This window comes from Actinophytocola sp. (assembly GCF_035762905.1).
GTDB lineage: Bacteria > Actinomycetota > Actinomycetes > Mycobacteriales > Pseudonocardiaceae > DASYTH01.
In genome coordinates this window covers 172,160-229,281 of record NZ_DASUCC010000061.1, presented here as the reverse complement: position 1 = coordinate 229,281, position 57,122 = coordinate 172,160, and the positions used below count along the sequence as shown (strand labels likewise).

Sequence of the window (57,122 nt, the reverse complement as noted above, 5' to 3'; positions counted from 1 at the left end):
TCCACAGCCACAGCAGGGCCCACGCCGCGTCCGGGATGGCCGAGGGCAGGTAGGCCGAGGCCCGGCCGATCGCTCCGGGCACATCGCGGCGCCGGGCCAGCAGCAGCGCCGCACCCACCGCGAGCAGCAACCGCAGCGGCACCACGATCACGGCGATCAGACCGGTGATCGCGACGGCGTCCCAGAAGGTGCGGTCGCCGGCCAGGCGCACGAGGTTGTCGGCGCCGGTGAACTCCGGTGCGCGGAAACCGAAGTAGTCGGTGAACGCCAGCGCCACGGCAAGCACCAGCGGGGCCAGCACGAGCAGCGCCGAACCCACCAGGTAGGGCAGGGCGAGCGGCCAAGTCCTCATGCCGGGCTCACAACCGGGTCCCGGTCACGGCGTCGAACCGGTGTTCGTCGGCGGGGCGCCAGGTCACCGTCACCCGCTCGCCGGGGTGTGGTGCGTCGGGAAATGGGTGGCGGGCAAGCAGATCAGCACCGTCGAGCCGCAGCCGGAGCAGGCAGTCCTCGCCCGCCGGCTCGACGGCCAGCACCGAGCCGACCCGACCCTCCTCGTCGCCGGCCGCGCGGCACACCCGCACGCGCTCGGGGCGGACCCCGATGATCACGCCGCTGGATGGGGGCAGCAGGTTCATCGGTACCGGCCCGAAACCGCGCGCGACCGCCGTCGTCGCCGGGCGCGCGTAGACCTCGGTGGGCGCGTCGCACTGCAGGATTCGGCCGGCGGCAAGGACGGCCACTCGGTCGGCCATCGCCATCGCCTCGAGCTGGTCGTGGGTCACGTGCACCATCGGGACGCCCAGTGAGCGTTGCACGGCGCGGATCTCGGTGCGCATGCGCAGCCGCAGCTCGGTGTCGACGGAGGCGAGCGGCTCGTCAAGCAGGCATACCCGGGGCGAGCGGATCATGGCCCGGGCCAACGAAACCCGCTGCCGCTCGCCCCCGCTGAGCTCGCCCGGCATCCGGGTCAGCAGGTGCTCGATGTCGAGAACCCGCGCCACCTCGCGGACCCGGGCCGCCACGTCGCGCCGGGCGGAACCGCGCGCCCGTTCGCCGATCCCGATGTTCGCCGAGACGCCCAGGTGCGGAAACAGTGCGGCCTCCTGGAACACCATGGCGACGTCGCGCCGGCCGGCGGGCATCCGGGTGACGTCCTGGTCGTCGATCAGGATCCGCCCCGCGTCGAGGGTCTCCAGCCCGGCCACCGCGCGCAGCAGCGTCGACTTGCCCGAACCGGACGGCCCGACGATGACCAGCAGCTCGCCGGACTTCGCCTCGAGGTCGACCCCGTCGAGGGCCACGACGGCCGGCCCCCGGCGGGCGCGGAACCGCTTGCGGGCGGCCTCGATCCGCAAGCTCATCGGATCCGCGAGGTCATCGCCGTTGCAGCAGCGGGTCGGCCTGTTTCTGGATCTCCGCGATCACCTCGTCGAGCGGGACACCGTCCTCGAACGCCCGCTGCAGTTGGGTGTCGATCACGTCCTCGACCTCGGGCCAGGATGGCGTCACCGGCGTGTGCCGCAGGTGCGCGACGGCATCGAGGAACACCTGCGAGGACGCCGGTGCGCGGGTCGGGCTGAGGAACGCGGGCGACGTCGCGACCGAACGCAGCGATGGCACGGTGCGCCCGCCGAGCGCGGTGATGTTCTGCCCCTGCTGGCCCACCGCGTAGGCGACGAACTTCGCCGCGGCCGCCGGGTTCGCCGAACCGCTCGCGACACAGTAGGCGTCGGAGTGCAGGATCGATGCGGGTTTGCCAAGCACCGGCAGGGCGGCGACGTCGAAGTCGAGGCCGGCCTGCTCACGCAGCGCCGGCACCTCGACCCGCGAGCTGAGGAACATCGCCAGCTTCCCGGCCATGAACTGCTCCGGCAGGCCCTGCGCGGCGAGCTGCTCCTTGGTCGGCATCGCACCGGAGGCGATGAGCGCGGCGACACCGTCGAGCGCGGCGCGGGCGGCGGGTTCGTGCAGCGTCGTACGGGTCGGGGTCTCGTCGTTGTCCACGACGGTTCCGCCGTTGCTCCAGATGAACGGCGCCATCCGGATGATCGCGGAGTCGATGCCGGCCCCCTTGACCTCGCCGGTGGTCAGCGCCTTCGCCGTTGCGGTGAAGTCGTTCCAGGTCCAGCCGGCCTTCGGCGCGGCAACGTTGGCGGCCGTGAACAGCCCGCGGTTCCAGTACACGACGAGCGAGGAGATGTTCTGCGGCATGCACTGCAGCGCACCGACATAGCTGAACGCGCGCAGCGGCTCCTCGTAGTAGTCGGACAGCTTGAGGCCCTCCGCCTCGAGCAGCGGTCCGATCGGGCGCACGGCGCCGCGCTGCACTAACGGGGCGTACTGGCGGTAGTTGATGGCGAAGACGTCCGGTGCGCCGCCGGAGGCGAACGCGGTGGACAGCCGGGTGAGATGGTCGCCGCGGCCAACGGTGACCAGCTCGACCTCGCCACCCCCGCCGTCCCGGTAGGCGGTGACCAGGCTCCGGTAGACCGCGGCCTCCTCCGGATCGGCCCCGATCTGCACGGTGATCTTCGCCGTCCCGTTCCCGGTGCCCGCGTCCGCCTCCTCCCCACCGTCGGCACAGGCAGCCAGGCCGAGAAGCACGACGCTTGCGAGCACGACGAGTTTCATGGGCGCTCCACCGAGGAGAAGAAGGAACGTTGGCCGAAGGCGAACGCGAGCAACGCGGGCACCGTCACGATAACCGCCGCGGCAAGGTAGATCGGGTACAGGGCGGTCTCCATCTCACTGAGGCTCCGCAGACCCAGCGCCGCGGGCCAGTATTCCGGCGACGACACCAGAGTCAGCGGATCCATGAACGTCGACCAGTAGTACAGCCCGGACAGCGCCGCGACCGCTACGGCCGCGGGTCGGGCGAGCGGCAGCGCGATCCGGCGCCACACGGCGAACGGGCTCATGCCCTCCAGCGTGGCCGCCTCCAGCAGCGCCGCGGGGATGCGCGAGTAGGCGAAGGCGAACAGCAGCACGTAGAACGGGGTCGTGCCGGCGAGCGCGAGCAGGGCGACGGTGAGCGGCGTGTCCGCAAGACCCAGGCCACGCAACAACACCACCCGCGGCACCCAGAGCGATGCGGCCGGCACCAGCAGCATGAGCACCGAGATGCCGATCAGCCAGCGGCGCAGCCGGCCGCGCGCGGTCACGATCGCGAGCCCGGCCATCGACGTGACGACCACGGTGACCGGAACCGCGACCACGACGAGCAGCAGCGAGTTGCGCAGCAACGGCCCGAGCGGCAGGAACGCCGACACGGCCGAGTAGTTCGACCACTCGGCCGGTTCCGGCCACAGGTCCAGCCCGTCCGGCGGCGGCTGCAACGGGCGCTGCAGGGAACCCAGCACCAGCACCACGAGCGGCGCGAGGAACACGGCGGACAGCGCGACCACCCCGACGGTCCGCCAGGGCGGTCGCGAGCCCACGGTCAGAAGGCGTCGGCGATCGAGGTCGTCCACACGCTGCGGCCGTAGGTGGCGGCGTAGAGCGTGTTGCTGCCGGCCGGCATGTCGATGTCGTTGACCGGGACGAGCGGCAGGTTCGCCCCGACCTTGACCCAGGTCCGGCCGAGGTTGGTGGTGCGGTACACACCGACGTCGGTGGCGATGAACAGCCAGAACTGCTTGGTGGGATGCCGGATGACGTCGTTGATCGGCGCCTGCGGGATTCGCCGGCCGGCGATGTCGTCCCAGGTGCGCCCGCCGTCGCTGGTCATGACCAGGTGTGCGTAGGGATCACCCGAGCGCCAGCCGGAGAAGCTGGCCCACGCGAAGTTCGGGTTCTGCGGATCGACGGTGATCCGGGTGACCCAGCGCCCCGGGAACACCGGGCTCTCCATCCGCTGCCAGGTCACCTGGTCCGGCGCGGCCATCGCGTTGCGGCTGACCCACATCAGACCGCTGTCGGTGCCGGCGTAGACCAGGTTGGGATCGGCCGGCGTCGTGCCGATCGCCGTCACCGTGCCGAAACCGGGAGCCCGGGGCTCGGTGCCCTCGGTCAGGTCCGGGCTGATCCGCTGCCACACGCGCTGGCCCGGATCGGTGTTGATCCGGTTGACGAACTCGCTGCCACCGAACATGATCCGGGGATCGGCGCTGAACTCCAGCGGGGACACCCAGTTGCGGCGCACGCCGGGGATGGTCATGGTGAAGCCGACACCGTCGACGAAGCCGCGGCAGCCGCCGTTCTGCGAGCAGCCGTAGTACTTGCGGTCGTTCGTCGGATCGATCCGGTTCATCATCCCGTCGCCGCCGACGAAGTTGAACCAGTCGCCGTTGACCGAGTTGTCGTTGCCCCACGACTTCAGCGAACCGTTGTCCTGCGAGCCGGCGTTGACCCGGGTGCCGTCCTGGACCGAGACGTCCATCGCGTAGAACTGGGTCACCGGCAGCCGGGCCGTCTTGGTCCACAGGCCGCGCGCGGTGCCGTTCTCGTTGGACCAGTAGAAGCCGCCGTCGTTGCCGAGGAACACCCGGCCGGGAGTGAACGGGTCCCACTCGAGGCCGTGCTGGTCGGCGTGCACGGTCTGCGACGTCGTCCAGGTGAGACCGCCGTCGAGGCTCTCGGCGAGGCTCACCCCGGCGACGAAGACGTGTTGCGGGTTGACCGGGTCGACGTAGACCCGGCCGAACCACCAGGCGAACCCGCCGCTGATGGTCTGCAGGGTGCCGCCGCTGGTGGCGCCGACCGGGGTCCAGGTCAGGCCGGCGTCGGTGCTGGTGAAGAAGCCGTTGAAGTTGCCACCGGCCGCGCTCGAGATCAGGTAGGCGCGGTTGGGGTCGCTGTCGCTGAAGTCGACGCCCATCCGGCCGACGTAGGTCGCCGTGACCGGCTGCCCCTCGATGTCCTGGCTCTGCGGCAGCGGCGGCCGGTGGATGTTCGTCCACGTGCGACCACCGTCGGTGGACCGGTACAGGAAGGAGTTCTTGCCGTAGAGACGCGACTTCTCGTCCCGGATCTTGTCCCAGGTGGTGGCCAGCATGATGTCCGGGTTGGTCTTGTTGATCGTCACGTCTATCGCACCGGTGGAGGCGCTGTCCGGGACGATGACCCGGGTCCAGCTCGCTCCGCCGTTCTCGGTCAGGAACAGACCGCGGGTCGGCCGCGTGTCGTGCAGTGCGCCCATGACCGCCACGAAGATCCGGTTGTCGTTGCGCGGATCGATGACGATCTGGCCGATCGTGTCGCCGTCGGCCAGGCCCATGTTGGTCCAGGTCGCACCGCGGTCGGTCGACCGGTAGACACCCTTGCCGTAGTAGGACGAGCCGCCGCCGTGGTCCGGTTCACCGGAGCCGGCCCAGACCACGCCCCGGGAGTCGACCGCGACGGCACCCATCGACTGGGGCAGATGGTTGTCCCACACGGAGGCGAAGGTCTGGCCGCCGTTGTCGGACCGCCACAGCCCGCCGGTGCCGGTGGCGATGTAGACGACGTCGCGGGTCGTCGGGTCGGCGGCGATGTCGCGAATGCGGCCGCCGATGTTGCTCGGGCCGAGTTCCGACCACACCTGGTCGGTGCTCGCCGACTTCATGGCGGCCGCGCCCATCAGCTTGGACTCCGCGACCGCCTGGGTGATGGCGATCTGCGGAATGGAGCCGTCGGCGTTGGCCCGCTGGAGGTACATCCATTCCTCCGCGCCCAACGGATCGGCGGTGACCGCCGCCCGATCGGTCGCCGTCCGTTCCGGTCCGGTCACGGATGCCGCACCCGCACCAAGGAGCACCGCCAGCGCCGTAGCGGTAAGGATCGGGACGTGAGTTCTACTGCGCATCGCCACGTGCCTCCATGGGTCAGGTGGGACGTCCGCTCGCCGCGGTCACCGTAACACCCGAGAAGTCCGAATCGTCCCCGCCGATTGGCTGGCTGTGCCGTGGCGTGCCTAGGGTGGCTGGCATGGCCGAACGGGTGTGGGCGTTGCTGGGCACCGCGGCGATGTCGGTTGCCTTGGCCGGGTGCTCGACCGGACCCGACCCGTCCGCCGCGTGTGCCGCACCGAGTCCCGCGCCGCCGGCCGAGACGGCGCTCATCCCGGCCGGACTGTCCTTCGACCGGATCGGAACGGTCACGCACGTCGTGGCCACCGGCGGGAACATCACCATGCAGGCGGTGTCGACCCAACCCCTCGACGAGCTCACGGTTCTGATCCAGGACGCGGTGACCGCCGCTGGCTACCGCCCGGCCGGGATGGACAACGAGGGCTTCGAGGCGGAGGTCTTCTTCACCGCCGGCTCGCTCGCCGCCGGCCAGGCCCTCGTCCGCCGCGCCGAGTGCGAAGGCCGGTGGAACATCGACCTCGTCCTGATCGATCCCGCCGCCGTGCCCTCGTCCACGGCCCCCGGCGGTTAGGCTCTGTCACAGTGGATCATCGATCCCGGAGAGGCGGGCCAGTGAGTCTGGCACTCCACCGACATGGCCCGTGGGCGGTCGTCATCGGTGCGGCACAAGGGATCGGCGCCGAGTTCTGCCGCCGGCTCGCCGCGCACCGGTTCAACCTCGTCATGGTCGCGCTGGAGGACGGCGAGCTGCGCGGTCTGGCCGGTGGGCTGGAGCGGGAGCACCGGGTCGAGACCCGCACGGTGTCGGGCGACATCACCGATCCCGCGGTGCTGGCCCGGCTCGAGGAGCTGACCGAGCCGCTCGAGGTGGGTCTGCTGGTCTACAACGCCGGCTTCGCGGTACTGGGCGAGTGGCTGGACGTTCCGTTGGAGCGGCATCTGCACACGGTCGACGTCAACGTGCGCGGACCCATGCGACTGATCGCGCGGTTCGCGCCGGCCATGGTGTCGCGCGGGCGCGGCGGGGTGATCCTGCTCGGTTCCCTTTCGGGCGTGCAGGGCAGCCCGCTGCTGGCCACCTACGCCGCCACCAAGGCGTTCACCGCCATCCTGGCCGAGTCGCTGTGGGCGGAGTGGCGCCCGCACGGTGTCGACCTGACCGCCGTGGTCCCGGGGGCGACCGACACCCCGGGCTACCGGTCCAGCGCGCCGCGCACCGGCCGCGCACCGATGCCGGCCGGCGAGGTGGTCAGCGCCGCGCTGCACGCCCTCGGTCGTCGCCCATGGGTGGTTCCCGGCCGTACCAACAAGATCTCCGGTCTGCTGTTCCGGCTACTCCCCCGCCGCCTTGCGGTTCGGATCATGGACCGGATCCTGCGCGGCATGTACGGACCCGCGGTCGAGTAGCGCCTGGCGGATCGCGGCCCACACCCGCTGGGGTGTCGCGGGCAGATCGAGGTGCCGCACCCCGAACTCGGACAGGGCGTCCACCACCGCGTTGGCCATCGCGGCGATCGAGCCGATCGTGCCCGACTCGCCGATTCCCTTGGCGCCCAACGCGTTCAGCGGCGTCGGCGTCTGGCTGGTGTGCAGCTCGAACGGCGGCAGGTCGTTCGCCGCCGGCATCCCGTACTCGGCCAGCGCGACGGTGAGCGGGTTGCCCGCCTCGTCGTAGACCATGTCCTCGAACAGTGCCTGGGCGATCCCCTGCGCCAGCCCGCCGTGCACCTGGCCCTCGACGAGCAGCGGGTTCAACACCCGCCCGCAGTCGTCCACCGCGACCATCCGGACCGGCCGCACCCGCCCGGTCTCCGCGTCGACCTCGACCACGGCGACATGGAAACCGAACGGGAAGGACGACGCGCCCGGCTCGAACGTGATGTCCGAGCGCAACCTGGTGCCGCGATCGTCCGCGTGCCGCGCCACCGCCGCCCAGTCCGCGCCGACTCCCGGGACTCCCACGACCCGGAACGCCACCGGGTCCCGGCGCAGCTCCACATCGGCGGCGGCCACCTCGAGCAGATCGGCGGCCAGCTCCCGGGCCTGGCTGAGCACCTCCTGCGCCGCCAGTTCCACCGCCGCCCCGGAGGTCTGCAGCGAGCGCGACCCGAACGTCCCGATCCCGGTCGGCACCTCGTCGGTGTCGCCCTGCACGAACGTCGTGTGCTCGACCGGAATACCCAGGACCTCGGCGACGATCATGGCGTAGGCCGTGGCGTGTCCCTGGCCGTGCGAGTGGGTTCCGGCCCGGATCACCGCCCGGCCGGCATCGTCCACCTCCACCGTGGCGGCGTCGCCCATCCCGCCGGCATTGGTGATCTCGACGTAGCCGCTCACCCCGATTCCCAACAGGTTCGGGGTGCCGGCCGCCCGGCGCCGCTGCTGCTCGGCCCGCAGCCCGGCGTATCCGCTGACCGTCTCGGCCCGGTCGAGCACCTCCTGGTAGGCCCCGGAGTCATAAACCTGGCCGGTGGCCGTGGTGTACGGGAACGCGTCGCTGGCAACCAGGTTCTGGCGGCGCAGCCGCACCGGGTCCATCCCGATCTCGGCGGCGAACGCGTCGACCGCGCGCTCGATCGCGTAGGTCGCCTCCGGCCGGCCGGCACCCCGGTACGCCCCGATCGGCACGGTGTTGGTCACGACCGAGACCGCGCTGCCGCTGAACCGGCGCAGATCATAGATACCCGGCCCCATCTGGATGGTCAGCTGCGGCAGCAGCGCCCCGAACATCGGGTAGGCGCCGGCGTCCTGCACGATCGAGAGGCGCGCGGCCAGCAGCCGGCCGTCGCGGGTGCCGCCGAGCTCGATGTCCGCGGACTGCGCCCGCCCGTGCACCATCCCGAGGATGTTCTCCGAGCGGGTCTCCACCCACCGCGCCGGCCGGCCGGCGATCCGGGCCAGGGCCGCCAGCAGGTAGTACTCCGTGAAACCGCTCGCCTTGGCACCGAAACCGCCGCCCACGTCCGGCGAAACGACCCGCACCTCGTCGGCGGGCAGACCGTAGAGCGCGACGAGATCGTCCCGCAGCCGGTGCGGCACCTGGGTCGAGGCCCACACGGTCAGCCGCGGTCCGTCCCAGGTCGCCGCCGCGGCCCGCACCTCCATCGGCGCGGGTACCAATCGCTGCCCGGCCAGGTGCAGCCGCACCACCACGGGACAGTCGGCGAAGAACTCCCCGGCGGCGCCGTCGGCCGGGTCCATCCGGATCGCCACGTTCGTGCCGTGCTCGGGGAACAGCAGGGTCTCGTCCGCGATCGCGGCCCGCACGTCGGCCACCACCGGCAGCGGGTCGTACTCCACGTCGATCAGTTCGAGGGCATCCACCGCCTGCGCCGCGGTCTCCGCGACCACCGCCGCCACCGGCTCCCCCACATACCGCACCACGCCGCGGGCGAGCAGCGGACGGACCATCGCCTCGGGCAGCCCGGGCGTCGGCGGCGCGGTCGCCGGTTCCACATCACCGGTGGCCACAACGGCGAGCACGCCCGGCGCCCGGCGCGCCGCGGTCAGATCGAGCGACCGGATCCGCGCGTGTGCCATGGAAGAACGCAGGAACACCACCCGAACCGCGCCCTGGAGATCGAGGTTGTCGACATATCGACCCTGGCCGAGCAGGAATCGCGGATCCTCCACCCTCGTCACGGGATTGCCCAGAATCGACCCGGAAACCGGTGCACCCATCATGGAGTCCCCTTACCGATGGCTCGGCGATCGCCGGTCCATCGTGCATCCCGCACCTTTCCGCGGCCAAGCCTGTCGACGAACTCGCTCCGTTCGGATACTTCCCACATGCGCACCCAGTCCGCCGTGCTCGCGGCAGTCCTGACCACACTGCTGCTCGCCGCCCCGCCCGCCGCCGCCACCACCCCGGCCAGCGCCGGCCCCGTCGCGCCGACCACCGCGGCGTTCTGCCTGCTGCCCGGCCCATCCGGCTGGACCAGGATCGAGCCCCAGTTCGACACCTGTGCCAGCTGCAACCAGGCCGGACAAGCCGGCGTCGCCCGGGGCGACTGGCCGCGCTTCCACTGCGGCGCCTTCCCGATCGGCCTGGACGTCGTCTACTACCTCTACCTCCCCCCGACGTCCTGATCACCGGGCGCGCGGCCCGGTGATCAGGAGCGCCCGGGTTACGAGGCGCAGATCGCGTAGGCGGTGATCCGCCAGTTCGGGGCCGAGCCGGGGATCGTGTAGCCGGTGGCGGTCACGGTGCCAAGGCCGACGTTCGGGGTCACGTCGTCGAGCGAGACGCCGCCGATGCCGCCGGTGATCGTCCCGCCGGCGCCGTGCACCTTGGTGCCCGCCGGGCAGGCCGGCGTGGTCACGCCCTTCGGCGACACCGGGTCAAGGGCGACCAGCCCACCCGGGTTGCTCGAGGTGTTGAGCTGCATGGTGGTGGCGGCGTTCCCGCAGATCGCGTACCCGGTCAGCCGCCAGTTCGGGGCGTAGGCGCCGTTCTCGTAGGCGGTGACGGTCACGCCGGTCAGACCGGCGTTCGGGGTGAGGTCGTCCAGCACCACGTTGCCCAGCCCGCCGGTGATCTCGGCGCCGAGCCCGTACAGCCGGGTGCTGCCCGGGCAGGTCACCAGGAACGACTTGGGCGAGTCCGAGTTGCTCTCCGACGCGATGAAGACCCGTTGCAGGTTCTGCACCGTGCTGCCGCAGGTGGCGTAGCCGGTCAGGCTCCAGCTCTCGTCCGGCGCCGTCTCGTAGGCGGTCACCAGGACCGAGGTGAGCCCGTCGTTCGGGGTCACGTCGTCGAGGACGACCGAGCCGACGCCGCCGTTGATCCGGCCGGCCGCGCTGTAGACCCGGGTGCCCGCCGGGCAGTTCACCGTCACCGACTTCGGTGACGTCCCGTTCGTCGCGCTGGTGGTCTCGGCACGCGCGATGTCGGCCGCGGCCGGGCTCACCGGATCGGCCGCCGCCGTTCCCGGTGCGGCGGCGAGTAGCCCGGCCAGCGTGGCCAGTCCGGCCAGCCAGCGGGCGGTTCGTCCTGCCTGCATTGCACACACTCCTTCGTCGGGCGCCGCGCCGGCATGCGTGACGCTGCGGTCACACCCTCGGCGGCGCCGGCAAGGTGGGCTTAGGGCTGACTGAAGGTGATCGAAGGGAAGCGCAGCGGAGTACCCCGTGGATTGCCCGGAAGGGCGTTGCCAGCGCTCGCACGCTGAGTCACCGTCGGTTACGCCAGCCACGGCGAGGGGAACGGCGTGAACATCCGACCTGGTACGTCCCTGGCCCGGCCGCGGCTGTTCGACCGGTTGGCCGCGGGCGGGGAGACCCGGCTGACCACGGTGATCGCCCCGGCCGGTTACGGGAAGACGACCCTGCTGGCCGACTGGGCCGCCGGGCAGCGCACCGCCTGGCACACCTGCACCGCGGAGGACCGCGAGCCGCGGCCGGTGGTGGACCACCTGGCCCGCGCCATCCGGGCGGCGGTGCCGGACCTGGCCTTCAGCGTGCCCGCGGTGGCCGGCGACCCGCACGCCATCGTCGCGGCGCTGTGCGACGCGCTCGGGTCGGCCCGGCTGGCGCTGGTGCTCGACGACGTGCACGTGGTGCGGGAGCGGGACGGCTCGGCCCGGGTGCTGGAGGCGCTGTGCCGGCACCTGCCGCCGACCGTGCGGCTGATCCTGTCCAGCCGGCGGCTGGCGCCGTTCGCGGTGCAGCGGTTGCGCGATGGCGGCGCGCTGCTCGAGTTGACCGCGGCGGAGCTCGCCTTCACCGGCCCGGAGGTGGCCGCGCTGCTGGCCGGTCCGCTCGGGCTGGACGGCGGCTGGCCGGCGCGGATCCACCAGGCGACCGGCGGCTGGCCGATCGCGGTCCGACTGGCCGGCGAGGCGGTGCGGCACGGGCAGGAGCTGTCCTGCCTGCACCGCGCCGGTCCGTTGTTCGACTACCTGGCCACGGAGATCTTCGACCGCGAGCCGGCCCGGACCCGGGATCTGCTGCGCACCGCCAGCCGGTTCGAGCGGTTCCGGCCGGAGCTGCTCGAGGCCCTCGGCCACCCGGAGGCCCGGGCGATCACCGCCGACCTGGTCGGGCGCGGGCTGTTCGTCGAGGAGATGCCGTCGGCGCGCGGCTGGTTCGGGTTGCTGCCACTGGTGAAGGAGTTCGTGTGCAGCCGGATGCCCATGCGGGACTGGGAGTTGCGCGAGCTCTACGACGTGGCCGGGCGCTGGTTCAACGCCTACGACCACCTCGACGCCGCCCTGGCCGTGCTCGCCGAGCTGGGTGATCTCGACCGGATCCAGCAGCTGCTCGACACCCGCGCGGACGACCTGCTGCGCCAGGGCGGCGCGGGTGCGGTGCTCGCCGCCGTGCGGCTGGTGCCGCCCGAGTCCCGCACCCTGCGCACCTGGCAGCTCGCCGGCGAGGCCCACCAGGTGCTCGGGGACTGCCGTAGCGCGCTGGACTGTCTGCAGCGGACGGTTCGCCCCGGCCGGCCGCCGTCGGCCGGGCTGGCCCGCCGGATCGGTTGGCTGCACTACTTCAGCGGCGCGACGGCCGACGCGCTCGAGGTGTGCCAGCGCTGCGTCCTGGACGGTTCCGACCCCGCGTCGGAGTCGCTGCTGCTGAGCTGCGTGGCCAGCGCGCAGTGGGCGCGGGGCGACCTCGACGCCTGCCGCAGCGCCGCGACCGGTGCCATGACGCTGGCGGAGACCTGCGGCGACGACGCCGCGCTCGCCGCCGCGCACACCGTGTTCGCCATGTTCGCCGCGGCCAAGGGCGAGGCCGCGGAGCTGGCCAGGCACGACGACGCGGGGCTGCGGCACGCCGAGCGGGCCGGGGACGTGCTCGGGGTGATCAGAATCCGGTCCAACCGGGCCTCGCACCTGATCGAGGCTGGCGACTACCGCGGCGCGCTCACCGAGCTGGAGCTGGCGCTGCCGCTGGCCGATCTCACCGGTTTCGCGACCTACCGGGCGTTCTGCCTGAACAACCGGGGCGAGGCGCGGCTGGGCCTTGGCCAGCTGGACGAGGCGGCCGCGGACCTGGTGGCGGCCAAGAACATCTTCACCGGGCTGGGTTCCTGCCTGGCCGCGGTGCCGCTGATCCCGCTGGCCGAGACCTACCGGCTGCGCGGCGACCGGGTGCTCGCCAGAACCGCCTACCAGCAGGCGATCGAGCTGGCCGAGGTGAACGACACGGCGACCCAACTGGTGCCCGCGCTGGCCGGGATGGCCCGGCTGCTGGCCGAGGACGAGCCGGAGACCAGTGCCGAGCTGGTCGCCAGGGCGCTGTCGTTCGGCACCGGATTCGGCTACGGGGCGGCATTGCTGGCCTCGGCCGAGCTCGGCGTCGCCCGCGGCGACGGCGTTGCGGCACTGCACGCGGCCACCGAGGCGGAGCTGGTCGCCCGCAAGCGGGTCGACGACGCCACCCTGGCCCAGTCGCTGGAGTTGCAGGCGCGGGCCCGGTTGCTGCTGGCGCCGGCCGACGGGACCACACTGTCCCTTGTGGACAAAGCGGAGGGGATCTGGCGCGAGCTCGGCAACCGGCGCGGCGAACGCCGGCTGTCCGCGGTGCGGGACACGATCCGGGGCGACCGGACCCCGGCACATCCGGCGCTGGCGATCCAGACCCTCGGCGGTTTCCGGGTGCTGCGGCACGGTGAGCCGGTGCCGGTCACCGCGTGGCAATCCCGAAAGGCCCGGGATCTGATCAAGATTCTGGTCACCCGGCGCGGCCGGCCGGTCAGCCGGGAGAAGCTGATGTTCCTGCTGTGGCCCGGGGAACCGGTCGAACGGGTGGGCAACCGGTTGTCCGTCGCGCTGTCCACCGCGCGCACGGTGCTCGGCTCGCAGCGCGGCGCGAGCGAGCACTGCGTGGTCACCGATGGCGACACCGTCCGGCTGGACACCGCGGTGGCCGATGTGGACGTGCTGAATTTCCTCACCGCTGCGCACCGCGGGCTGCACGCCTGGCGGCAGGAACAGCCCGAGGCATGGACCCTGCTGCAGGCCGCCGAGACCGGCTACACCGGCGACTTCCTTGAGGAGGACCCGTACGAGGACTGGGCGACCGAGTTGCGCGAGGAGGCCCGGCTGACCTACATCCAGGTGGCGACCGTCCTGGCCGGACACACCAGCGGGATCGGCGAGCACGTGGCGGCGAGCCGGTACTGCCTGCGGATCCTGGAACGCGACCAGTACAACGAACCCGCGCACCTGGCCCTGGTGCGGGCGCTCGCCTCCGACGGCAGCCACGGCGAGGCCCGACGCCGATACCGGACATACGTGGCGCGTATGGCCGAGATCGACGTCGAGCCGAGGCCGTTTCCGGGTGGTTCCTGAGGATCACCCGCAGGTGGCGAACGCGGTCACCGACCAGCGCGCCAACCCTGGCGAGACGTCCCAACCGGTCGCCGTCACCGAATCGGCGGCGAAGTTGAGGGCGGCACCCAGCGCGATGATGTTGCCGCCGTCCTTCACCGTGGCGGAGCCGTTGAACAGGTCCATCCCGATCGGACAGTCCGCCGTCGCCACCTTCGGAGATTCGGCGTCGTACGGGCTGCTGACCTTGACCAGCAAAAGGTTCGGGAAGTCACCGCAGATCCCGTACGCCCGGGTGCTCCCGCCGGTGCCGGTCACCGTGACCGTGCCGAGATCCAGGTTGGGCGCGATCCCGGTGAGGAATCCGCTCGCGGCGCCGCCCGTGCCGGACAGCGTGGTCCCGTCGGGACAGGCCACCGTCGCGCTGCTGCCCTGCCCGCCGGCGGCGACCAACCGCGGCGCGGCGGCCGGGCCGCCGCACAGCGCGTAGGCCGTCACCGCGGCGGCCGGATCGGCGGCGGTCACCGTGACCCTGCGGAGCTGGCTGTCCGGGACGACCGCCCGGACCCCGCGCCGGCTGTTGCCGCCCGTGCCGTACACGAGCGTCCCTTGTGGACAGACCGCCGTCGCGGTTCCGATGCCGCTCGCGCCGACCCCGACCGGCGGGTTGGTCACCGCGGCGCCGGCCGCCACCGGCGCCCCGGCGACCAACCCGGCCACCAACACACCGGTCACCAGCCCCGATCGTGCTCGCATGAGAATCCTCCCCTTCCTGTCTGGAACTGCTCAGGCGCAGACGGCGAACGCCACGGTCGGCTCGGGCAGCCCGGTGCCGCCGTTCCGCGCGGTCACCCTGACCTGGGTCAGTGCCAGGTTCGGCACGATGCCCTCGAACACGATGTTCGGGTTGACCCCGGGCACCAGCCCGCCGGTCCCGTGCACCAGCTCACCCGCCGGGCAGGTCACCGTGCTGCCGAATCCGGCGGCCGGCGCCACGATCGAGTGCAGGGTGGGCTGCGGGATGCCGCAGATCGCCGCGGCCGCGACGCCCGGCGCGCCGGCCGGCGGGTTCACGCTGGCCCGCACGGCGATCGGCGGGAAGGCCGGCGCGTTCGGCACCATCTCACGCAGCGTGGCGGCGGGGCCGCCGGTTTGCCGGGCGCCGGTGCCGTACAGCCGGCTGGCGCCGTTGCACGTCTCCACGTCCACCCAGGACGCGACCGGGTTGACCTCAAGGTGTGGCGTGGCAGGTACATCCCGGCCGCAGATGGCGTAGGCGGTCAGCCGCCACGGCGCCACGGGGGCCACCCTGGGCGCCGCGATGACCGTGACCGCGGTCAGCGCCGCATTCGGCAACAGGGACACCATGTGCACCTCGCCGTTGCCGTTGTGGATCTCTCCGCCCAGCCCGTACACCACGTGCGGCGTCGGACAGGACACCGTCGCGGCCGCGAACCCGGCGCCGCCGGGCACCGTGAACGCGTGCCGGGCCAGCCCCGGAATGGGCGCCGCCGCCGCCGTCCCGGGCGCGGCCAGGCCCACCCCGGTGAGCGCGACCAGCAGCCCGGTCACCGACAGCCACCGTCTCGTTCGTTTGCCTCTCATCGATCCCTCCTTGTCCGCAACGTGCGCTGGATCGCGACAAGGCTGGGCAACACACCTTCAGGCCGTCTTAAGGCCGGCTGAAAGCCGGGGCACAATGGGGAGTCGATGGCCGTCGACGAGGCCCGGCTTTGGCAGCTGTTGCGTGCTGCACGATCCGGACCACCTCGAGTTCCCGCTCGGCTTTCACCACGGCGCTGGCGACGTCGACCGCAACGGCTGCCCGAACCGGCATGTCGTGGCGCTGGGACTGGGGACTCGCGGGTGGGCTCGAGGTCAGGGGTGGGGGTGGGCTTGTTGCGGCGGTGAAGGCGCGGCCTTTCCTGAATGGGATCCGTGTCGCCGCCTGAGGTCCGCCACGATCATCGACACGGCCATTCCGGACCCTCCTGTTGCGGCGGGGATCCGGATCTTGTGGTGAGAACTCATCCACCAGGAACTCCACGCCGACTTTCAGAACTGCCCGAAATAGACGCTCTGCCCGTATCGCGTAACATCAACTTGATCTTTAGTGGCGGGGAACGTCTATTTTAATCCCGCTGGCACCGTGCAGCCCTGGCGGAGCTTCACCAGGATCTGGTGGCCCGGCGTCTGACTCTGGTGGTGATGTGCGCCAGCGCGGGAACCTCACTGTTTAGTGTCGGCCATATTTGTCGAAGTATTGATCCTTGACGGCGCGCACGAACAACCGGACGTCCACCGTCAATTTCGACCCGCCGGGGTTCTTGCTGTCCCGCACCGCATCGAGTGAGTTCACGACCTCGACGCATGCCCCGTCTTCGTTGCTGTAGCTCGACTTCCGCCACTGTCGGAATCTGCTCATGAGGCTGCCTCCATACTGGTGATGAGGTGGGCAATATGTTCTCGGGACTCGTCCGGACTCAGCCCCACACCTCGGATGGTTTCGACGGCCGCCCGGTAACTACTCAGGTCGGTTTCATCGACCACGAACGCACCTGAACGATGATGTTCCAGGTAAACGATGGGCCGCATACCCTTGTCGAATTCGTAGAGCATGAACGGTCCGGCGTGGCCTGGATGCCACTCGCCGGACACGCTGACGATCTGCACCGTGACCGTCGCCAGTTCGGCAACGTCGAGCAGGTGACGAAGCTGGTCGAGCATCACGGCCTCGCCGCCGATGCCGCCGTGGATGGCCGGTTCGCCGATGAGAGCCACCAGGCGAGTCGGATCGCGCCGGCGGGTGAAGGCGTCCCGGCGGGCCATCCGCAACATCACCCGTGTCTCGACCTCGCCGGGCGGCAAGGTCCCTTGCGCCAACATGGCCCGCATGTAGTCACTGGTCTGGAGCACGCCGGGAATGACCAACGGCGCCCACTCGGTGATGTGACGAGCGGTGCGCTCGCACTCCATGACCCCGGTGAGTTGCTTGGAGATCCCTGGTGGCCCGGCCGCCAGCCAGTCATCGGCGGCAGAGCCACGGGCGAGCGACAGGATGTGCTCGCGCTCGTCACCGGCGATCTTCAGACAGGCCAGCACCGCCGAGACGTCTTCGGCGCTGGGCACGGTCCGGCCGCCTTCCCAGCGTCCGACGGTGGTGTGCGCCACCTGGAGGCGTCGGGCCAACTCCCGCACGCTGATGCCGGCGCGCTCGCGTGCCTCACGCAGCACAGCCGCCAGCGTCAAAGCTCGCGGCGTGCCTGCGCCAAACGGGTGCATGGGCCAAACCCTAATGGTCACAAGCAGCCATAACGAAGGTGCCCGACCGTCGTCTTGCGCAACTGGTGCGCACCACTGATACTGGTGCGCACCAGTCGTCGACCGCGCACCCACAGTGCCGCCGAAGCTACACCCGCTCCGCCCGTCACCTCACGAGCCGCGGCGGGGCCGGGGTCGCCCCGACCTTCTCCGGCCTCGCCGCATCCACCTGAGCCGATGGCCACCCGCACACCCCGAGAGAGCAGTGATCTTCATGTCTTCCCAGCGGATCAGCCTCCACCCCACCCCGAAGACTCTCGCCCAGGCACACGAAGCCCTGATGAAGGTCCAACCCAACCGTCAAGCCCCCCTCGTCGCCTGGCGTGCCTTCCGTCAACTCGCCGCCCGCGTCTACACCGAGATCGCGGACATCGACCGCTTCCACCATCACGAAGCGTTGTACTGGGCCGGATTCGAACAGGAGAAGGCCCAGGCCATCGCACAGGAGCTGGCCTCACCCACCAAGACCACCCCAGACATGACCGGATAACGGTGGCCCAGTTTCACGAGCGCCGAATCAGTCGCAAATGGACCCGGTCCTCATGGCACAGACCGCCATCCTGGCTGCAGCAGTAACCTTGGCCGCCACAATCGGCTACCTGGCAGCAAGTTCCCACCACCGAAGGCAACGGCGCCGAGCGCTGAAGATCTCCCAGCAGACAAGACCTCGGCCTCCCCGCCACAAGTCAGACCGCCCCCTGCACCGCTTCTACGGCCAAGGCGAAGCCATCACCGTGCCCGAGCTGCTGGAGGAAGCCATCGGGAACGGTCACGGCCTACGCCTCAACTGGCCAGTCGACGACTTCGCCGCAAGTCCCATCCGCCCGGACGACCAGGGCCAGTTCCCAACAGTGATCCTGCCGACCATTGACAGCGACCCCACCCGATAACACCCCGGCCCGGCCCGACCCGACCCGCCCGCCCGCTGCGCGGCCGGGCCGCGCAGCGGCCCGGCCGGCGACTCGGGTGCGCGGTTGGGGGTAGGCCGCGCCCGGGATCGGTGCACGAGGCGCCTACCCACAACCGCGCCACGGAACGCCAGGCCCAGCTCTGCCAGGGTGACCGACCCGGGCGTTCCGACGGAGCCGGGGACCTCTGCCAACCGGGAACCCGGCTGCCGGAACCGGCATGTCGTAGCCCTGGGGCCGGGAGCCCGGCTGCTGGAGCCGGCAACTCAGCGGCTGGGACTCGGAACTCAGTTGCTGGAGCCGGCAACTCAGCGGCTGGGACTCGGAACTCGGCTGCTGGAGCCGGCAACTCAGCGGCTGGGAGTCGGAACTCGGCTGCTGGAGCCGGCAACTCAGCGATTGGGACTCGGAACTCGGCTGCTGGAGCCGGCAACTCGGAGGCTGGGCCGGGAGTTCGGGGGCTGGGGGCAGGGACTCGCGGGTGGGCGTGGGGTTAGTGGTGGGGGGTGAGCTTGTTGCGGCGGGTGAAGGCGCGGACTTTGGCGCGGTTGCCGCAGACGGACATGCTGCACCAGCGGCGGGAGCCTTTGGCGGAGGAGTCCCAGAAGGCCCAGGCGCAGTCGGTGGCGGGGCATTGGCGGATGCGGGACCACTGGGTGGTGGCGACGGCCTGGGTGTAGGCGGCGGCCAGGTGGGCCAGGGCGGCCCGGGTGGGCGGGAGGCGGTGGGGGCGCAGGGGGGTCGGGGGGAGGGCGGCGACGAGGGGGAGGCGGGACAGGGCGCCGGTGAGGAGATCGGTGGCGGCGGGGTCGGGAGGGCCGCCGTTGTTGTGCAGGGCGAGGGCGCGCAGGCCGGTACGGAGGTCGAGGGCGAGGCGGTGGTCGGGCCAGGAGACGGGGGCCGTGCGGGGGATGGCCCGGCGGGAGCGCAGCCAGGTGGCCAGGGCCGGTGGGCCGGAGGCCAGGTCGTCGGTGCCGGTTTCGACGTCGACGGTGTTGATGAAGGCCAGCACCGGCTCGAGCCAGGCCGGCAATGGGTGCGTCACGTGCTGCATAGTTTCGCCCTTTTCCACGCTTGACACCAACAGCCTAACTCTTGAACGCTCCTAACCCGTTATCTGTGTCCTATGGTTAGTACGGCGAGAGGAGAAACCGGTGTCCGTGCAGACATCCGCCGAGCCGGAAAAGGTCCAAGTGAAAAGCCGGGGCGGGCGCAACGAATGGCTGCTGGTGGCGTTCACCGCATCCACGAATATCGGCGACGCGGTGACCCGGGTGGCGCTGCCGCTGCTGGCCGTGCAGCTCACCGACTCCCCCGGGCTGATCGCGCTGGTCGCCGTGCTGTGCACGCTGCCCTGGCTGCTGACCGCCCTGCACATCGGCGTGTTCGTGGACCGCAAGGACCGGCGCTCCCTCATGCTGGGCGCGGAGGTCGCCCGGATGGTCGCGGCCGGGATCCTGCTGCTCGCCTACCTGGCCGACATGATGAGCCTGCCGCTGATCTACGCCATCGCCATCGCGCTGGGCGTCGCCGAGGTGGTGGCGGTGACCTCCGGCGCGTCGATCATCCCGAGCGCGGTGCCCAAGTCCCGCTGGCAGGTCGTCAACACCCGGATCACCGCGATCGAGTACCTCAGCCACGGCTTCGTCGGTGCCCCGATCGGCGGTTTCCTGGTCGCGGCCGGGTTCGCCATCGCCCTGGGCACCACCGGAGTGATCTACGTGGTCGGCGCCCTGTTGCTGGTCCTGCTGGTCGGCAACTTCGTCGCCACGCCGACCAAGGAACGCCAACCGGTCAACGTCGAGCTCAAGGACGGCCTGCTGTTCCTGTGGCGGCACAAGCTGTTGCGCACCATGGCGCTGCTGATCGCGGTCATGGCCGGCTGCTGGGGCGCCTGGATCGCCATCCTGCCCGCCTATGCCGTCGGCGGGCCGCTCGGCCTGGACGAGCGGCAGTTCGGCCTGCTGCTGACCTGCCTCGGCGCCGGTGGCGTGATCGGCACCGTCCTGGTCGGACCGATGAACCGGCTGCTCGGCCGGCGCTGGTCGATGTTCGTGGACATCATCGGATCGTTCGCGCTGGTCGCCGTGCCCGCGCTGGTACCGGCCCGGCCGCTGAGCGCGGTGGCCATCGGCGCGGCCGCGTTCGTCGCCGGACTCGGCGGGACGATGTGGACGGTGAACTCCCGGGTGATCTACCAAACCCTTGTTCCCAACGACATGCTCGGCCGGTTCAGCGCCGCGAGCCGGCTGGTCGGCTGGGGCATGACCCCGGTCGCCGCGGCCATCGCCGGTGTGCTGGCCACCCTGATCGGCTACCGGGTCGCGTTCGGCTTCTTCGCGGTCATCTGCGCGCTGCTGGTGATCCCGTTCCTGCGGGTGGTCACCGCCGAAGCCGTGGCCGAGGTGGACAAGCCGGAGCCCGAGGACGCCGAACACGCCGCCGAACCCGCCGCCGAGCCGACTGCGGCCCGATGACCTTCCAGGGAAACGAATCCTCCGCTGGCGAACAGCAGCGGCTCCCGCGACCGCAGTTCGCCGCAGGCGGCGACCGCGCCGAGCACGATGGTGTGGTCGCCGCCGGGGTAGAGCTCCGCGACCCGGCAGTCGAAGAACGCCAGGCCGTCGCCGAGCACCGGGCACCCGGTCACCGGCGCCCGCCGCATCGCCACCCCGGCGAACGCGGCGGCGCTGGCCGGCCGGGTCCGGTTGGCGAACCACTGGGCCTGCCAGCGCTGGTCCGCGGCCAGGATGGTCACCGCGAACTCCCCGGACGCCTCGATGCCGGTCTGCAGTCGGGAGCCGTTGCGCAGGCAGATCAGCAGCAGCGCCGGATCCAGCGAGACCGTCGCGAACGCGTTGACCGTCATGCCGATCGGCACGTCCTCGGCGATGCTGGTGGCCACCGCCACCCCGGTGGCGAACTGGCCGGCCACCCGGCGGAACCGCCGCATCTCCTCGGCCGTGGTCGAAATTCCGTTGTGTCCCTGAGTCATCGCACACGTCCAATCCGAAGGCTGCGAGGCTTCCAATGATCATCAAGCGAATCGTGCCGCTGTCCGGCGAGGCCTGGGCCGACCTCGAGGAGCTGTTCGGCCGCAACGGCGCCTGCGCCGGCTGCTGGTGCATGTGGTGGCGGGCAACCAAAGGCGTCTACCAGGCCGGTTCCGGCAACCGGACGGCGCTGCGGGCGTCGCTGGACACCGACGTCTCGGTCGGCCTGCTTGCCTACGGCGGGCCGCCGGACTCCGACGAGGAACGGCCGGTCGGCTGGTGTGCCGTCGCGCCGCGCTCGTCCTATCCCCGGCTGGCCAGCACGGCCGTCGGCCGGGCCGGCCGGGACGAGCCGGGCCGGTGGTCGGTGCCGTGCTTCTTCGTCCGGCCGGGACACCGCCGCCGCGGCTTCGCCGACCAACTGCTGGCCGCGGCCTGCGAGCACAGCCGGTCGCACGGCGCCGCGGTCGTCGAGGGATACCCCACGACCAGCCGGAAGGCCCGGGTCGACGATCTCTACGTCGGCACCAAGAACCTCTTCGCCCGGCACGGATTCGTGGTCACGCGGCAGCCGTCGCCGGCCCGCGTGGTCATGGAACGCACGTTCTGACAGGGGGAACCGATCATGCCCATCGACGCCACCGGCACGCTCTACACCTGGGTGCGGGACAGCGCCGCGGCGCACCCGGACCAGCCGGCCCTCGAGGTGGCCGGCCACCAACTTGGCTACGCCGAGCTGATCGACCTGGCCGACCGGCTGGCCACCCGCCTGGTCGACGCCGTTGGCCGGCCGCCGCACGCGGTCGGTCTGCTGGCCGCCCGCAGCCTCGCGGCCTATGCCGGCTACCTCGCCGCACTGCGCTGCGGTGCAACGGTCGTGCCGCTGAATCCGAAGTTTCCGGCCGCCCGCAACCAGAGCATGTGCCGGCTGTCCGGAGTGGACGCCGTGATCTTCGATGACACCGGCGCCGCGCAGGCCGGCGCGGTGCTGGCCGGAACCGCGATGGCGCCGGTGCCGCTGACCGGCGTGTGGCACGCGCAGTTGCCCACGGCGCCGTGGGACGGGCCGGTGACCGCCGACCCGGACGCGGTGGCGTACACGCTGTTCACCTCGGGCTCCACCGGAATCCCCAAGGGCGTGCCGATCCGGCACCGCAACGTCGGGCCGTACCTGCGGCACTGCGTCGAGCGCTACGGCGTCGGGCCGGGCAGCCGGCTGTCCCAGGCGTTCGAGCTGACCTTCGACCCGTCGGTGTTCGACATGTTCGTGGCCTGGTCCGCCGGTGCGGCGCTGGTGGTGCCGCAGGCCGACGAGGTGCTCAACCCGGCGCGGTTCGTGGTGCGGGAACGGATCAGCCACTGGTACTCGGTGCCCTCGGTGGTGTCGCTGGCCCGCCGGCTGCGCGCGCTGCCCCCCGGCTGCATGCCCGGCCTGCGCTGGAGCCTGTTCGCCGGCGAGCAGCTTTCCCTTGCCCAGGCCCGAACCTGGGCCGAAGCGGCGCCGGCGAGCACCATCGAGAACATCTACGGGCCGACCGAGCTGACCATCACCTGCGTCGGCTACCGGCTGCCGGCCGACCCCGGCGCCTGGCCGCGAACCTCCAACGGCACCGTGCCGATCGGCGCGGTCTACCCGCACCTGGAAGGGATCCTGCTGGACGAGCACGGCGTCGCCACCGACGACGGCGAGCTGTGCGTGCGCGGCCCGCAGCGGTTCGACGGCTACGTCGACCCGGCCGACGACACCGGCCGGTTCGTGTCCTATGCCGCCGGTGGCCGGGCCACGGACACCGCGCCCGGCCCGGACAGCTGGTACCGCACCGGAGACCGGGTGCGCGTCGAGGACGGTGCGCTGGTCCACCTCGGCCGGCTGGACGACCAGATCAAGATCTCCGGCTACCGGGTGGAGCTCGGCGAGATCGAGTCCGCGCTGCGCCGGCACCCGGGGGTCGCCGACCTGGTGGTGCTCGCCGTCCCGGGTGCGGCCGGCACGGTCGAGCTGCACGCCGTGCACACCGGCGAGGAGGTCCCGCACACCGAGTTCGCCGGCCTGCTCGCCGACCTCCCGGAGTACATGCGGCCGCAGTGGTTCCACCACCGCGACGCACTGCCCACCAACCTCAACGGCAAGACCGACCGCCGCCGGCTGACCGCCGAACTGCTGGAGCCGGCGGCGGCCGCGGGCTGAGCGGGAAAACATCGGAATGGACCCGCCTTCCGCCGTGAACGGCAAACCAGAGAATGGGCGCGAACCGCCGGCCGGAAATGACGATCCGGCCGGCGGTCGGCGTATTCCTGGAGCACGGCTGAATGGCCGACGCGAAAGCACGCGGCGGCCCGATGAATGCACCGAAACCCCACCGGTCCGCCCGCGCGAAGAACGCGCGGGCGGACCGGTGGGGTGGCCGGTCACGTGAGCAGCGCGCTGACGGCCGCGGCGATCTCGGCGATCGCCGGCGGGCGCAGCAGGCCGTAGTGGTCGGCCTGGACCCGCAGCACCCGGGGAGCCGGGGCGAACCGGGCGGCCCAGTCCGCCACCTGGTGGTCGGCCAGGTCGGCGCCGACCACCAGGGCCGGGGCGGCCACGCCCCGGTCGGACCGGTAGGCGGTTACCGCGTAGGTGTGCCGGCGGAACGTCGTCCAGCGGTCCAGCAGCATCGTGGCCGACACCGGCTGGCCGGCCGCCGCCGACAGGTGCGCGGCGAGCACCCGCATGGCCAGTTCCGGGTCGCCGCCCGAGGTGCGGGCCGGCGAACCGTCCAGTCCGGCGCCGAGCCCGCCGGCCATGGCGGCGGCGAACGTGTCGTAGACCAGATCGTCGAAGCCGTCGTCCGGCTCGTAGCCGAGCGGCGGGGTGGAGTCGAGCACGGCGACCGCGGCGCCCGGGTAGCCGGGAGCCATCTCGTAGGCGATCTGGCCGCCCATGGACCAGCCGAGCAGCAGGTCCGGGCGCAGCCCGGCGCGGTCGAGGTCGGCCCGGAACGCCCGGGCCAGGTCCGGCACCGAGGTCAGCGGGGTGCGCTCCTGGGACACCGTGACCCGCCACTCCCCCGGCAGCGCCGCAACCAGGTCGCGGTAGTCCGGCACGCCGCCGCCGGCACCGAGCAGCAGGTGCACGTGCCGGCCGGTGCCGGGGCGCAGCTCGACCAGGGTGCTGTCCCCGGCCGGCCCCACGGCCAGTTCGCCGGCGAGCTGCTCGGCGGCGCGCCGGGGCGTCGGGTCGGTCAGCCACCGGGTCACGTCCAGCGCCACCCCGGTACGGGCCTCGATGGTGGACATCAGCTGCATCACCTTCAGCGACCGTCCACCCATGGCGAAGAAGTCCTCGTCCGGGCCGGCCGGCTCGCCGCCGAGCACCTCGGTCCAGGCGGCGCGCACCTGGTCCAGCGCGGCCGACTCGGGCATCACGGTGCTGCCCAGGTCCGCCGCGGTGAGCCGGTGCTCGACGTGCGCCGGGCCGGACCGGGACCGGATGTCCACAGTGGACAGCGGGGTGGCCGGGTCGGCGCCGCCGGCGGCCAGCACCGCGTCCATGTCGTGGAACAGCCGCAGCGGGGTCTCCCGCTCGTACCGCCCGGTGTCGTACTCGCAGTCGATCAGGTAGCCGCCGTCCGCCTCGAGCACCCCGATCCCGAGATCGGTGCGGGCCGCCCGGTTCGGGCCGCGCTCCAGCCGCATGGCCACGTCGCCCAGGTACAGGTCGTTGCCGATCGGTCCCAGGTAGTTGAGCATCACCGGGATGTTGTCCCGCAGCATCGCCTGCGCCGAGGGGGTGAGCCCGCCGTACACCACGGAGAACGGCACCGTCTGGTGCGCGAGCGAACCCCACATGCTGTCCCGGGTGCGCTCGACGACCGCGCCCACCGTGTCGTCCGGCTCGACCTTCGTCCGGGCCAGCACCAGGTTGGCCACGTAGCCGACCAGCGCCTGATCCTTCTGGGTCATCCGGTTGGCGGCCACGATGCCGGTGCACACGTCCGGCCCCGCCCCGCCGCGGCCGAGCACCGCCTGCAACGCGGCCAGGATGACCACGAACGGCGTGGTGAAGAACTCCTTGGCCAGCGCGGCGATCCCGTCGGTGGCCGGCTGGCTGAGCGCGAACCGGATGATCTCGCCCTGGTTGCCGGTACCGGTGTACCGGTGGTGGTCGGCCACCAGGGTCGTGGTCACCGCACCGTCCAACTCCTTGCGCCAGTGCGCCAGGCTCGGCTCCCAGCGGCCCTCGGCGCGGGCGGCGTGCGCCTCGAGCGCGTACTCGCGCAGCGACACCGGCTCGGTGTCGAACGCCGGGATGCCGCCGGCCAGCGCGGTCGCGTAGGCCGCGGAGAAGTCGGCCATCAGCAGCTGCACGCCCCAGCCGTCCACCAGGGTGTGGTGGAAGGTGAGCAGCAGCTCGTGCGCGTCGCCGACGGTCACCGCGGTCAGCCGGGCCGGCGGCGCCACGTCCAGGTCGAACGGCCGCTCGTGGATCTCCTCGGCGATGTGCCGAAGCAGCTCCGGCACCGGCGTCGAGCCGGGGTCGTCGATCCGGACCCACTGCGGCGCGACCGGCACCCGGTCGGCGAAGTCCACCAGGATCCTGCCGTCCCGCTGGTGCAGGCTGCCGCGCAGCGCCTCGTGCCGGTCGACCACGGCCTGCCAGGCGACCCCGAGCGCGTCGAGGTCCACCGCCTTGTCGCAGCGCAGCCGCCAGGTGAGGTTGTAGACGGACTTGTTCTTCGCGCGGTGATGGACCCACCACAGCGCCTCCATCATGGCGCTGGCCGGGATCATCGTCTCGGTGGTTGTCACGGGGTCGCTCCTCTTTCAGCGCACGAACGGGAGAATGTCCTCGGTCAGCCGCTTGCGGTCGACCTTTCCGTTGGCGGCCAAGGGAATCCCACCGTCGCGGTAGTGGTAGCCGCGCGGCCGCATGTACACCGGCAGGTCGGCGCACAGCTGGGCGAAGTCGTCCTCGGCCAACCGCTCGCCGGCGTAGACCGCGTGCAGGTCGATCTCGCCGTCGTCGGCGGTCAACGTGATCACCACGACGTCGGCGACGGCCGGATGCCGGCGCAGCACCGACTCGATCTCGCCAAGCTCGATCCGGTTGCCCCGGACCTTGACCTGGTCGTCGATCCGGCCGAGGTGCACCAGTTGCCCGTGCTCGCGGCGGACCCGGTCGCCGGTGCGGTAGTAGTGCTCTGCGGTCAGCGGCTCGGTGCCGTCGTAGAGCCGGCCGACGCCGTTCTCCACCGCCACGAACCGGCCGGTGTTCTCGGCCGGGTCGAGGTAGCCGGGGAACCGCTGCGGGCCGCGCACACACAGCTCGCCGTGCTCACCCGGGCGCAGGTCCTCGTCCAGCATCACGTGCTCGAGGTGCGGGAAGACGTCGCCGATCGGCATCGACCGGTTGGAGGTGACCGGCACCAGGGCCGAGTCGGTGGGCACCGCCCATGCGGAGCAGATCACGGTCAGCTCGGTCGGGCCGAAACAGTTGTCGATGATCGCGTTCGGCGCGGCCACCTGCCACGCCTCGACCTGCTCAAGGGTGAGCTGCTCGCCGCCGAACATGGCCCGCCGCAGGGTGGGCATGCTGTTCGGCGCCAGTGCGCGCAGCCGCCGGGCGAAGGAGATGATCGACGGCACGGACATCCAGTGGGTCAGCCGCTTCTCGTTGACGAACCGCACCGGGGCGAACACGTCGCTGTGCTGCGCGACGCACAGCGTGGATCCGGTGCTCCAGCTGGTGAACAGCTCGGCGACCGAGCCGTCGAAGAACAGCTCGAAGGTCTGCGAGATGCGGCAGCTCCCGTCGAAACCGAAGCGCGGCAACATGTCCGCCAGCAGCGAGGTGATGTTCTCGTGCGTGGTCGGCACGCCCTTCGGCTTACCGGTCGATCCCGAGGTGTAGATGATGTAGGCGGTGTCGGCGGCGGTCGGCGCGGTGTCGGGCAGCGGCCCGCCGTTGCTGTCGTTGCGTTCCAGCACCGCCTGCCCGCGCCCGTTGGTCAGGTCGAGGATCGGGATGCCGGCCTGCTGCGGATAGGCCGGGAGCTGGTTGGCGGCGGTGTCGTCGACGATGGTCAGGTCCAGCCCGGCGTCCTTGGTGATGGTCAGGTTCCTGGCCACCGGGGCGCCCTGGTTGAGCGGCACCACGGCGGCGCCGAGCCGCTGGATGGCCAGGTAGGCCGGGTAGGTGGCCGGGCTGCGGGAGGTGAGCAGGCCGACCCGGGTGGGCCGGCGGCCGTCGGCGGCCCGCATGATCAGCCCGGCCATCCGCTCGACGGCGGCGTTCAGCTCGGCGTAGCTCAGCTCGTGGCCGGAGACCTCGATGGCCGTGGCGTCGCCTGCGCGCGCAACCGAGGCCCGGAACAGGTCGTAGAGAGTGCGGCTGGTCATCATGCTTCCCTTCGCGGTGCGGTGAGGATGTGGTCCTCGACGGGGTCGACCTCCAGCAGGTGCCCGAAGGTCTGGCGCACCAGCGAGGGCCGGGCCCGGCCGCGGCGGGCCGAGTCGAGCGCGAATCGCAGTGCGCTGGGCAGTTGGGTCCACGCCGTACTCGCCGCGAGGTAGCGCTGGCGCAGCGGGTCCGGCAGGTCCGGGTCGGTGCACAGCCACCGGTAGCGGAACACCCGGTGCGCGGCCGCGGTCCACAGGTCGTCCAGGTGCCGGGCGGCGTCGGTGGCGGAGTCGGTGCAGTAGTCGGCCAGGAACGGCAGCACGGCCCGGTCCCCGACCAGCCAGCTGCCGGGCAGCTCGGCCGGGGTGGCCGGGCCGGGCTCGCGGTGCAGCCACAGTGGGCCGGCCGGGTCGGGCACCGGGACCGGGAACCCGAACGCCAGGCTGTTGCGGGTGTGCTGCTCGGTCGACCAGCCGGCCGGCAACACCATGGCGTCGGTGAGCTGGGCGGTGGACAGCCAGCCGACGTACGGGCGTTGCTCGCCGCCGGGCAGCAGGCCGGCGAACGCGTCGATCACGTGCCAGGAGTCGCCGCGCCGGCCGGTGACCAGCAGCCAGTGCGGCGCCGCCGCGCCGTGCTGCCGGGACGGCGACCAGGGCAGCCGGGAGCCGTCGGTGACCACCAGCACCCGGCCGCGCCTGCGCAGCTCGCCGGCCAGGCTGACCATGGCCGGGCGCGGCGCCAGCGTGGCGTACCGCAACCGGGTGCCGTCCGGCAGCCGGTCCAGCGGGTAGGCGTGGTGCGAGAAGGCCAGCCCGGCCGCCAGGTCGATCCGAACCGCCAGGCGCACCGAACGGGCCAGGTGGCCGGTCGCGTCGGACAGCTCGCCGTCCAGGTAGCCGGCCAGGTTGGCGGTGTAGCAGCTCAGCCCGGCGAAATGCTCGTGCCGGCGGCGCGGCAGGATTCTCATGACCGCACCCCCCAGGCGCAGGTGACCGGGATCCGGGAGTGCTCGCGCAGCGCCCGCCAGCGCAGCTCCCGCCAGGCACCGGTGCGTTGCCCGACCTCGACCGGGATGGTCCACGGACGGCCGGCCAGGCCCGACCCGGTGGCCTTGACGCACGCCTCCTGCGCGGTCCAGATCCAGGCGAACTCCAGGTCGCGCCCGCCCGCCGGCAGCGCGCTCAGCGCGGCGACGGCGGCCGGCCGGCAGCACCGGCGCAGCAGCCCGTCCGGTGCCGGGTAGGGCAGCTGAACATCAACGCCGACAACGGTTCCGGCGCCGACCGCGGCGGCCAGCCAGCCGTTGGAGTGGGACAGGCTGATGGTCAGGTCGGGCCGCTGCGGCAGGTACGGCGCGCCGCTGGGCCGGGCGGCGATCGGCGTGTCCGCCGCGTCCGGGACGACCTCGGCCAGCAGCCGGCGCAACAGGTCGCGCACCGCTGCGCGCTCGGCGTCCGGGCGGGCGGTCGTCGACTCGACCGCCACGTGCACGCCATCGGCGATCTCGATCATGGCGCACCGACCAGATCCGTGGCGTGCTCGGCGATGCCGGCGAGCATCGCCCCGGAGGCACCGCCCGCGATGCCGAACATGGCCGCCTCGGCGCGCAGCTCGGCCACTCCACCGGAGCCGAACGCCTCCGCGCCGAGCAACTGCACGCACTCGGCGAGCACCAGGTCCAGGCTCTGCGCGGTGGACGCCTTGAGCAGCATGCTGGACAGCAGTGCGTCCGGACCGGCCGCCGCGTGCTGGGCGCACATCGCGTCCATCCGGCGCAACTCCACCAGGCAGCGGGCGAACCGGTCGCGCACCGCGTCGTTGGTCCACAGCCCGCGATCGGCCAGCCGGCGTTGCGTGCCGGCCAGCACCCGCCGGCAGATCGCCCTGGCCCACAGCGCGCCGGCGGCCCGCTCGGTGCCGACGTGCCGGGCGAAGGTGGGCAGCCCGCGGCCGGGCGAGCCGATCAGGTGGTCGCGGCCAAGGGTGACCCCGTCGAACCGCAGATGCCCGACCCCGGACCCGGCGAACAGCCCCGTGCCGGCCGGCTCGGCGAGCACACCCGGCGCGTCGGTGGGCACCAGTACCCACAGAAAGCTGGTGAAGTGCCGCTGCGGCCGGTGCCGGGCGAGCACCAGGGCGTAGTCGGCGGTGCGGGCGTTGGTGATCCAGGTCTTGCCGCCGTCGACGGTGACCCGGTCGCCGTCGAGCCGGGCGGTGGTGCCCAGCGCCATCAGGTCGGACCCGGCCGCCGCGGCGTCGGTGACCGCAAGGGCCAGCACCGTCTCGCCGCGGGTCGCGGCGTCGGTGACCTTGGCGGCGGTATCGGTACCTGGCAGCGCACCACGCAGGATCGGCAGCGCGGTGGCCAACTGCACGCAGATCGACAGCACGGTGCCGACGCCGAGCCGGCGGTCCAGCTCGGTCAGCAGCACGTCCAGAAGGTCCAGCCGGGGGCCCGGACCGGGGTCGAACAGCTCAGTGATCAGCCCGGCCTGGCCGAGCGCGCGCCACACGGTCCGGCCGTCCGCGCCGGCCGGCAGGGCGTCCAGGTCAACCAAGGCGCACCTCCTGGTCGAGCACGGCGAGCGAGCCGTTGGCCAGGTTGAGCCGGTCGTTGGCGTAGTTCAGCGACGCCGAGCGCAGGTCCCGGAACACCCGCTCCAGGTACAGCTCCGAGCCGCGCAGGTAGCCGTGCCGCAGCCCGACCAGCTCGACCAGCTCGTGCCCGGCGGCGAAGCACTGCTCGGCGGCCTGCACCTTGAGCGTGTTGACCAGCAGCTGCACCGGCGGCGCGGACATGTCCGGCGCGCCGTCCACTGTGGACACCGTGTGCCGGAGCAGGGCGTGCACCGTGTCCAGCCGGCCGCGGATCCGGGCCAGCCGGGTGAGCAGCAGCTCTGAGGTCAGGTCGAACTGGCGCCGGCCGGCCGGGCTGCGCATCAGCCGCAGCACCCGGGACAGCGCGCCCGCGGCGGTGCCCAGCCAGGCGGCGGCCCAGCCCAGGTGCGCGACCGGGCCGAACAACCCGGCGGCGATCGCCCGGAACCCGCCGGACTCGCCGACCACCTGGTGCTCGGGCACCGCGCCGGACAGCCGCATCGGCACGCTGTGCGTCGCCCGCATGCCCAGCGGATCCCACCCGCCGGTCACCTCGAGCGCGAGCTGCTCGCGGGCGGCGTAGACCAGCGAGACCTGCGTCGGCGAGTCGGCATCCGGGGCCAGCAGGGTGATCAGGAACCCGTCGGCGTGCTCGCCGCCGGTGACGATCGGCGCGTCCCGGTCGATGCGCAGCAACCCGGCACCGGACGAGGTGGGCGAGTCCGAGGTGAGCAGGTGCCCGCCGGTACCGCGTTCGGTGGTGACCGAGGCGAGATACAGCTCGCCCCGGCCCAGCGCCGGCAGCAGCTCGCCGGCCAGCCGCGGCCGGGCGTACCGGACCAGCGTGATCGCCTGCTGGCAGTGCATCGCGAAGATCATGCCGACCGACAGGTCCACTCGGGACAGTCGCATCGTCACGTCCACCAGGTCGCCGAGGCCGCCGCCCGCGCCGCCGTGCTCGGCCGGCACCAGCAGCCCGAGCAGTCCGCTGGCCCGCAGGGCGTCCAGCGCCTCGGTCGGGAACCGGGCGGTCTCGTCGGCGCCGGCCGCGTACCGCTCTGCGGTCGCGACCACGTCCGCCAGACCGGGCCGCTGGTCCACCGTGGTCACGAGGCACCCCCGCCGCGCAGCCGGGCGACCTCGGCCCACAACCCGCCCGCGGTGGCGAACGTGTCGTCGACGAGCTTGTCGTCCGGCAGGCTCACGCCGTAGCCGTCCTCGATCGCGAACAGCAGCTCGATCGCCTGCATCGAGTCCAGCCCGAGGTCGCGCAGCCGCGAATCGGCGGTGATCTCGGTGTCCCCCGCGTACTTCAGGAACGGTCGCAGCATGACCGCGAAGTCCGGTGTCATCGCCGGCCCTCCTGTCCGGCCGCGATCGGTTCGCGGCGCATCGTCAGTCGTGATGTGTGCACGATTCGGCCGTCCTCGACGACCGCCTCGACCGGTGCCGGGTGACCGAGGAAGGCGAGCAGGCTCGCGGACAGCCCGTAGGCGCCGACGTTGGGCACCCGCACCAGATCGCCGGGGCGCACCCGGGGCGCGGTCACCCCGCGCGCCCAGGTGTCCAGCGGGGTGCACAGCGGGCCGGTGATGATCGCCGGACCGACCGGCTCCGGCTCGCCCTCGGCCAGCAGCGTCGGGACCACCGCCGGCAGCCGGCGCAACCCGGACATGCCGCCGAGGTGGTTGATGCCCGACTCGAGCACCTGGATGTGCGTCGCCTGCGAGGTCTTCGCGTCCAGCACCCGGGTGAGCAGGGTGCCGCAGCCGGCCACCAGGGCGCGGCCGGACTCGAACGCCACCCGGGGCGAACCCCGCCGCCAGCCCGGGAAGTCGGCGTCCAGCAGCGCGGCCAGCGCACCGGCCAGGCCGGGATAGTCCGCCGGCCGGCCGGCGCGGGCGAACGGGGCGGCGAACCCGCCGCCGAGGTCGAGCACGGCCGGCTCGGTGCCCAGCGCGCCGGCCAGCCGCCGCGCGGTCCGCACCGACTGGCCGAGCTGGGCCAGCAGCGCCGCCTCGTCGGCCACGTTGGACCCCATGTAGAGGTGCAGCCCGGCCAGCGCCGCGTGCCGGCGACCGGCGAACCGCTCCGGCTCGGCCATGATCCAGTCGGCGTCCGCGCCGAACTGGGAGGCGACCCCGGTCATGGTCAGGCCCTGGCCCGGCACCGGCGTGGTGTCGTTGACCCGCAGCAGGCACCGGGCGGGACTGCCCAGACCGGCCGCCACCCGGTCGATCTGGTCCAAGCCGTGCGGCGAGTCCACCGAAAACCAGGTGACGCCGGACTTCACCGCCTCGGCCACGTCCCGGTCCCGCTTGCCCGGACCGGTGTAGAGGATGTGCTCCGGGTCGAACCCGGCGTCCAGGGCCGTACCCAGTTCGCCCGGCGAGCACACCTCGGCCCGGCAGCCGGCCCGGCGCAGCGTCTCGGCCAGCACCGGGTGCGGGTTGGCCTTGAACGAGTAGTACAGCTCGCTCGGCGCGGGCAGCGCCCGGTGCAGCCGGGCGTGGCAGCGGCGCAGCTCGTCGAGGTCGTAGACGTAGGCCGGGGTCTCCAGGTCGTCAAACATGGGAACCGTCCGGCATCCGGGCCAGCGCGGCGCGGTCGATCTTTCCGTTGGTGGTCGACGGAATGCTCCGAACCACTACGCACCGGCCGGGCACCTTGAACTCCTCGAGCTCGGTGCGCAGCCGGGCGAGCACCTCGGCCGGCTCCAGCGCGGTCACCGCGAACAGGGTGGCCTCGGCACGCTCGGCGCCCGGCGGCAGCACCGCCGCGGACTCCACCCCGGCGATCCGGGTGGCGGCCAGCTCCACCTCGGTGGCGCTGACCCGGAAACCGCGCTGCTTGTAGAGATCGTCGCGGCGGCCGACGAAGTAGAGGTAGCCGTCCTCGTCGCACCAGCCGTAGTCGCCGGTGCGCAGCCGCGGGAACAGCCCGGCGTCGCGGGGAAAGCGCTGCGCGGTCTGCTCGGGCCGGCGCCAGTAGCCGGCCATCACGTGCGGCCCGCGCACGACCAGCTCGCCGACCTCGCCGGGCGGCAGCCGGGTGCCGTCCGGGCCGATCGCGAACACCTCGGTGCCGGGCAGCGCCCGGCCGCACGAGCCGGGCCGGCGCAGGTCCTCGTCGACCGGCATGATCGTGGTCCGCTTGCACTCGGTGAGCCCGAACATCAGTTGCACACCAAGACCCGGGATCCGCCCGCGCAGCTCCGCGAGCACCCCGTCGGGCATGGTCGAGCCGGTGTTGGTCACCAGCCGCAGCGGTGGCGGCGTGGCACCCGGCCGGGACAGCAGCCGGGCCAGCCCGCGAGCCACACCCGGCACCGCGGGCAGCACGGTGGCGCCGCACCGGTGCAGCTCGGCCAGCAGCCGGGGACCGGCGTCGGCGGCGGTGGCCAGTTGGACCCGCGCCCCGGCCGCGGTGGCCAGGAAGATCTGGTACAGCCCGTAGTCGAAGGACAGCGGCAGCGGGCAGAAGACCACGTCGGTCTCCCGGTAGCCGAGCTGCGACTGGATCGCCGCGACCGCGAAGCACAGCTGGGCGTGCGTGGAGACCACCGCCTTGGGCAGCCCGGTGCTGCCCGAGGTGTAGATCAGGCAGATCGGGTCGACCGGGATCGGCCCGTCCGGCGCCGGGCCGGGCCGGGTGCCGGCCAGCTCGGCCGGCGCGGCCCGGCCGATGCCCCGGTCGGCGGCGAGCCGGGCGGCGTCCGGGTTGGCGGTGACCACCAGGGCCGGCTCGGCGTCGTCCAGCACGTGCGCGTAGGCGGCGGCCGGCGCCGCATCGTCCAGTACGCAGAACACCGCGCCGGCCCGGGAACAGCCGAACAACAGGGCCGGCAGCAGCGGCTCGGGGGGCAGCGCGACCAGCACCCGGTCGCCCCGGCGCACGCCGCGATCGGCCAGACCGCGGGCGATCCGGTGGCTGGCCGCGGTCAGGTCCCGATAGGACAGCGTGCCGTCGGCCCGGCCAACCGCCGCCCGGTCCGGGTGCCCGGCCGTCGCGGCGTCCAGCAGCTCGTGCAGCAGCGTGGCGGTCATCGCAGGACCGCCTTGCCGAACAGCCCGGCCAGCGAGTCCAGATCGTGCAGGGCGTCCAGGGTGAGGTCCTCGGCGGCCACGGTCACCCCGAGCCGGGTCTCGACCCGCTCGATGATGTCCACCAGGCGGAACGAGTTGAAGTTGGGCAGCGCGCGCAGCGGCGTGCCGTTCCGGGTGGCGGCGGCATCCAGCCGCAGCACGACGCGTACGGCCTCGGCCACCGCGTCCCGGATCGCGCCGGCGGCCAGCCGCGCGAGCAGCTCCCGGTCACCGGCCAGCAGCTGCTCCATCCGCTCGAGCACCGACGGCGGCACGGCCGCGCCCTGGGCCGCGCGGCGCAGTCCCACATAGGACTGGGCGGCCAGCCGCTGCCACTCCGCGGCCCGCTCCCGGACTGCCGCCGCGTCACAACCGTGGACGCGGTCACCATCGTGGACAGGGTCGCCACCATGGACGGCGTCACCATCGTGGACGGCGTCACCACCATGGACGGCGTCACCATCGTGGACGCGGTCACCATCGTGGACGCGGTCACCATCGTGGACAGCGTCACAAATGTGGACGGTGTCCAGCCATGTGGCGTGCAACAGCCGGCTGCGGCCGAGCAGCCAGATGTCAAGCACCAGAGCCTCGACGCCGTCCCGCCGGTCCAGCCCGGCTCGGACCGCGTCCAGGTAGCCGGACGTGTCCGCCGACGTGAGGGCGGCGACGTTGGCGGCGAGCACGGCGACCGGGTCGAGTTCGGGCAGCGGACCGGCGGTGATCACCATGGCGGTCGCGCCGGTGCCGAGCGCGGCGTCCAGGTCGGCGGCGGACAGCCGCCACACGCCCGGCCGGGCGGCTCCCCACTGGGTGTCGTTGTGGTACGGGTCGACCACGGCGAAGCGATCCCCGGACGGCGCGAGCACCAGGCTGTGCGCCATGTGCCGCTGCCCCCGGTAGGGCGTCCACGGCATGGTGAAGGTGTCGGCGACCACGTACAGCGGCCCGGCCTCGGCGACGAACGCGCGCACCGCCGGCCCGTCCAGCCCGTCCCGCCGCTGCGCCACCCGCAGCCCGGCCAGCGCGCCGGCCTCGGCCAGCCGCACGTCCACCGGCGCCTCCAGGGTCGGCAGCGCGCCCGGGCCGTACCGGACCGCGAACCCCAGCCGGGCTCCGAGCGCCCGGTGCGCGCCCGGGCCGTGCTGCAGGTCGACCAGCGCGGCCAGGCCGGTCTGCACGCAGTCCAGCGCAGGCGCGGTCAGCCCGGCCAGCACCGGCGACCAGGTCTGGTCGCGAGTCTCGACGACCGTGGCGATCGGCATGTCAGCTCACCCCCGTCAGTTGGGATCCGGCCGGTCGCAGGCCGGACGTGGCCGCCCGCAGCGCCGCCTCGTCGACCGGTGCGTCCTCGAGCACCCCGGCCAACAGGTCGTCGTAGGCGGACAGATCAAGCAGCCCGTGGCCGCTCACGCAGACCAGCACCCCGCGGCCGGACCGTCCACTCGCGACGGACGCGGCGGCGGCCAGCGCGTGGCCGGACTCCGGCGCCGGCAGGATCAGCTCGGCAAGGGCGAACCGGCGCCCGGCGGCCAGCGCGTCCTGCTGGCCGACCGCGACCGCGGCGATCTGGTCGTGGTGCCGCATCGCGGACAGCAGCTTGGCCGCGCCGTGGAAGCGCAGCCCGGCGGCGTGCGCGGCCGGGATCGGGTAGCCGGCGCCGATGGTGTACATCGCCTCCATCGGCCCGGTCCCGGTGGCGTCGGTGACGTCGTAGGCGTACACCCCGCGGGACAGCTTCGGCGTGGCGCAGGACTCGGCGGCCAGCAGCAGCGGCGGCGCGTCGCCGGTCTCCCCGGCGGCGTGCGCGGCGAAGAACGGCAGTGCCAGCCCGCCGAAGTTGGACCCGGCGCCGACGCAACCGACCACGGTGTCCACCTCGGCGTCCAGGCCGGCCAGTTGCTCGAGCGCCTCAAGGCCGATCAGCGACTGGTGCAGGATGCTGTACGTCTCGCCGCTGCCGATGCAGAACGCCCGGTCCCGCGCACCGCGGGCGTACTCGACCGCCTCGCCGATGGCCAGCGCCAGACTGTTGCCGGCGGTGTCGCGGGCGCCGACCTCGGTCAGCGGGCTGGGGCTGGCGTGCACGGTGGCACCGAGCAGCCGCATCAGGCTGCCCCGGTACGGCTTGGCGCGCAGGCTGCCGCCGACCATGAACACGGTGCAGGACAAGCCGAACGCCGCGCACGCGGTGGCCAGCGCGGTGCCCCACTGTCCGGCCCCGGTGCCGGTGACCAGCTCGCGCACCCCGGCCTGCCGGTAGTAGTAGGCCTGGGCCAGCGCGGTGGTCAGCTTGTGGCTGCCGGACAGGTTGCCGCCCTCGTACTTGACGTAGATCGGCACTCGGGCGCCGACCGCGGCCTCGAACCGGACCGCCCGCCACAGCGGGGTGGGCCGGTAGGTCCGGTAGATCTCGGCGACCGGCTCCGGCACCGGCCACCACTCGCGCCGGGAGATGCTCTGCCGGACCAGTTCCAGCGGGACCTGCGTGGTGACCGGGCCGGTGGCGGCCGGCGGGCTCAGGTCGGCCGGCAGGTCGTAGCCGAGATGCGGCAGCACGCTGCGCCACGCGGTCATCGCTGTGCCCCCACGGCCTCGGCGATGACGTCGACCAGATCGGCGACGGTGGTGAAGATCCGGTTGACGAACAGGTTGTCCGGCAGCATCACGTCCAGCTCGTCCTCGAGCCGGACCAGCATGCCGAGGAACCCCAGCGAGTTGACCCGCAGCAGGTCGCCGTTGAGCGGCTCGGCCTCGGCGATCTCGTTGGGAGGTATGGACAGCCGCGACTCCAGCGCCACGATCCGCTTGACCGCGCGGCTGATCTCGTCCCGGTGGTGTCGGATGGCGGTCATCGCGCTCCCTCCCCGCGCAGCGTCGCGTTGCCCTCGATGGCCCAGCTGTAGGTGAGCAGCGCGGTCAACCCGACCGGGCCGCGCACGTGCAGCCGGCCGGTGCTGATCGAGATCTCCGGACCGAGCCGCATGGTCGGGCCGTCGTGCAGCCGCAGCGAGCCGTTGACCACCAGCGCGGCGGCGTCCACCGCGCGCAGGAAGCCGTCGATCACCTCGGGCCGGGTGGCGACCACGCCCTCGGTGTGCCGGGAGCCGTGCCGGCGGATGTGCCCGACCGCCTCGTCCAGTCCGGCCACCGCGCGCAGCCCGAGGGTGCGGTCCAGGAACTCGCGGCCGTCGTCGTGCGGCCCGAGCACCCGCACCTCGGCGCCAGGCCCGCCGGGGACCAGCCCGGCCAGGCCGGCGTCCAGGCGCAGCGTGTACGGCCGGGCCAGCCCGATGCCGGCCGCGACCAGCCGCCGGGCCAGCGGCTCGGCGACGTCGGCGTGCGCCAGCACCAGCTCGAGGGTGTTGCACGCGGTCGGCTCGGCCAGCTTGCTGTCCAGCGCGATCCGGGCGGCCAGGTCCAGGTCGGCGCTGGCGTCCACGTACAGGTGGTTCACTCCCCCGCCGCTGGCGATCACCGGGATGGTCGAGGCGGTCCGGCAGTGCTCGATCAGGGCCGGGCTGCCCCTCGGCACCAGCGCATCGATCGCGTCGTGCCGCCGGAGCAGCTGCCGGACCAGGGCCCGGTCGCCGTCGGTGAGCACCTGGACCATGCCGTCCGGCAGGCCGGCCGCCTCGGCCGCCTCGGCCACCACCGCGCCGAGGGCGGCGTTGGTCGCGGCCATCTCGGTGCCGCCGCGCAGGATCGCCACGTTGCCGACGGCGACCGGCAGCAGCGCGCCCTCGACGGTCACCGTCGGGCGGGCCTCGTAGATCATCAGCAGCACGCCGAGCGGCTTGGGGATCCGGCGCACCCGCATCCGGCCGGTGGCCGCCAGCGGCTCGCTCGGGCGGGTGGCCGCGGGCAGCGCCCGGCCGACCTCGCCGGCCAGCGCGACCAGCTGCTCGCGGTGCGCGTCGCCGACCCGCAGCCGGTCGGCCAGGGCGTCCGGCAACCCGCCGGCCCGGGCCAGGTCCACGTCGTTGGCCGCGCGCACCCGGTCCCAGCGCTTGTCGAGCCGGGTGGCCAGCGCGTCGCAGTAGGCCAGGTAGCGCTCGTCGCCGGGCGGCGGCGCCGCGTCCCGGGCCCGCGCGGCCCGGTCCAGGATCTCCTCGGTCACCACATGAACTGCCCTCCGTCGACGATCAGCTTCTGGCCGGTCAGGTAGCCGCTGGCCGGCCCGATCAGGTACTCGAGGCCGTCGGCGACGTCGTCGGCGGTGCCGAGCCGGGCCAGCGGGATCTCGGCGAGCACGTCGGCCAGCGCGGCCGGGTCGTCCAGCCGGAACCGGGTGGTCAGCTCCTCGGTTCCGGTCATGCCGGGGATCAGGCAGTTGACCCGGATCCGCGGCGCCAGTTCCACCGCAAGGCACTTGGTGAGCTGGAGCAGGCCGGCCTTGCTCGCGCAGTAGTTCGCCCCGTCGCGGCGTGGCCGGATGCCGGTGGTCGCGCCGATGTTGACGATCACCGCGCCGGGCTGGGTCAGCATCGCCGGGGCGAACACCCTGGTCAGGTAGAACGCGCCGGACAGGTTGGTGTCCAGCACCCGGCGCCAGTCGGCCACCTCGAGGGACAGGAACGGCCGGTCGATGTTGATTCCGGCGTTGTTCACCAGCACCCGGGGCGCGCCGTGCTCGGCCAGCACGGCGGCGCCGGCGCCGGCGACCGCGTCCGGGTCGCCGACGTCGACGCGGACCGCGCTGAGCATCGGGTCCAGCTCGGCCACCGCGGACGCGGCGGCATCGGCGTCGGCGCGGTAGAGCGCCACAACGTGGTGGCCGAGCTTGACCAGACGGCGGCTCAGCGCGAGGCCGATGCCGCGGGTTCCGCCGCTGATCACGGCGAGCGGTGTGGTCATGATGCCGCCTCCGCGGGAAAGAGCACGTCGGCGGTCACGACGCGACCTCGACGGGCAGCCCGAGGAAGCCGCCGACCGCGGCGGACAGCGCCGGCAGGTGCTCGGGGTCGAACACCCGGAAGTGGTCGGTGGCAAGCGTTCCGACCCGCAGCTCGGGCGCCAGCGACCGCCAGCGGTCGAGTGCCGCGCCGCGGTCCACGAGATCGCTCTCGCCGGCGCAGACCAGCAGCAGCACCGGGCCGTCGTAGCCGCGAGTGGACTCGAACGCGGCCAGCGCGGCCGAATGCGCGTGGAACGTCGCGGTGACCCGGTCCAACGTCCGCTGGTCCGGCCGGGGCCCGAGCATCCCGACGATGACGTCGAGGATTCCCTTGTCCCGCACCGGATCCGGGACCAACCGGAACGGCGAGCAGTCCACCATGACCAGGGCCGGGCGGTGCCCGCGCTCGGCGAGCGTGGCGCACACCTCCCAGGCCACCGTGCCGCCCATCGACCAGCCGAACACCACGTCCGGAACCAGCCCGTCCGGCTCAAGCGCGCGCAGCACGCCCTCGGCCATCGCCGGCACGCTGCCCTCCGGCGGCTCGTCCGGCACCAGGCCGGCCGCGCGCACCGCGTAGACGTTGTAGGTCTGGCCGAGGTAGGAACCCAGTCGCAGGTACGGGGCCAGGCCGCCGCCCGCGCCCGGGATCATCACGCAGGCCGGGCGGTCCTTGCGCCGGGCGATCGGGATCAGCCGGCCGGGTGCGTTCGTCATGCCGCACCCCCCTGCCCGGCCCGGACCAGGTCGGCCAGGGTGGCGATGGTGGGCGAGCGGAAGAAGTCGATCACCGGCGGTGCCACCCCGTACTGCTGCTCGACCTGGGCCAGCGCGGTGAAGATGTTCAGCGAGTGCGCGCCGAAGGCCAGCACCGGCTTGTCCCGCGGGATGCCGTCCACGCCGAGCAGCCCGGCCCAGATGGCGGCCAGCTCGCGTTCCAGGTCGTCGAGGTAGTCGGCCCGCAGCCCGGTGGACTGCGTGGCGCGCTCGGCCACCCACTGCCGGGCCAGCGCCACCAGCGCGTCCCGGTCGGTCTTGCCGGAGCCGGTGGTGGGCACCGTCTCGATGCCGAACACCTTGGCCGGCACCATGTACGCCGGCAGCCGCTCGGCCAGCCGGGCCGCGACCGCCTCGGCGTCGACCGGCCCGCCGTCCTCGGTGAGCAGGAACAGCAGCAGCTCCCGGTCGGCGCCCTCGCCGTCCGCGGCGGCGATCGCCTGCCGGACCCCGGGCAGCGCGTTGGCCACCACCTCGATCTCGCCAAGCTCGATCCGGTAGCCGCGGATCTTGACCTGGGTGTCGTCCCGGCCGAGGAAGATCAGCGCGCCGCGCTCGTCCCGCAGCACCAGGTCGCCGGTGCGGTACATGACCGCGCCGTACACCCCGGCGAACCGGTCCGGCACGAACCCGGCCGCGGTGCGCTCCGGGTCGTTGACGTAGCCGTCGGCCGGGCAGGACCCGCCCAGGTACAGCTCGCCGGGAACCCCGGCCGGGGCCAGGTGCCCGGTCACGTCCACCACGTAGCCGGCCACCCCGGCCAGCGGCAGCCCGATCGGCACGTGCGTCGGCCAGGCCGGGTCCGCGGCGGAGAGCCGATGCGTGGTCACCGCGTGCGTCTCGGTCGGCCCGTACAGATTGACGAGCACGCAATGCGGGTGTGCCGCGAAGAACCGCCGGATGTCCTCGTCGACCAGCAACTGCTCACCGGACACGCACACGTGGCGCAGCGCCGGGAACAGCGTCTTGCGGGCGAACGCGCTCTGCACGAACGGGCGCAGCGCCGCCACCGGCAGGTAGATGTGGGTCACCCGGGTCTCGGCGACCCGGCGCACCAGTGCCGGGAAGTCCCGCCGGTCGGCCGGCTCGCGGGAGACGATGGTGCCGCCCACCGCCAGCGTCGGCACGATCTCCTGGAACGAGACGTCGAAGCCGAGCGGCGCGTACTGCAGGAACCGGGTGTGCACGCCCATCTCCAGCGCGGAGATCTGCCAGGCGCTGAGGTTGGCCAGCGGCCCCTGGCCCATCTGCACGCCCTTGGGGCGGCCGGTGGAGCCGGAGGTGTAGGTGACGTAGGCCGGGCGGCCGGCGTCCGGTGCGGCGATGGCCGGGGCCGGCGCGCTGTCCACCGGCGCGGGCGCCATCAGCTCGGCCAGCCGCAGCGCCGCCACCCCGGGCAGCTCGCCGGCGTCCCCGATCACCGCGCGGCAGCCGGCCTGCTCGACCATGTAGGCCAGCCGGTCGGCCGGCAGGCCCGGCTCGAGCGGAAGGTAGGCGGCCCCGCAGCGCAGGATCGCCAGGATGGCGATGGTGGTCTCGCTGAGCGAGTCGACGCACAGCCCGACCACGTCGCCCGCGGCCACGCCGGCTCGGGCCAGCCCGTCGGCGGCTTTGCGGGCGGCGTCGGCCAACTCGCGGTAGCGCAGCGTGCCGTGCTGGTCCTCGATCGCGGTGGCGTCGGCGTGCTTCTCGGCGGTGGCGGCCAACCACTCGGTGAGCGTGGCGCCGGGCACCCGGGCCGGGTAGCCGTCGGTGCGCAGGCTGGCCGCCGCCGAGGAGTCGGTGAACAGGTCGGCCAGGGTGCGGCTGCCGTCGGCCAGCGCCCGGCGCAGCGCCGTGCGGATCGAGTCGAGCAGCCCGTCGGCCACGGCCGGGGCGATCAGCTCGCGGTCGTACTCCAGCTCGAGCAGCCAGCGCCCGTCGACCGGGGTGCAGCCCAGCCACAGGTCGAACTTGGCGGTGCCGTTGCCCGGCTCGCGCACCCCGCGCACCGCGCCGGCCGACCCCAGCTCGACCGTGTCCTGCATGGCCAGCATGCAGGCGAACAGCGGGTTGCGGTTGGTCGTGCGGTCCGGCTGGGCGTGCGCGACCAGTTGGGTGAACGCGATGTCCACATTGGACCGGCAGAAGTCCACCGCGTCCCGGACCACCGAGCCGGCGTGCTGGTCGAAGCTGCGCTCCCAGTCCACGGCCACGGTCACCGGCAGGGTGTTGACGAAGAAGCCGCACAGGTCGAACGCGCCGACCGTGCGCCGGGCCATGAACGGGCTGCCGACCAGCACGGTGGACACCGCGGCGTGCCGGGCCACGGCCGTGCCGTAGATGGAGGTGAACAGCACGAACGGGCTGATCCCCAGGCGCTTGCAGGTGTCCCGGAACGCCGCGTTGTCGGCCTCGTTGAGGTGCCATTCCACCCGGCCGCCGGAGAACGCGGTCTCCACCGGGCGGTTCGGCTTCGGGTAGACCACCATCGGGGGCACGTCGCGCAGCTGCTCGGCCCAGGCCTTGGCCCGGTCGGCGAGCGCCTCGGCGTTGGACACCCGGTCCTGGGCGCGCAGCTCGCGCAGGAACGCGTTCTCCCGGGTCAGCCGCAGCTTCTCCACCGCATCGCCGGACAGCGTCCCGGTGAGCGCCGCCTCGAGGTCGCGCACCACCGGTGGGATGGACACCCCGTCGCAGACCACGTGGTGCGAGCAGAACAGGATCGCCGAGTCGCCGCCGTCGGTGCGCCGGACGTAGCCGAACCGGTAGCACGGCCCGGTGGCCAGCTCGAACGGCGGCCGGCCGATCCGCACCGCGGTGGCCAGGATCTCGTCCTCGTAGGTCTCCGGGGTGGCCTCGACCAGTTCGAGCGGCAGCTGGTCCCGGGTCGGCGGCGGGCCGAGCCGGGCGTGCAGCTCGGGCAGCCGGCCGAAGGTCTGGCGCAGCGCCGGCTGCACGGTGATCAGCGCGATGATCGCGTCGACCACGGTGTCCGACGGGATCGCCGGGTCGATGTCGAACCGACCGACCTGGTTGTAGATCTCGCGGGTCGGGACCAGGCCGTCCACCACGAGCAGGCCCTTCTGCGACTCGGTGAGGTTCAGCAGGGTGGGCTCGGGCTCGGTCGGGGCGACCGGTGCGATGGTGTCGGTGCTCACCGGGTTCCTCCGGGGATCATGCCGGCGAGCCATCCCTTGAGGTCGGCGACCGTGTGCAGGTCGACCAGGCGGGAGGCGTCGATCTCGGCGTCGTCGTCGGTGGCCACCTCGACGGCCAGCCGCAGCAGTGCCAGCGACTCCAGCCCGACGTCCAGCAGTGGCGTGGAGTCGTCGAACGAGAAGGTGGCGTACTGGGCGATGGTGGCGTCGAGGTCGAGCTTGGTGTCGCTCATCTGCGTTCTCCGCACGGTTGGGGCTGCATGCACGACGACCCTCGTCGCCGTGGTTGTTCCGCCGATGTGGCCGCGTTCTACCGGCGGTGTTTCGGTGCCGTACTCGGTGCGGGCGAACAGCCGGACCAGCTCGAGCACCCGGAACCGGTCGATCCGCAGCGGCTCGAGCAGTCCGGCGTCCACCAGCCGTTCTGCGGCCTGCTCGACGACCGGTTCCGGGTGGTCGAGCAGCGCGGCGAGGTCGGCGGTCCGCACCACCGGCAGGTCCAGCGCGCCGAGCAGGCGCAGGGTGCGGACGGCCTCGTCGTCGCCGGACCGGTGCAGCAGCCGGGTGCTGGCCCGTAGGCTGTCCCGCACGGACAACCCGTTGCAGCTCAACAGGTCCAGCCGGCGGTGCCGGTCGGCCAGCCGGGCGGCGAAGTCCGCCACCGTCCACTCAGGACGCTGGGCCAGCCGGGTCGCGGCGACCCGCAGGGCCAGCGGCAGGTACTCGCAGAGCCGGGCGATCCGGGCGGCGGCGCCGGGGTCGGCGGTCACCCGGTCGGCACCGGCGTAGCGGCGCAGCAGCTCGGTCGCGGCGGCGGCCGGCAGCCGGTGCAGGCGCAGCAGGCCGGAGCCGTCCACCGCGGCCGGGGCGGCCCGCCCGGCCAGGATCACCGCGCTGCCCGGGGTGGCCGGCAGCAGCGCCCGGATCTGGCCGGTGTCCAGCACGTCGTCCAGCACGATCACCACCCGGCGGCCGGCAAGCGCGGTGCGCAGCAGCGCCGCGGCCCGCTCCTCGTCGGCCGGGACGTCGGCGGCCGGCACCCCGAGGGCGGCCAGCAGCCGGCCGATCGCGTCGACCGGGCGCGGTGGGTCCTGCGCGGCCCCGGCGCCGAGGTCGAGGTAGATCTGCCCGTCCGGGAACCGGGCGGCCACCCGGTGCGCGGCGTGCACCGCGAGGGTGGTCTTGCCGACCCCGGCCAGGCCGTGGATGGCGCAGCGCTGCTCGCCCGCGGCGAGCCGGGCGGTGATCCGGGCCAGTTCGCCGGCCCGGTCGACGAACACCGGCACGTCCGGCGGCAGGGTGCGCGGCACCGCCAGGCGCAGTACCGCGGTTCCCGGCGCGCGATCCGCGGCGCTCTCCAGCAGCAGCGGATCCTCGCGCAGGATCCGCGCCTGCAGCTCGCGCAGCGGCTTGCTCGGCTCGATGCCCAGCTCGTCGATCAGCAGCTGGCGCAGGTCGCGGTAGGCGCCGAGTGCCTCGGCCTGCTGCCCGGCCTGGTACAGCGCCAGCATCAGGTGCGCGTGCAGCCGTTCCCGCAACGGGAACTGCGAGACCATCAGCTTCAGCTCGGGCAGCACCGCCTCGTGCCGGCCCAAGGTGATCTCGGCGTCGATCCGGGTCTCGACCACGGCCAGCCGGCCCTCCTCCAGCCGGGCCGACTCGGTGAGCACGGACGGCACCAGCGGCACGTCGGCCAGCGGCGCGCCCCGCCACAGCCCGAGCGCCGTGGTGAGACCGTCCACGGCGGCGGCCGGGTCGCCCGCGGCCAGCCGGCGCCGGCCGGCCGTCACCAGGTCGTCGTACTCGTGCAGGTCAAGGCTCCCGGGCGGGACCACCAGCTGGTAACCCGGCGCCCGGGTGGCCAGCACCCGGCCCGGCTGGTCGCCGAGGGCGCGGCGCAGCCGCCAGACGTACCCGGCCAGCAACCCGGCGGCGCTGGCCGGTGGCCGCTCCCCCCACAGTTCCGCGGTCAACTGATCGGCCCCGACCACCCGATTCGCGTTAATCAGCAGGACGGCCAGCAATGCCCGCTGTTTGGCGGCCCCGATCGAATTCCACGACCGCCCGTCAAAGAACTCCAACGGCCCCAGTAATCGAAACCGAACCAACGCACTCAGCTCCCCCGCAGCACATCAGAGAATGGATCCGACCCCGGCCAGTAGCAGCGCCTCGGCCAGGCAGACCCGGGTGAACTCGCCCAGATGCAGGCTCTCGTTCGGACCGTGCGCGCGGGTGTGCGGGTCCTCGACGCCGGTGACCACGATGGCCGCGCCGGGGAACGCCTCCTGGAAGATCGCGATGGCCGGGATCGAGCCGCCGATGCCGATCTCCACCGGGGCCACGCCGTCCCAGGCGGTGCACAGCGCGGTCCGGGCCGCCGCGTAGTACGGGCCGGTGGTGTCGAGCACGCACGGCGCGCCGCTGCCCTCGTACTCGACGCTGACCGCGGCCCCCCACGGCCGGCGCGCCTCGAGATGGTCGCGGACCGCGGCGAACGCCTTGCGCGGGTCGTCGCCGGGGGCCAGCCGCACGCTGATCTTGGCCCGGGCCACGGGCACCAGCGCGTTGGCCGCGTCCCGCAGGGTCGGCGCGTCCATGCCGATCACCGACAGCGCCGGCCGCCGCCACAACCGGTCCACCAGTGGCCCGGTGCCGATCAACGCGACCCCGTCGAGCATCCCGGCCTCGGCCCGCAGCCGCTCGGCCGGAAAGTCCAGTGTGGACTCGTTCGCGGTGACCAATCCGTCCACCGCGACGTCGCCCGCCTCGTCGTGCAACGTGGCCAGCAGCCGGGCCAGCGCGGTCAGCGCGTCCGGCACCGGGCCGCCGAACAGTCCACTGTGCACGGCCTCGGTGAGCGTGCGCACCTCGACCACGCAGTTGACGATGCCGCGCAGGGACGTGGTCAGCGCCGGAACGCCGATGTCCCAGTTGGTCGAGTCGACGATCACCACGACGTCGGCGCGCAGGTCGTGCCGGCGCAGCAGTTCGGCCAGCGACTCCGAGCCGTACTCCTCCTCGCCCTCGACGAACACCACCACCCCGACCGGAAGGTCGTCGCCGAGCGCGCGCAGCGCCGCGACGTGCGCCATCAGCCCGGCCTTGTCGTCCGCGGCGCCCCGGCCGTAGAGCCGGCCGTCCCGCTCGACCGGCTCGAACGGGTCGCTGTGCCACAGCGCCGGATCACCGGTCGGCTGCACGTCGTGGTGCGCGTAGAGCAGTACGGTCGGCGCGCCGGGCGGCGCCGGCCGGCGCCCGATGACGGCCGGTGCGCCACCGGCCCGGACGATCTCCACCTCCAGCGCGCAGTCGCGCAGCAGGGCGGCCACCGCCTCGGCGGAACGATCAAGGGGGGCCGGGTCGAAGCCGGGGAACGCGATTCCGGGAATGCGCACCAGGCGCTCCAGCTCGGTGCGCGCCCTGGGCAGCTCGCGGTCGATCGCGGCGCGTAAACGAATCTCCAATGAATTGTCGGACATCATGAAAACATCGTACGTTGGCGGCGTCGGAATAGGGGTGTCCAACCATTGAACAGAACAACGAAAAAGGCGCCCGAAATCGGGCGCCTTTTTGTTGGCTCAGTTCACTTGACCCGTTTGCCGGCCAGCCATACGCCGGTGATGTGCTCCGGATCGGCCAGCACCCCGATATCGGCCAGCGGGTCGGCGTCCAGGGTGAGCACGTCGGCGTCGTAGCCGGGGCGCAGCTGTCCGGACCGCGGCGCCTGCGGCCCGAGCGTCTCCGGGCCGGTGGCGGTGGCCGCCTCGATCGCGGCGAGCGGCGGGCAGCCCACCGAAGCGAGCAGGGACAGCTCACGCCCGTTGCGGCCCCACGAGGAGGGCAGGTCCGCGCCGCTCATCCCGATGTCGGTGCCGGCGGCGATGGTGACGCCCTGCTCGTAGGCCAGCGCGATCGCCTCGATGTGCCGGTCGGCCACCGCCTCCAGCTTCGCCGCGGCGTAGGGCGGGAGCAGCTTGCTGTCCAGCAACTCGGCCATCACGGTGCGGGTCGGCACCAGGATCGCGCCGGTCTCCCGCATCGCCGCGGCCACCTCCTCGTCCAGGTAGGTGCCGTGCTCGATCGTGCGCACCCCGGCCTCGAGCGCGGCCATCATGCCGGGCTTGCCGTGGCAGTGCGCCGCCACCACCCGCTCGGCCATGCCGGCCACCTCGACGATCGCCCGCAGCTCGGCGTCGGTGAGCTGCTGGTGGATCGGGTGGTCCACCTCGGAGAGCACGCCGCCCGAGGCGAACACCTTGATCACCTTGGCGTTGCGCCGGAGCTGCTCGCGGGTCGCCTTCGCGAACTCCGCCGGACCGTCGGCCAGCCGGAGCTCACCGCCCATGTGCGCGAAGTCGGTCACCCAGGGCACCGGGTAGCAGTGCAGGTCGCCGTGCCCGCCGGTGGCGGACAGCGCGCTGCCGGCCGAGTACACCGCGGGCCCCTCCACCGTGCCCTCCTCGATGGCCCGGACGAGGTGGATGCCCAGCCCGCCCATCTCGCGCACCGAGGTGACCCCGGCGTTGAGGGCGGCCCGCAGGTCGGGTACGCACCGGGCGGCCCGCAGCGCGACCGGCTCCTGCGGCAGCAGGGCGAAGTCGGCCGACCGCAGGCCCATCAGGTGGGCGTGGCAGTCCCACAGGCCGGGCAGCACCGTGTGCGCCCGGATCACCACCGTGCCGTTGGTGGCGGCCGGCGCACCGGCCGCCGGACCGGCGTAGCCGATCACGTCGTCGAGAATCACCACGCCGTTCTGGATGGGCTCGCCCCGGCCGGGGATCAGCTGAGCGGCCTCGATGCGCTGCGTCACCATGGCGCGAGCCAACCCGAGCGGACCGGAATTCGCCACTGTGCAACGGAAAACAGCGTTGCGAGGGTGCCGGCCGCGGTCCGGCTGGCGGCCAGCGCGGTCTTCGCCGCACCGCCGGACCCGCCGGTGAAGGTCAGCACCGCGGCACCCGCCCCGGTGGCCCGCAGCATCAGGCCGGGCCGGTCGTGATAACAGTCGAACGAGGCCACTGTCCGCAGTGGACGGTCGGTAGCGGCCGGCAGGCCGAGCCGGTACCTGGCCGTTTCGGCCACCTGCCGGACCAGCCGCGGATCCGGCCGGACGCCGGCCGGGTCGACGCCCCACCGGTCGCTCGGCAGGCCGAGCAGCAGGCCGTCGGCGGCCGGGCGGCCGTACAGGCCGGTGCCGTCGTCGACGAACGCGCCGAGCCCAGGCGAGCGGCCCGGGTAGACCGTGTACTGGATCTGCTTGGTGGTCAGTCCTTCCGCGGGCAGGCCGCTGGCCGCGAGCAGGCCGGGGGTCCAGGCGCCCGCCGCGATCACCACCGTGTCGTAGCCGGCGCTGGTGCCGTCGGCCAGGACCAGTGCCGGGTCCGGCAGCACCGCGCGCACCGGCATCGCCCGGATGGTCAGGCCGGCGGCGGCCAACCGGTCCAGCACCGCGTCCCGCAACCGGGCCGGCGACAGGTAACCGGCCCGCCGCTCGGCGACCGCGGTGGTGCCGGCCGGCAGGTCCCGGAACGGGTACCGGGCGGCCAGCTCGGCGCCGGCCAGCACGGTGGCCGACCCGGGCAGCAGCTCGTCGAGCACCGGGACCGAACCGGCCGGGTCGACACCGGGCGGCAGCAGGTACACCGATCCGATCTCTTGATAGGCCGCGGCCGCCCGCAGCGCCGGATCGGCCCGCAGCTCGGCCAGGCTGGCCGCGGCCACCCGGCAGGCGTCCGGGGCGCACTCGAAACCGCGGACCAGACCGCCGGACGCCCCGGTCGCGTCGGCCCCGCGCGGCGTCGCGGTGTACAGGTGGACGGCGATCCGCGGCGCCGCCTGGCGCAGCCGCCAGGCGAGCAGTGCGCCGGCCACGCCGGCTCCGACGACTCCGATCCGCATCGGACACCTCTCTTTCGGTGACGTGGATTTGGTCCTGTGCCGGGTGTTCAACTGCGCGACCGGCGCAGTTGAACACCCACAGCGACCGGACACATTGGCCCGGTGGAAGATCACCAACTATTGACCGGATGAGTGAAGGTGGCTGGTCCGCGCATTCCCGGCACGATCCAGATTTCGGATGCCGCCCGGCCGACCAACGGACCCGACCTATTACCCCGTTTAGAGCAGGAGCACAACACGACCCGCCAAAAACCGATCATGGCACCTAGACCAGCGTGGATACAGGACTTACTCTCTCATCGGGGCAGGTCGGGAGAATGCCCTTTGTGAAAGGACGAATACGGATCGTGAACCGTGGGCGCGGTCCGGGCTAATCGATATTGGGCGACCGTCACGTGGATCGGGAGGCACGTTTGTTAGAACGGCGTAAATGTCCGTGACGGCCGACACAATCGAGACTGACGCAACGACCTATTTGGAACAGGGTCGGCTGTTCACCATGACCAACTGACGGGGGAGCCGATCGAATTGATAGGGCGAACAGAAGAGCCGGTCAGACCGGCAGGACCTCGGACCAACGGGCAGCTGACCCGGACGATACCGCTGGACGCGCTGCGACCGGCGGACTCGCCGCGCCTGGTCGGCGAGGACGACGAGCACATCCGGGTCCTCGCCGAACCGGACCGGGCCCTGCCACCGATCCTGGTGCACCGGGCCAGCATGCGGGTCATCGACGGGATGCACCGGCTGGGCGCCGCCCGGCTGCGCGGCCAGCAGACCATCGAGGTGATCTTCTTCGACGGCAGCGAGGATGACGCCTTCGTGCTGGCGGTCCAGGCCAACGTCGCACACGGTCTGCCACTCTCCTACGCCGACCGCGAGGCCGCGGTGGCCCGGATCATCAGCTCGCATCCGGACTGGTCCGACCGCGCCATCGCGGCCACCACCGGGCTTGCGGCTCGGACCGTGGCCGCCGTGCGCGGCCGGATCGTCGGGTTACCGCAGGAAACCGCCCGGGTCGGGCGGGACGGCCGGGTCCGGCCGCTGGACAGCACCAGCGGGCGCCGGGTCGCCGGCCGGCTGATCGCCGACTTTCCGGAGGCCTCCCTGCGGGAGATCGCCCGGACCGCCGGGATCTCCCCGGCTACCGTGCGCGACGTGCGCGAGCGCCTGCAGCGCGGCGAGGATCCGGTGCCGTTGCGCCGGCCCCGCAACGGGCGCACGGCGCGCCCACCGGTCAGTGAACCGGTCGAGCCGGACCGTGACGAGGCCGAGCGGCTCGCCGCCGACCAGCGCGACGCCATTCTGCGCAGCCTGGAACGGGACCCGTCGCTGCGGTTCGCCGAGTCCGGTCACATGGTGCTGCGCTGGCTGTCCCGAAGGGTCATCGCCGAGGAGGAATGGCGCGAGTTGGTCGCCGCGGTGCCGGCGCACAGCGCGTACATCCTGGCCGGGCTGGCCCGCCGTTGCGCCGCCGAGTGGATCGAGTTCGGGAAGCAGCTCGAACGGCGGTTGAGTACCGAATTATAGGCGCTCTTCGTGCGCCGCCGGTGTGCAACTGCGGCCCGATGTTCAGTTGCACACCGGCTCATTCTCAAGCTGTTGTCGAGTCGCGAGGCGTACGGCAGGATTCGCTCGGACAACGGTGGATAAAAGGACCGGCAATGCACCGGTCACGCGCCGTTAGCATCCCTTCCTTCGGTCGCGTCAATATCGAAAGCGACGGAGAGGCCCCAATCGAACCGGATCAGCCGGCATGGAGAGAGGACTGAGAATGGTTGGCCAGCTCGCCGAATACGCGCCGGCGCCGGATCGGCTTGCCGCCCGGCCGGTCACCCCGGCCGAGGTGGCCGCGGTGGCCCGGCTCGCCGCGACGGCCGACGAGTTCAACCTGACCGGACTCACCTTCGACGAGGGCGCCACCACCGCGATGACCGGCGACCCCGGCCACCTGGTCGCCGCGTTCGGCCTGGACGGCGGGGAAACCGTTGGTGCCGCGTGGATCGAACGGCGCGGCCGGGTGTGGTGGGTGCTCAACCTGGTACTCGGCCGGTCCGCGTTCGGCCACGGTGTCGAGTTCGCCATCGCGGACTGGATCGTGCGCCGGGCCCGGGACGCCGGCGCGGTCGCACTGGCCGGCCGCTACGTGCCGACCCTGAGCAATGCCGCGGCCGCGGGCTTCTGGGAGCGGGCCGGCTTCACACCGTCCGGAGAGGACGGCGTCTTCACATGGAACATCTAGGAAAGCGAGAGAACACGGTGCGCTACCAAGAAGTGGAGCTGCTGGCGATCGGCGCCGGGCCGTCCAGCCTGGCCCTTGCCGTCGCCGTCGAGGAACTGGCCCGGACCGAACTAGCCGGGGACACGCTGATCGTCGAACAGCAGGACGACGTGGTCTGGCAGCGGGGCATGCTGATGCCGTGGACGCAGAGCCAGGTGTCCTTCCTCAAGGACCTGGTGACACTGCGCAACCCGCGCAGCGCGTTCACCTTCGTCAACTACCTGCACTCCGTCGGCCGGCTGGACCAGTTCATCAATCTGGGCAGCTTCACGCCGTACCGGATGGAGATCTCCGGCTACCTGGGCTGGGTGGCCAGATCCCTGCCGAACGTGCGGATCGAATACGGCCGCAGGTGCGTTTCGGTGCGCCCGTTCGGCACAGCGGACGGGGCCGGCGAGTGGATCGTGCAGCTGGCCGACGGCGGCATCGTGGTGTGCCGGCACCTGGTCATCGCGGCCGGCCGGGACGCCTACATTCCGGAGATCTTCGCCGGTATCCCGCGTGAGCTGATGATCCACAGCACCGAGTTCGCCGCCCGGATCGGTGAGATCGATCCGGACCGGACGCGCCGGATCGCGGTGATCGGCGGGGCGCAGAGCGCGGCCGAGATGCTGTGGACCGCGCACCAGGCGTTCCCGCAGGCGCGCTGCACGATGGTGATGCGCTCGATCGGCCTGAACGCCTACGAGACCAGCCGGTTCACCAACGAGCTGTTCTATCCGTCCTTTGTGGACGAGTTCCACTCCGCCCGGCCGGAGGCGCGTGAGCAGCTGCTGCGCGAGATGCACCGGACCAACTACGCCGGTCTGACCCCGGACATGCTCGACACGCTCTACCGGGCCATGTACGTGGAACGGCTCACCGGCGCCGAGCGGATCGAGATGATCCCGATGGTCGACGTGACCGCGGCCGAGCTGGACGGCCGGGAGGTCGTGCTCACCCTGGCCGACCGCAAGTCCGGCCGGCGCAGCCAGCTGCGCAGCGACGTGCTGCTGCTCGGCACCGGCTTCGCCAAGAAGATGCCCTGGATCGTGCGGGACATGGCGGACTCCGTCGGAATCGACCAGATCACCGTGAACCGCAGCTACCGGATGGACCTGCCGCCATCGTTCACCGGGACCTGCCACCTGCAGGGGGTCAACGAGGCCACGCACGGCATCGCCGACTCGCTGCTCAGCGTGCTGTCCGCGCGGGCCGAGGAGATCGTCACCGACCTGCTCGCCCACCGCCGCGCGCCCGCCCCGTTCACCGGCGTCCGGGCCACCCGCCCGCTGGCCGGAACCACCCAGGGAGCACCGCGATGACCGACACCGGACCGTCCATGGGAATCCGCCGGTTCGACCGGACCAATCTGCTGCCGGACAACGGGTTGGCCGCACAGCGGCTGATGCCCTGGCCGGAGCTGAACGCGCCGTTCGAGGGCTCCTGGTGCGTGGTGCCGCCCGGGGCGTCCTCGGGCGCGCACGGCCACCACGAGTACGAGATCTGGGTGGCCCTCACCGGATCCGCCGAGGTGATCTGTGCCGGGCGCCGGACCCCGTTCGTGGCCGGCGACATCGTGCACTTCCCGCCGCACCTTGAGCACCAGGTGGTCAACGACGGCCAGGAGGAGTTCCAGATGTACGCGGTGTGGTGGGACGCCGACATGGCCGAGGAGTTCGCCAGCCGGCACCAGGCGGGTATCCGATGAGCCGGACCATCGTGGTCGCGGCCACCCCGACCTCCAACGGCGACCTGCACGTGGGACACATGGCCGGCCCGTACCTGTCCGCCGACATCTACGCCAGGTACCTGCGCGCCGCGGGCCGGCAGGTGATCTACACGACCTGCACCGACGACAGCCAGAGCTACGTGGTGTCCACCGCGCACCGGCAGGGCACCACGCCGGCCCGGCTGTGCGCCCGGTCCACCGAGGCGATCCAGCGCTCGTTGCGCGCCATGGGCCTGTCCATGGCCGGCCTGCCGCCGGTCGGCGAGCAATACCGGCGGGCGGTGCTGGACTTCGTCACCGCGCTGCACCGGGCCGGCCGGTTCCGGCTGACCACCGTGCGGCTGCCGGTGGCCAGCCGGTCCGGCGCGTTTCTGTACGACGGGCTGGTCTCCGGTACCTGCCCGGTGTGTCTGGCGCCGAGCTGCGGCGGCGGGTGCGAGGGCTGCGGCCACCCGAACAACTTCGACCAGTTGCTCGACGCGCGGTCCACGGTGGACCCGAGCGACCCGGTCGAGTACCGGGAAACCGCTGTCCTGGTGCTGCCGCTCGAGGAGTACCGGGACCGGCTGACCGCCTACTACGCCAGCCGGCAGGGTCGCTGGCGGCCGCATGCCATGCAACTGGTCCAGGAGCTACTGGCCAAGCCGCTGCCCGAGGTGCCGGTGACGGTTCCGGGCGACTGGGGCATCCCGGCGCCGTTCCCGGAAACGCCCGGCCAGGTGATCTACCCGTGGATCGAGGCGATGCCCGCGGTCATGTACAGCACCTGGTGGTCCGCCGCCCAGCTCGCCGAGCCGGCCGCGCGGTACGACGAGCACTGGCGCGCCGAGCACGGTGCGGAGTTGGTGTACTTCCACGGTTTCGACAACACCTACCACTGGGGACTGATGGACCTGGTGCTGCTGATGGCGCATGGCGACCGGTACATCACCCCGACCCTCAATGTCTGCAACGAGTTCTACGACCTGGCCGGGGAGAAGTTCTCCACCAGCCGTAACCATCTGATCTGGACCGCCGACCTGCTCGCCGAGGTGCCGCGCGATCTGGTCCGGTTCCACCTCGCGCTCACCGCGCCCGAGCAGGCCCGCACCAACTTCACCAGGGATGCCTTGCACGACAACGTTTCCCGCAAGCTGGTCGGGCCGTGGAACGGGCTGGCCGGCGCGCTCGCGCGAGCCGTCGCCGGCGCCGGCGACCCGGTGCCGACCACCGCGGCCGGGCGGGCCCGGTGCGCGGCGATGCTGACCCGGTTCCGCTCCTGCTACGAGCTGCCCGGCTACAGCGCCAGCCGGGCCGCCGAAACCGTGCTGGTCCAGTTGGACCGGTTGCGCGGCCTTGCCGACGACCCCCGGACCGCGCCCGGGGACCTGCTGCTCGAGGTGCGCACCGTGCTGGCCGGCGCCGCGCCGATCCTGATCGACACCGCCGACCGGGCCGGCGCGGCCGGGGTCGAGCTCAGCCTGTCCGCCGGCCCGTCCGACTTCGTCCCCGCCTTCGATCTTCCCCGGCTGCCCGGCGCCGGCCCCGCGTCCCAGGAGACCGATCATGAAGCTGCTGACCATCGAGACCCGGCAGTACCTGAACTACTACCAATCCCGCTATCGGCAGGTGCAGGCGTTCGGGGTCGACCTCTACGTGATGAACGGTGAGGGGACCGCGGACTTCTGGCCGGCCGACCGGTACCGGCTGGTCGGCTCGAAGAAGATCGACGAGATGATCGCCTGTGCCAAGGAATGGCACGCCACCGAGCAGTTCGACGGGGTGATCACGTTTTCCGAGGCGGCGGTCATCGCGGTCGCCGCGGTGGCCGAGGCGCTCGGCCTGCCCGGCATCGGCGTGCCGGCGGCCCGCAACAGCCGCAACAAACTGCTGATGCGCCAGGCCTATGAGCGCGCCGGCGTGCCGATCCCGGCCTACCGGTTCGTCACCGCGCTGCCCGACGCGCTGGCCGCGGCGGCCGAGTTCGGCTACCCGGTCATTCTCAAACCGACCCTGGGTGCCGGCAGCCACTTCGTCTACCGCGTGGACGACCCCGAGGAGTTGGCGCTGCGCTTCGAGCAGGCCATCACCGGAATCCAGAACATGTTCTGGGTCACCGCCGAGGCGGACGGCGTCGACCTCGGGCCGCTCGGCCTGCTGGTCGAGTCGTTCCTGGACGGCCGGGAGTACCTGATGGAGGCGCTGGCCTGGGACGATGAGGTGTATCTGGGCTCGGTGGTCGACCGGATCACCGCGGAGGGCCAGAACTTCGACGACGACGTGCACCACGCGCCGACCACGCTGCCGGTCGAGGAACTGGCCAGGGTGCACCGGGTGGTCAAGGCCGCCGCGCACGCCCAGGGACTGCGGCGCAGCGTCATGCACGCCGAGGTGCGCTACCACAACGGCGAGCCGCATCTGCTGGAGATCGCCGCCCGGGTCGGCGGCGGCGGGCTGGACCTGATCGCCCGGATCACCGCGGACTACGACCCGATCCGCGGGGTGGTCGACGTCGGCCGCGGGGTCATGCCGCCGGTGCGGCACTACTGGCCGACCGGAACGCACATCACCGCGATGTGCCTGATCTGCGCCGGCGGCGTGGTCCGCGAGATCGAGGTGCCGGCCGAGGTGAGCGAGTCCGAGCGGGTGTTCCTGCTGAAGATCACCGCCCGGCCGGGCGACGTGATCCTCCGCCCGCCCAACGGAAACACCATCTTCGGTTTCCTCGGCACCACCGGAACATCCCAGGCGGACGCGTTCGGCGCGATGACCGACCTGGCCGCCAAGATCAAAGTCACGCTGGAGGACTAGCCTTGCGACTCGCCCGGACCCGGCGGTTTCTGATGTGCCCGCCGACGCATTTCGACGTCACCTACGCCATCAACCCCTGGATGGAGCCGGACAAGCCAACGGACGCACCGCTTGCCGTGGTGCAGTGGGAACGGCTGCGCAGCCAGCTCATCGCGCTCGGCCATCGGGTCGACCTGGTGCTGCCGGTGCCCGGCCTGCCGGACATGGTGTTCGCCGCCAACGCGGCCACCGTGGTCGGCGGCCGGGTGCTCGCCGCCAGGTACCGCTACCCGCAGCGCTCCGGTGAGGAACCGGTCTACCGGAACTGGTTCGCCGAGCACGGTTACCCGGTCCGCGCGGCCCGGTTCGTCAACGAGGGCGAGGGCGACTTCCTGGTCACCGGCGAACGGATCCTGGCCGGCACCGGGTTTCGCACCGAGCGCAGGGCGCATGACGAAGCGCAGGAGCACCTCGGCCTGCCGGTGGTCGGGCTGACCCTGGTCGATCCGTACTTCTACCACCTGGACACCGCGCTCGCGGTGCTCGACCACGAGACGATCATGTACTACCCCGGCGCGTTCTCCAAGCGCAGCCAGGCGATCCTGCGAGAGCTGTACCCGTCGGCGATCCGGGCCGGCCGGGCCGACGCCGAGGTGTTCGGTCTCAACGCGGTCTCCGACGGCCGCAACGTGCTGCTGCCGACCCAGGCTACCCGTCTGGTCGAGGCGTTGCGCCGGGCCGGCTTCAACCCGATCGGCGTGGACCTGACCGAGCTGCTCAAAGCCGGTGGTGGAGCCAAATGCTGCACGCTCGAGCTGAGGGAGAGAAAATGATCAACTACAACGGCCGCAGGTTCGGCCCCGCTGACGCACCCGAGGAGAGCGGCCGGGTCGCGTTGTACCGGCAGGAGGGCGACCTGCTCTGGGGCGAGTTCACCGGTGGCCTGGCCCGGCGCGGATCGCTGGCCGGAACCTGCGGGCCGGACGGCCGGCTGGACTTCGCCTACTGCATGGTGCTCGAGTCCGGCGAGGTGATCTCCGGGCACTGCACCAGCATGCCGCGGATCCTCGACGACGGCCGCATCCAACTCGACGAGGTGTGGCAGCGCTACGGGCCGCACCAGGCCGTCGGCGTCTCCCGGCTGCACGAGATCCGGTGAGCGACGATGACCAGGACCGCACCCGTCCCGACCGCGCGCACCGGCCGGCCTCGCCGCGGCGGCACCGTCACCTGGGCCTGCGCGCCCGGGTTCCCGCCCGCGGTGATCTTCCCGTTCACCCCGGCCGAGCGCATG

General features: G+C 72.5%; 50 protein-coding genes and 1 pseudogene (2 of these 51 running past the window's edge). 18 read left to right on the top strand and 33 right to left on the bottom strand.

The genetic code is table 11. From position 1 onward, the window contains the following. The 5 genes in view from VFV67_RS11940 to VFV67_RS11920 are tightly spaced (at most 13 nt apart) and all read right to left on the bottom strand, a layout consistent with a single transcriptional unit that may run on beyond the window. Window positions 1-352, bottom strand: partial view of a sugar ABC transporter permease gene (locus VFV67_RS11940; protein WP_326469607.1) — the beginning only. 515 nt of this gene lie to the left of the window's left edge; the window shows 352 of its 867 coding nt (coding positions 1-352); it begins with the start codon at window positions 350-352; its stop codon lies beyond the left edge, outside the window. 7 nt (window positions 353-359) lie between these two features. Further along, window positions 360-1,364, bottom strand: a complete 1,005-nt coding sequence (locus tag VFV67_RS11935; RefSeq protein WP_326469605.1) for an ABC transporter ATP-binding protein — start codon at window positions 1,362-1,364, stop codon at window positions 360-362. A gap of 13 nt (window positions 1,365-1,377) precedes the next feature. Further along, complete coding sequence (locus VFV67_RS11930; RefSeq protein ID WP_326469603.1) at window positions 1,378-2,634, bottom strand: sugar ABC transporter substrate-binding protein; 1,257 nt, start codon at window positions 2,632-2,634, stop codon at window positions 1,378-1,380. Further along, a complete protein-coding gene (locus tag VFV67_RS11925) occupies window positions 2,631-3,440 on the bottom strand; it encodes a carbohydrate ABC transporter permease (protein ID WP_326469601.1) in 810 nt (269 codons plus the stop codon). Before VFV67_RS11925 ends, VFV67_RS11930 begins: the two co-directional genes overlap by 4 nt. 2 nt (window positions 3,441-3,442) lie before the next feature. Then, window positions 3,443-5,710, bottom strand: a complete 2,268-nt coding sequence (locus VFV67_RS11920; RefSeq protein WP_326469599.1) for a WD40/YVTN/BNR-like repeat-containing protein — start codon at window positions 5,708-5,710, stop codon at window positions 3,443-3,445. A gap of 197 nt (window positions 5,711-5,907) precedes the next feature. On the opposite strand from VFV67_RS11920, the gene VFV67_RS11915 reads away from it, so the two are divergent. Together VFV67_RS11915 and VFV67_RS11910 are read left to right on the top strand one after the other, a co-directional pair. Next, window positions 5,908-6,360, top strand: a complete 453-nt coding sequence (locus VFV67_RS11915) for a hypothetical protein (RefSeq protein WP_326469597.1) — start codon at window positions 5,908-5,910, stop codon at window positions 6,358-6,360. 41 nt (window positions 6,361-6,401) lie between these two features. Next, window positions 6,402-7,196: an SDR family NAD(P)-dependent oxidoreductase gene (locus VFV67_RS11910; protein WP_326469596.1), complete on the top strand. Its 795-nt coding sequence runs from the start codon at window positions 6,402-6,404 to the stop codon at window positions 7,194-7,196. Here the strand turns inward: VFV67_RS11910 and VFV67_RS11905 are convergent. Beyond that, window positions 7,122-9,422 carry a xanthine dehydrogenase family protein molybdopterin-binding subunit gene (locus tag VFV67_RS11905; RefSeq protein WP_326469595.1) on the bottom strand — a complete coding sequence of 767 codons (2,301 nt, stop codon included), beginning with the start codon at window positions 9,420-9,422 and terminating at the stop codon, window positions 7,122-7,124. The genes VFV67_RS11910 and VFV67_RS11905 overlap by 75 nt on opposite strands. Window positions 9,423-9,578: 156 nt before the next feature. Here VFV67_RS11905 and VFV67_RS11900 point away from each other — a divergent pair, with 156 nt between their 5' ends. Continuing rightward, window positions 9,579-9,878, top strand: coding sequence for a hypothetical protein (locus tag VFV67_RS11900; protein ID WP_326469592.1), 300 nt, complete (start codon window positions 9,579-9,581; stop codon window positions 9,876-9,878). Window positions 9,879-9,916: 38 nt separating this feature from the next. Here VFV67_RS11900 and VFV67_RS11895 read toward each other — a convergent pair whose 3' ends face one another. Then, window positions 9,917-10,792, bottom strand: a complete 876-nt coding sequence (locus VFV67_RS11895) for a hypothetical protein (RefSeq protein WP_326469590.1) — start codon at window positions 10,790-10,792, stop codon at window positions 9,917-9,919. A gap of 207 nt (window positions 10,793-10,999) precedes the next feature. Between VFV67_RS11895 and VFV67_RS11890 the strand changes: the two genes are divergently transcribed. After that, window positions 11,000-14,086 carry a BTAD domain-containing putative transcriptional regulator gene (locus VFV67_RS11890; protein ID WP_326469588.1) on the top strand — a complete coding sequence of 1,029 codons (3,087 nt, stop codon included), beginning with the start codon at window positions 11,000-11,002 and terminating at the stop codon, window positions 14,084-14,086. Window positions 14,087-14,089: 3 nt separating this feature from the next. Here the strand turns inward: VFV67_RS11890 and VFV67_RS11885 are convergent, their stop codons facing one another. From VFV67_RS11885 to VFV67_RS11870, 4 genes are all read right to left on the bottom strand, one after another. After that, window positions 14,090-14,821, bottom strand: a complete 732-nt coding sequence (locus VFV67_RS11885) for a hypothetical protein (RefSeq protein WP_326469586.1) — start codon at window positions 14,819-14,821, stop codon at window positions 14,090-14,092. A 30-nt stretch (window positions 14,822-14,851) separates the two neighbouring features. Further along, window positions 14,852-15,670, bottom strand: a complete 819-nt coding sequence (locus VFV67_RS11880) for a hypothetical protein (RefSeq protein ID WP_326469584.1) — start codon at window positions 15,668-15,670, stop codon at window positions 14,852-14,854. Between the two features lie 631 nt (window positions 15,671-16,301). Then, window positions 16,302-16,490 carry a DUF397 domain-containing protein gene (locus VFV67_RS11875; protein WP_326469582.1) on the bottom strand — a complete coding sequence of 63 codons (189 nt, stop codon included), beginning with the start codon at window positions 16,488-16,490 and terminating at the stop codon, window positions 16,302-16,304. Then, window positions 16,487-17,347 (bottom strand): helix-turn-helix transcriptional regulator, encoded by an 861-nt coding sequence (locus tag VFV67_RS11870; protein ID WP_326469579.1) that lies wholly within the window; start codon window positions 17,345-17,347, stop codon window positions 16,487-16,489. Before VFV67_RS11870 ends, VFV67_RS11875 begins: the two co-directional genes overlap by 4 nt. Before the next feature lie 253 nt (window positions 17,348-17,600). Here VFV67_RS11870 and VFV67_RS11865 point away from each other — a divergent pair, with 253 nt between their 5' ends. Together VFV67_RS11865 and VFV67_RS11860 are read left to right on the top strand one after the other, a co-directional pair. After that, the gene (locus VFV67_RS11865) at window positions 17,601-17,876 is read left to right on the top strand and encodes an AMED_5909 family protein (protein WP_326469577.1); all 276 of its coding nucleotides are present in this window, start codon (window positions 17,601-17,603) and stop codon (window positions 17,874-17,876) included. A 52-nt stretch (window positions 17,877-17,928) separates the two neighbouring features. Beyond that, complete coding sequence (locus tag VFV67_RS11860) at window positions 17,929-18,276, top strand: hypothetical protein (protein ID WP_326469574.1); 348 nt, start codon at window positions 17,929-17,931, stop codon at window positions 18,274-18,276. 511 nt (window positions 18,277-18,787) lie between these two features. Here VFV67_RS11860 and VFV67_RS11855 read toward each other — a convergent pair. After that, complete coding sequence (locus VFV67_RS11855) at window positions 18,788-19,339, bottom strand: CGNR zinc finger domain-containing protein (RefSeq protein ID WP_326469572.1); 552 nt, start codon at window positions 19,337-19,339, stop codon at window positions 18,788-18,790. 109 nt (window positions 19,340-19,448) lie between these two features. On the opposite strand from VFV67_RS11855, the gene VFV67_RS11850 reads away from it, so the two are divergent. Beyond that, complete coding sequence (locus tag VFV67_RS11850) at window positions 19,449-20,771, top strand: MFS transporter (RefSeq protein ID WP_326469570.1); 1,323 nt, start codon at window positions 19,449-19,451, stop codon at window positions 20,769-20,771. A gap of 17 nt (window positions 20,772-20,788) precedes the next feature. Here VFV67_RS11850 and VFV67_RS11845 read toward each other — a convergent pair. Continuing rightward, window positions 20,789-21,247: pseudogene (locus VFV67_RS11845) on the bottom strand (flavin reductase family protein); the annotation flags it as partial. 77 nt (window positions 21,248-21,324) lie between these two features. On the opposite strand from VFV67_RS11845, the gene VFV67_RS11840 reads away from it, so the two are divergent. Together VFV67_RS11840 and VFV67_RS11835 are read left to right on the top strand one after the other, a co-directional pair. Then, on the top strand, window positions 21,325-21,897 hold the full coding sequence (locus tag VFV67_RS11840; protein WP_326469568.1) for a GNAT family N-acetyltransferase: 573 nt from the start codon (window positions 21,325-21,327) through the stop codon (window positions 21,895-21,897). 15 nt (window positions 21,898-21,912) lie between these two features. Beyond that, entirely contained in the window at window positions 21,913-23,475 is a 1,563-nt protein-coding gene (locus VFV67_RS11835) for an amino acid adenylation domain-containing protein (protein ID WP_326469567.1), read from the top strand. Window positions 23,476-23,696: 221 nt separating this feature from the next. Here the strand turns inward: VFV67_RS11835 and VFV67_RS11830 are convergent, their stop codons facing one another. From VFV67_RS11830 to VFV67_RS11735, 20 genes are all read right to left on the bottom strand, one after another. Next, window positions 23,697-26,078 (bottom strand): condensation domain-containing protein, encoded by a 2,382-nt coding sequence (locus VFV67_RS11830; RefSeq protein ID WP_326469566.1) that lies wholly within the window; start codon window positions 26,076-26,078, stop codon window positions 23,697-23,699. A 15-nt stretch (window positions 26,079-26,093) separates the two neighbouring features. Beyond that, window positions 26,094-27,668: an AMP-binding protein gene (locus VFV67_RS11825; RefSeq protein WP_326469565.1), complete on the bottom strand. Its 1,575-nt coding sequence runs from the start codon at window positions 27,666-27,668 to the stop codon at window positions 26,094-26,096. After that, a complete protein-coding gene (locus VFV67_RS11820) occupies window positions 27,668-28,639 on the bottom strand; it encodes a hypothetical protein (RefSeq protein WP_326469564.1) in 972 nt (323 codons plus the stop codon). Before VFV67_RS11820 ends, VFV67_RS11825 begins: the two co-directional genes overlap by 1 nt. Continuing rightward, window positions 28,636-29,184 carry a 4'-phosphopantetheinyl transferase family protein gene (locus tag VFV67_RS11815; protein ID WP_326469563.1) on the bottom strand — a complete coding sequence of 183 codons (549 nt, stop codon included), beginning with the start codon at window positions 29,182-29,184 and terminating at the stop codon, window positions 28,636-28,638. Before VFV67_RS11815 ends, VFV67_RS11820 begins: the two co-directional genes overlap by 4 nt. Continuing rightward, complete coding sequence (locus VFV67_RS11810) at window positions 29,181-30,230, bottom strand: acyl-CoA dehydrogenase family protein (RefSeq protein WP_326469562.1); 1,050 nt, start codon at window positions 30,228-30,230, stop codon at window positions 29,181-29,183. Before VFV67_RS11810 ends, VFV67_RS11815 begins: the two co-directional genes overlap by 4 nt. Further along, complete coding sequence (locus tag VFV67_RS11805; RefSeq protein ID WP_326469561.1) at window positions 30,223-31,380, bottom strand: acyl-CoA dehydrogenase family protein; 1,158 nt, start codon at window positions 31,378-31,380, stop codon at window positions 30,223-30,225. Before VFV67_RS11805 ends, VFV67_RS11810 begins: the two co-directional genes overlap by 8 nt. After that, a complete protein-coding gene (locus tag VFV67_RS11800) occupies window positions 31,377-31,622 on the bottom strand; it encodes an acyl carrier protein (protein WP_326469560.1) in 246 nt (81 codons plus the stop codon). Before VFV67_RS11800 ends, VFV67_RS11805 begins: the two co-directional genes overlap by 4 nt. Next, entirely contained in the window at window positions 31,619-32,842 is a 1,224-nt protein-coding gene (locus VFV67_RS11795; protein WP_326469559.1) for a type III PLP-dependent enzyme, read from the bottom strand. The genes VFV67_RS11800 and VFV67_RS11795 overlap by 4 nt, the downstream gene beginning before the upstream one ends. After that, on the bottom strand, window positions 32,835-34,316 hold the full coding sequence (locus VFV67_RS11790) for a class I adenylate-forming enzyme family protein (RefSeq protein ID WP_326469558.1): 1,482 nt from the start codon (window positions 34,314-34,316) through the stop codon (window positions 32,835-32,837). Before VFV67_RS11790 ends, VFV67_RS11795 begins: the two co-directional genes overlap by 8 nt. Then, window positions 34,313-35,620, bottom strand: coding sequence for a hypothetical protein (locus VFV67_RS11785; RefSeq protein ID WP_326469557.1), 1,308 nt, complete (start codon window positions 35,618-35,620; stop codon window positions 34,313-34,315). Before VFV67_RS11785 ends, VFV67_RS11790 begins: the two co-directional genes overlap by 4 nt. 1 nt (window position 35,621) lies before the next feature. Continuing rightward, window positions 35,622-36,932 carry a TrpB-like pyridoxal phosphate-dependent enzyme gene (locus VFV67_RS11780; protein ID WP_326469556.1) on the bottom strand — a complete coding sequence of 437 codons (1,311 nt, stop codon included), beginning with the start codon at window positions 36,930-36,932 and terminating at the stop codon, window positions 35,622-35,624. Further along, window positions 36,929-37,210 carry an acyl carrier protein gene (locus VFV67_RS11775; protein ID WP_326469555.1) on the bottom strand — a complete coding sequence of 94 codons (282 nt, stop codon included), beginning with the start codon at window positions 37,208-37,210 and terminating at the stop codon, window positions 36,929-36,931. Before VFV67_RS11775 ends, VFV67_RS11780 begins: the two co-directional genes overlap by 4 nt. Then, window positions 37,207-38,475, bottom strand: a complete 1,269-nt coding sequence (locus tag VFV67_RS11770) for a glutamate-5-semialdehyde dehydrogenase (protein WP_326469554.1) — start codon at window positions 38,473-38,475, stop codon at window positions 37,207-37,209. Before VFV67_RS11770 ends, VFV67_RS11775 begins: the two co-directional genes overlap by 4 nt. Beyond that, complete coding sequence (locus tag VFV67_RS11765) at window positions 38,472-39,212, bottom strand: SDR family oxidoreductase (protein ID WP_326469553.1); 741 nt, start codon at window positions 39,210-39,212, stop codon at window positions 38,472-38,474. Before VFV67_RS11765 ends, VFV67_RS11770 begins: the two co-directional genes overlap by 4 nt. A 34-nt stretch (window positions 39,213-39,246) precedes the next feature. Then, window positions 39,247-39,969 (bottom strand): thioesterase domain-containing protein, encoded by a 723-nt coding sequence (locus VFV67_RS11760; RefSeq protein ID WP_326469552.1) that lies wholly within the window; start codon window positions 39,967-39,969, stop codon window positions 39,247-39,249. Then, a complete protein-coding gene (locus VFV67_RS11755) occupies window positions 39,966-43,169 on the bottom strand; it encodes an amino acid adenylation domain-containing protein (RefSeq protein ID WP_326469551.1) in 3,204 nt (1,067 codons plus the stop codon). Before VFV67_RS11755 ends, VFV67_RS11760 begins: the two co-directional genes overlap by 4 nt. Then, entirely contained in the window at window positions 43,166-45,250 is a 2,085-nt protein-coding gene (locus VFV67_RS11750) for a BTAD domain-containing putative transcriptional regulator (RefSeq protein ID WP_326469550.1), read from the bottom strand. The genes VFV67_RS11755 and VFV67_RS11750 overlap by 4 nt, the downstream gene beginning before the upstream one ends. Window positions 45,251-45,301: 51 nt before the next feature. Then, window positions 45,302-46,651 carry a dipeptidase gene (locus VFV67_RS11745; RefSeq protein ID WP_326469548.1) on the bottom strand — a complete coding sequence of 450 codons (1,350 nt, stop codon included), beginning with the start codon at window positions 46,649-46,651 and terminating at the stop codon, window positions 45,302-45,304. A gap of 101 nt (window positions 46,652-46,752) precedes the next feature. Further along, complete coding sequence (locus VFV67_RS11740; RefSeq protein WP_326469547.1) at window positions 46,753-47,982, bottom strand: amidohydrolase family protein; 1,230 nt, start codon at window positions 47,980-47,982, stop codon at window positions 46,753-46,755. Then, complete coding sequence (locus VFV67_RS11735; protein ID WP_326469546.1) at window positions 47,976-49,067, bottom strand: FAD-dependent oxidoreductase; 1,092 nt, start codon at window positions 49,065-49,067, stop codon at window positions 47,976-47,978. The genes VFV67_RS11740 and VFV67_RS11735 overlap by 7 nt, the downstream gene beginning before the upstream one ends. A gap of 528 nt (window positions 49,068-49,595) precedes the next feature. Between VFV67_RS11735 and VFV67_RS11730 the strand changes: the two genes are divergently transcribed. From VFV67_RS11730 to VFV67_RS11690, 9 genes are all read left to right on the top strand, one after another. After that, complete coding sequence (locus VFV67_RS11730) at window positions 49,596-50,597, top strand: ParB/RepB/Spo0J family partition protein (protein ID WP_326469545.1); 1,002 nt, start codon at window positions 49,596-49,598, stop codon at window positions 50,595-50,597. A 244-nt stretch (window positions 50,598-50,841) separates the two neighbouring features. Next, window positions 50,842-51,309, top strand: coding sequence for a GNAT family N-acetyltransferase (locus VFV67_RS11725; RefSeq protein ID WP_326469543.1), 468 nt, complete (start codon window positions 50,842-50,844; stop codon window positions 51,307-51,309). Beyond that, window positions 51,297-52,652 (top strand): lysine N(6)-hydroxylase/L-ornithine N(5)-oxygenase family protein, encoded by a 1,356-nt coding sequence (locus VFV67_RS11720; RefSeq protein WP_326469542.1) that lies wholly within the window; start codon window positions 51,297-51,299, stop codon window positions 52,650-52,652. The genes VFV67_RS11725 and VFV67_RS11720 overlap by 13 nt, the downstream gene beginning before the upstream one ends. Next, window positions 52,649-53,038, top strand: coding sequence for a cupin domain-containing protein (locus VFV67_RS11715; RefSeq protein ID WP_326469541.1), 390 nt, complete (start codon window positions 52,649-52,651; stop codon window positions 53,036-53,038). The genes VFV67_RS11720 and VFV67_RS11715 overlap by 4 nt, the downstream gene beginning before the upstream one ends. Next, on the top strand, window positions 53,035-54,708 hold the full coding sequence (locus VFV67_RS11710) for a class I tRNA ligase family protein (RefSeq protein ID WP_326469540.1): 1,674 nt from the start codon (window positions 53,035-53,037) through the stop codon (window positions 54,706-54,708). The genes VFV67_RS11715 and VFV67_RS11710 overlap by 4 nt, the downstream gene beginning before the upstream one ends. Beyond that, on the top strand, window positions 54,605-55,849 hold the full coding sequence (locus VFV67_RS11705) for an ATP-grasp domain-containing protein (RefSeq protein WP_326469539.1): 1,245 nt from the start codon (window positions 54,605-54,607) through the stop codon (window positions 55,847-55,849). The genes VFV67_RS11710 and VFV67_RS11705 overlap by 104 nt, the downstream gene beginning before the upstream one ends. Before the next feature lie 32 nt (window positions 55,850-55,881). Beyond that, on the top strand, window positions 55,882-56,661 hold the full coding sequence (ddaH, locus tag VFV67_RS11700) for a dimethylargininase (protein ID WP_326469619.1): 780 nt from the start codon (window positions 55,882-55,884) through the stop codon (window positions 56,659-56,661). Continuing rightward, window positions 56,658-56,987 (top strand): hypothetical protein, encoded by a 330-nt coding sequence (locus VFV67_RS11695; protein WP_326469537.1) that lies wholly within the window; start codon window positions 56,658-56,660, stop codon window positions 56,985-56,987. The genes ddaH and VFV67_RS11695 overlap by 4 nt, the downstream gene beginning before the upstream one ends. 6 nt (window positions 56,988-56,993) lie before the next feature. Continuing rightward, on the top strand, window positions 56,994-57,122 hold the beginning of the coding sequence (locus VFV67_RS11690; protein ID WP_326469536.1) for an ABC transporter substrate-binding protein. 1,632 nt of this gene lie beyond the right edge of the window; only the first 129 of its 1,761 coding nucleotides appear in the window; it begins with the start codon at window positions 56,994-56,996; the stop codon falls past the right edge of the window.

Coding starts and splice junctions, on each gene's coding strand:
- VFV67_RS11935 (WP_326469605.1), bottom strand. CDS start 1,364: ATGAGCTTGCGGATCGAGGCCGCCCGCAAGCGGTTCCGCGCCCGCCGG.
- VFV67_RS11930 (WP_326469603.1), bottom strand. CDS start 2,634: ATGAAACTCGTCGTGCTCGCAAGCGTCGTGCTTCTCGGCCTGGCTGCC.
- VFV67_RS11915 (WP_326469597.1), top strand. CDS start 5,908: ATGGCCGAACGGGTGTGGGCGTTGCTGGGCACCGCGGCGATGTCGGTT.
- VFV67_RS11900 (WP_326469592.1), top strand. CDS start 9,579: ATGCGCACCCAGTCCGCCGTGCTCGCGGCAGTCCTGACCACACTGCTG.
- VFV67_RS11895 (WP_326469590.1), bottom strand. CDS start 10,792: ATGCAGGCAGGACGAACCGCCCGCTGGCTGGCCGGACTGGCCACGCTG.
- VFV67_RS11885 (WP_326469586.1), bottom strand. CDS start 14,821: ATGCGAGCACGATCGGGGCTGGTGACCGGTGTGTTGGTGGCCGGGTTG.
- VFV67_RS11880 (WP_326469584.1), bottom strand. CDS start 15,670: ATGAGAGGCAAACGAACGAGACGGTGGCTGTCGGTGACCGGGCTGCTG.
- VFV67_RS11875 (WP_326469582.1), bottom strand. CDS start 16,490: ATGAGCAGATTCCGACAGTGGCGGAAGTCGAGCTACAGCAACGAAGAC.
- VFV67_RS11870 (WP_326469579.1), bottom strand. CDS start 17,347: ATGCACCCGTTTGGCGCAGGCACGCCGCGAGCTTTGACGCTGGCGGCT.
- VFV67_RS11865 (WP_326469577.1), top strand. CDS start 17,601: ATGTCTTCCCAGCGGATCAGCCTCCACCCCACCCCGAAGACTCTCGCC.
- VFV67_RS11860 (WP_326469574.1), top strand. CDS start 17,929: ATGGCACAGACCGCCATCCTGGCTGCAGCAGTAACCTTGGCCGCCACA.
- VFV67_RS11840 (WP_326469568.1), top strand. CDS start 21,325: ATGATCATCAAGCGAATCGTGCCGCTGTCCGGCGAGGCCTGGGCCGAC.
- VFV67_RS11835 (WP_326469567.1), top strand. CDS start 21,913: ATGCCCATCGACGCCACCGGCACGCTCTACACCTGGGTGCGGGACAGC.
- VFV67_RS11825 (WP_326469565.1), bottom strand. CDS start 27,668: ATGACCAGCCGCACTCTCTACGACCTGTTCCGGGCCTCGGTTGCGCGC.
- VFV67_RS11820 (WP_326469564.1), bottom strand. CDS start 28,639: ATGAGAATCCTGCCGCGCCGCCGGCACGAGCATTTCGCCGGGCTGAGC.
- VFV67_RS11815 (WP_326469563.1), bottom strand. CDS start 29,184: ATGATCGAGATCGCCGATGGCGTGCACGTGGCGGTCGAGTCGACGACC.
- VFV67_RS11800 (WP_326469560.1), bottom strand. CDS start 31,622: ATGACACCGGACTTCGCGGTCATGCTGCGACCGTTCCTGAAGTACGCG.
- VFV67_RS11795 (WP_326469559.1), bottom strand. CDS start 32,842: ATGTTTGACGACCTGGAGACCCCGGCCTACGTCTACGACCTCGACGAG.
- VFV67_RS11790 (WP_326469558.1), bottom strand. CDS start 34,316: ATGACCGCCACGCTGCTGCACGAGCTGCTGGACGCCGCGACGGCCGGG.
- VFV67_RS11785 (WP_326469557.1), bottom strand. CDS start 35,620: ATGCCGATCGCCACGGTCGTCGAGACTCGCGACCAGACCTGGTCGCCG.
- VFV67_RS11780 (WP_326469556.1), bottom strand. CDS start 36,932: ATGACCGCGTGGCGCAGCGTGCTGCCGCATCTCGGCTACGACCTGCCG.
- VFV67_RS11775 (WP_326469555.1), bottom strand. CDS start 37,210: ATGACCGCCATCCGACACCACCGGGACGAGATCAGCCGCGCGGTCAAG.
- VFV67_RS11765 (WP_326469553.1), bottom strand. CDS start 39,212: ATGACCACACCGCTCGCCGTGATCAGCGGCGGAACCCGCGGCATCGGC.
- VFV67_RS11760 (WP_326469552.1), bottom strand. CDS start 39,969: ATGACGAACGCACCCGGCCGGCTGATCCCGATCGCCCGGCGCAAGGAC.
- VFV67_RS11745 (WP_326469548.1), bottom strand. CDS start 46,651: ATGATGTCCGACAATTCATTGGAGATTCGTTTACGCGCCGCGATCGAC.
- VFV67_RS11740 (WP_326469547.1), bottom strand. CDS start 47,982: ATGGTGACGCAGCGCATCGAGGCCGCTCAGCTGATCCCCGGCCGGGGC.
- VFV67_RS11735 (WP_326469546.1), bottom strand. CDS start 49,067: ATGCGGATCGGAGTCGTCGGAGCCGGCGTGGCCGGCGCACTGCTCGCC.
- VFV67_RS11725 (WP_326469543.1), top strand. CDS start 50,842: ATGGTTGGCCAGCTCGCCGAATACGCGCCGGCGCCGGATCGGCTTGCC.
- VFV67_RS11720 (WP_326469542.1), top strand. CDS start 51,297: ATGGAACATCTAGGAAAGCGAGAGAACACGGTGCGCTACCAAGAAGTG.
- VFV67_RS11715 (WP_326469541.1), top strand. CDS start 52,649: ATGACCGACACCGGACCGTCCATGGGAATCCGCCGGTTCGACCGGACC.
- VFV67_RS11710 (WP_326469540.1), top strand. CDS start 53,035: ATGAGCCGGACCATCGTGGTCGCGGCCACCCCGACCTCCAACGGCGAC.
- VFV67_RS11705 (WP_326469539.1), top strand. CDS start 54,605: ATGAAGCTGCTGACCATCGAGACCCGGCAGTACCTGAACTACTACCAA.
- ddaH (WP_326469619.1), top strand. CDS start 55,882: ATGTGCCCGCCGACGCATTTCGACGTCACCTACGCCATCAACCCCTGG.
- VFV67_RS11695 (WP_326469537.1), top strand. CDS start 56,658: ATGATCAACTACAACGGCCGCAGGTTCGGCCCCGCTGACGCACCCGAG.